Raw genomic sequence first — 57,671 nt, 5'->3', positions numbered from 1 at the left:
GTATGAATATCAAAAAAGCGCTGTTTGATCACAAAAAAGGCGCTATGCGCGCCCCCATCCAGCCACAATGATCAGCATGCCGCACAACGCCACCAGCGCGCCAGACCAGTCATATAAACTGAGTTTTACACCATCGACAATACGTAGCCATAGCAGCGCGGTCACCACGTAAACACCGCCATAGGCTGCGTATACACGCCCGCTGGCTGCCGGATGCAGTGTCAGCAACCAGACGAATAAAGCCAGTGACACCCCGGCGGGTATCAGCAACCAGGCTGTAGCTCCTCGCTTAAGCCAAAGCCAGGGTAAAAAGCAGCCAATGATTTCGCATAACGCGGTGATGAAAAAAAGAAATGTGGTCTTAAGCATTGATGTTATTCAGTTACCTTCGGTTTAACCATGATACGACAGAATCTCGTTAGCGTATCCATATCCACCGGGTGGGTATGCCCGCAAACTGGAATAGTGTAGAATTTAACCCTGTTTTATCGTTTTTACCCTTTCCCATAAAAGGAATTCACCATGAAAATTACACTGACCAAACGCCTGTGCCTGACGGCTATGCTGACGCTGGCTGCGGCTGTGTACACCTCTTCCGCATTTGCTGAAACCAGTAAACTGGTCATTGAATCCGGAGACAGTGCGCAAAGTCGTCAACAAGCCGCAATGGAAAAGGAACAATGGAACGATACGCGTCAGCTTCGCCAGAAAGTCAATAAACGTGCAGAGAAAGAGTGGGACAAAGCCGATACGGCCTTTGATAGCCGTGATAAGTGCGAGCAGAGCGCTAATATTAATGCGTACTGGGAACCTAACACCCTGCGCTGCCTCGACCGCCGAACTGGCCGTTCCGTTGCCCCATAATCATTGTACTTTGAAGGATATTGAAAGGATACGATATGACTAGCGCCCTCAGTGTTAAGTTGCGCCCGCTGGAGCGTGAAGATTTACGATTCGTCCATCAGCTTGATAATAATGCCAGCGTAATGCGCTACTGGTTCGAAGAGCCTTACGAAGCGTTTGTTGAGCTGTCAGACCTGTATGACAAACACATCCACGACCAAAGCGAACGCCGCTTCGTGGTGGAGTGCGACGGTGAAAAAGCCGGGCTGGTGGAATTGGTTGAAATTAACCATGTACACCGCCGGGCCGAATTCCAGATTATTATTTCGCCGGAATATCAGGGGAAGGGTCTGGCCTCACGGGCAGCAAAGCTGGCAATGGACTATGGCTTTACCGTACTCAACCTCTATAAGCTGTATCTGATCGTCGATAAAGAGAACGAAAAGGCTATCCACATTTACCGTAAACTCGGTTTTATGGTGGAAGGCGAGCTGATCCATGAGTTCTTTATCAACGGCCAATACCGCAACACGATTCGTATGTGTATCTTCCAGCAGCAGTATCTGGCAGAGCACAAAACGGCAGGCCCTAATCTGCTGCCGCCTACCGCTCAGTAAACACGACTAGTAGTAGTCGATTGTGTTTTCAATCGAGTAATGATGTTCAACTGCCGGCTTCACGCTCTCATCAACGATAACAAGCTGGCAGTTGATCGGATTTGCGTATTCATCGTATTTGCACGTTTGTTTGACATTGCCTAACGGATGATTGTTGAGCATGCTCACCGCGGTGTAATCTAACTTCTTCAATGGGTCAACCGACGGTTTAGCATCAACCTGCAAAGTACTGTCCTTACTGACGGTTGTTTTGCCCAGCGGGTAACCTTCGGCATCATATCGATACTGCACCTTCATCTCTTTCCCCGTGGCGGAAACGACAAAACCGTTATCGTCGGTATCCCACACCACACCTGCAGCAGGCAGTTCCGCCAGTTGGCATTTGCCCTGTAAACGGATCCGTTTTTCCAGCGTTTCGGCATCCCGATAGTAGTTAGCATCCAGGACCAGCGCCATACCGGTATTGTTTTCGATATCGTGCAGTTCAAGTGTATCGAAACACCCTTCCTGTGACAGGGTACCAGCGACGCGCTTGGTGACCTCACCTTTGTCGTTGAGCAGCGTTTGACTGAAATCTTTCACCGGCCCGCGCAGCGGATCGAAATCAAACTCATTGGAAAAACTGGCCATTTCCGGCGTAAAGGAAACCAGCCCTTTGGCGTTATCACACCCGACCAGCACGACACACAGGAAACCTAACAGGGTCTGTTTCTTCACATTTTTCACCGGGATAAGAAGATAATTCTCAATCATATTAGCAAATACAGTTATTTACACCAGAAATGCTAATCTTAGTCTATGTCGATCATAAAGGAGCTGATGATGAAATACGTAACAGGAATTGCCGCGATCTTACTGGCAGTTGCATCCCCACAGGTTCTGGCCGCACCTGCGTCATGTGAACGCGTGAAAAGCGATATCGAGCAGCGCATCATCAATAATGGCGTCGCAGAGTCCAGTTTTACGCTGAACATTGTCCCCAACGATCAGGCCGATCAACCTGATTCACTGGTGGTAGGACATTGTGCAAACGATACGCACAAAATTCTCTACACCCGGACTAACAGTGGAAACGCCCCTGCCAACAGCTCGCCTGCACAGGACGGGCACGTCGCCGAACCGCAATAAATCATACCCTCCGTACGCGGAGGGTTACTCCAGTTTGATATGCATTAAGATGCCATACTCATAAATGGGTAAACTCACTCTATTATTAGCATGCTATTAATTTCGCTGTAGAGATTAATATATAGCGATAACTATAATGGAGTGAGTTATGTCTGATACTGAGCAATATGGAGGCATTAGCCGCAGGATGTTAGTGAAATCCTCGGCTATAGGTTCGTTGGCGCTTGCCGCTAGCGGGTTATCGTTACCTTTTGGGATGCGCACCGCAGCTGCTGCGGTACAACAGGCGATACAACCGGCTGAAGAGAAAGTGGTTTGGGGCGCTTGTTCCGTGAACTGCGGCAGTCGTTGTGCCCTGCAACTCCACGTCAAAGATGACGAGGTCGTATGGGTGGAGTCTGATACGACCGGAGACGATATTTATGGTCAGCACCAGGTGCGTGCCTGTTTACGTGGACGCTCAATCCGTCGACGGATCAATCATCCGGATCGTCTCAATTATCCTATGAAGCGCGTGGGCAAACGCGGTGAGGGTAAATTCGAACGCATAACCTGGCAGGAAGCGCTGGATACCATCAGCACCAGTTTAAAAAATACCGTACAAAAATACGGTAATGAGGCCGTGTACATCAACTACACCTCTGGCATTGTCGGCGGCAATATTACTCGCTCCTCCCCTTATGCCTCGCTGGTCGCTCGATTGATGAACTGCTATGGCGGATTCCTGAGCCATTACGGCACATACAGTACCGCACAAATCGCGGCGGCAATGCCTTACACCTACGGCTCAAATGACGGCAACAGTACTTCCGACATTGAAAACACGAAGCTGGTGGTGATGTTCGGCAATAACCCTGCCGAAACGCGCATGAGCGGCGGTGGCATAACATACTTCCTTGAGCAGGCCCGCGAGCGTTCTAACGCCCGCATGATCGTCATCGACCCGCGTTATACCGATACCGCTGCGGGTCGTGAAGATGAGTGGATCCCTATCCGTCCGGGAACCGATGCCGCACTGGTGGCGGGAATCGCCTGGGTCCTGATTAACGAAGATCTCGTCGACCAGGCATTCCTTGACACATATTGCGTCGGTTATGACGAGAAAACCCTACCCGCTGACGCCCCCGCTAACGGACATTACAAGGCCTATATACTTGGCAATGGCGATGACGGTGTCGCTAAAACGCCCCAATGGGCCTCGCATGTTACAGGGATCCCGGCCGAGCGCATCATTAAACTGGCACGAGAAATCGGTAGTACAAAACCGGCGTATATTTGTCAGGGTTGGGGTCCACAACGTCAGGCTAACGGCGAACTGACTTCGCGCGCGATCGCGATGCTGCCAATCCTGACCGGCAACGTTGGCATCAACGGCGGCAATAGCGGTGCACGAGAATCAACCTACACCATCACGATTGAACGCATGCCGCTGCCGGATAATCCCATCAAGACCCAGATATCCTGCTTTAGCTGGACCGACGCCATCGCCCGGGGTCCGGAAATGACCGCAACCCGCGATGGAGTGCGCGGTAAAGATAAGCTTGATGTACCGATTAAATTTATCTGGAACTTCAAGGACTTGAAGCGGACCCTTAGTAGGCCTGAGGTCCTGCATTGAGTCAAGACCTTGTGTCATTCTTTGTGCCAGACTTGTGTCATTAGACGGGATGTCTAGACGGCTGGTCAGGACCCCCGGTGGCCTCGGTCTGGACTTGAGGTGGGCCTATGGGGGGAAGTCTGCTGGCTTAATGTATTAGATGGTCATTCACATTTTTCTGTCAGAAACCATCGGTCCCACTGTGAGTCCAAACCTAAGGACCTAGAAGTCCACCCACAGCCTTAGACAGAGTGTCGAACACATCCACACCGAGTCGACCAGAGAGGACCATGTAGAGACCCACAGAGAGGAACACGAGTTTATAGACCAGAGTCAGGAGGGACTTCAGGTCTGCGGAAGTCATAGACATAAAGCTCCTATCTGTTATGTTATATTATTACATTAACAACAGGTCCAGACCATAGTTAGTTAATCACAGTGATAGCCCACCACCTGAAGTCCTGCTGATATTCAGTCCAGACTTACCTCTGCTCATGGTCTTACCTCCCTCGGTCTCCTGACCTTGGGTATCGACTACAGCTTGCTGAGCGTCATCTGGAGGAGCTACAGGAGGAGCTACAGGAGGCGGGACCGAAGCCCCACCTTGAGTCCCACCACCACCTGTCAGGCCCTTGGCGATGGACCTGAAGCCTTTACTAATGCTCTTACCCATTGGTCTTACGCTTCGGTCTTGGTGAACTTCAGGCGTTTGACTACAGGCAGGACGGCAGTAGCTGAGCCAGTGCCCATCTTGACGGTCGTAGCAGCTTCAGCGACAACGAACACTTTACCGAGGATTTCCAAGTCGTGGGACTGAGAGTCGCCATCACGTGAAAGGACGACCGTAATATTCTCACCGTCGTGACGGAAGCAGCCGAAGCTCAGGGCCGTGAAGCGTTTAGCCAACATGAACACACCTTTGTCCTCACCGTTGTAATATGCGATGTCGGTACCCAGCATATCCACGATAGCGTCTTCACCAGAGAAGCCCTGCTTAGCAGCCAGACGAGAGAGAGCCTTGATGTGTGACTCATGGGCGATAATGCCATAGTCAGAAACCTCAGAACCGAAAGATGGCTCGGTGTTGTCATACAGAGCGTCCATGATAGCGTCTGCCTTAGCGGTCAGGCTACCAGTCAGGACAGGAAGCTCGACGGTCTTCAGCAGCTTAGAGGACTCCAGAACGTCAACCATTTTAGAGTTAATGGTACGGACCACGTTATCGCAGATGTTCAGAGCGTCCTGCTGGAGCGTCCCCTGAGTGAAACCAGTAGAGGACTTCTGGTCCCATAACTTGGTCTGGTGGGACACGAGGATAGCTTGCTCAATCGGCTCGACGGTGATTTCAGTACCAGACGGAGCGGTCACGACTTCAGGTCGCTTGCCACCACGGACAGGGACCAGCACAGAGCGGTCAGCCAGAGTGTGAGCAATGATTGGAGTCGGTAAGCTGTTACGGGTCGGCAGGACTTCTACCGGGAACGGGATGTTATCCTGAGCGTCTTTAAGCACTGAATTGAGCATGGTCTTCACCAGCTTAGCTAACTGGAAGGCATAGACCTGCGGGTCTGCGTTGGTCGGCAGACCTTCGTTAATCTGAAGGTTGTCGGTGTCGGTGATACGAACAGGCTCAATGCCGAACTGTAAAGCGTCTTTAGTCAGAGTCATGATAATCAATCTCCTTGAGTCAGATATTTGAAGTCCCTAACGGTAAGTCAGGGACCGTGTGTTCTTAGATGGAATCCATCCAGTTAGCGCCACTATCGAGGTCAGCCATAATTGAAGCCTTGGAACGACCAGCAGAATGGGTAGCGCTGCGGAGGTTCTCACCATAGGTCCGGCGTTCAGTTTTGACCTGTTCGCGGCGCTGTAGCTCTTTCTGCCATTCGGCCTCGGTCATGAACATTTCGCGGGTACGCTCTTTCTGAGACGCCAGCTCTTTAGTGATACGCTCAGCCTCGATACGTTTATTCATCTGGCGGCGTTGGTAGGCAGTCATCAGGTCATTACTGAAGAAGTTTCCAATGGCCACGCCAGCTTCAGCCAGAGCTTCCAGTAACTCCATAGACTCACGGCTGGTAGACGGCAGGCCTGACAGGTAGCCCGGAATGAGGGTCTTGATAGCGAGCGACAGCGGATAGGACTGACCGTCCAAACTCACAGTGTTCTCGTAAAGATTGATGTCGGTGACTAACAGTTTCCAGTCGTTGTTGTTGAATAACATGTTCATTTCTCCTCTTGAGGTTGAGACTATCGGTCGACCACAGGCATGTTTAGTCCTGCGGCGTCTCCCCGCATCGGTCATCTCAAAAGGTTTAAATTAGGTATTGAGTAGGTGAGCTACTAACGGTTAGGCGCTAGCTTGCTAGCTGACGGCAGTTTCATAGCGACCAGTTGCGCTATTAGCTCGTCTCGTGATTGGTGCTGGCGGGTCTCATCTTCCGTGTCTAGACCAAGCTCCTTCAGGATGACTTCAGTCCGGTAGCCACGGTAACGGAGAGTCATGCGGCCCTCAGGTGTGCGCGGGTCAATCATCTTAGAGTCCCTCCAGCTTGCCGGATTGGGCCTGCTTCAGGAGATGCTCTTGCTTCTGCTGGTCGGTGCCAGTGAAGGCAATAAGGATGCCTCGCAGTTTATCGACTATCGCAGGCTTACCGAAGACCTCCAATCCCTTAGCGTTGAAGCGAAAGTTATAACCACCTGCTGAGAACTTCTGGTCTGACGGCTTAATGATACGGAAGCAGTCGGAATACTTTGGATTTACAGACCACTCGTTACTGATTGGATTCTTACGAAAGAGACCACGATGCTGAAGAAGTGCGGTCATTAGCTTCTGAGCGGGTAGACCATAGGTTTTGCAGTAGTCACCCCAAGTCACGCCTCGACGGTTAGCAGACTGAATGGCTGCTCGCTTCTTCTGGTCTTCCAGTTGAAGGACTCGACGCTCTAACGTCTGAATATGGTCGTAACACTTGGCGCGGAGGTGAACGGAATAGCCAGCGACCAGAATAAAAGTATGCTTACGGTCGAGACGGTACATTACCCGGCTCTCGCCTTTAGCGTCCTTGTATACTTCCTCGCCAACCAGCTCAGTTTTGAGCGCGTTAAGCTCCTCAGCCATATTGCGAATATCGCGCAGGACATTTCGGTGCTCCTTGCCTGTCAGCTCCGCAATTTCAACTGAGGTCATGGACACAAGCTGGTCGAGGTTAATGATGCTGATTTCTTGTTGGGACATTTACGTGTACTCCTTTTGTTTGCACCCTGAAGTCGCACCCCACTGACCTACTCAAGCCCCCACGTAAAGGGAGACCAGCAGGCAACAGGACGCAAACAGAATGACTTGAGGTAATTGTGATGTGGTCTGCGATGACCAGTAGTGATAAAGGTGCAAGACAGCATGTCCGACGTCCAGATGGTGAGCGGCGATAGACCCAAGTCATAATGAAGACACGAGAACGCTAACGGGCTGGGAGTCTGACAGAGGCTGTCTTGCTAGCCTTGGTATGGAGAAAGACTTAATGTCGGGAGAGCTTCCGCATAACTTGACGCATCAAGACCAGAGGCGGAATGTATGGTCTCCCGATAGTGAGGGTGTAATCTTTCTAACAGTGATAGTTAAGCCCTACCACTGGTCATACATACATACCCAACCGCAAGCAACGACCCAATGTATACAGGGTCCCGATGCTTGAAGTCTGGACTGTAGGTAGTAATAGGAATTGTGTTACCACAATCATAATAATGACTTTGGATGAGCCTAAGGTACTAACTTCAGTCTGCCTCCTTAGGTCTTAACTTAAGTCTAACCTTAAGTCGGCATCTATTGGTCTGCCCCCCTACCCCCATCGCTGGTTGGTCTGGTCTCAGTGTCTGCCCGTTCTTCCTACTAGTGAGAGTTTATTACAGGCCAGAGCAGGCGCCGCTCTCAGCCTAATGACTCACAGTTGAATAAGGTCAGACTCAGCTACCGAATGTCGCTTACCATCGGCTGTTTGCCTGTACATTTGACCAGTAGCGCGGTTTAGTCGGACGTGAGCTGGCTTACCGCCAGTCAATACCTTACCGAGGACAGGTCCAGTCTGGTACTTGATGTCCGCAGCCTTCTGGTCCTTCTCCGTCCACTCGGTCCAACCATCAAAAGCAAACTCCTTGTGATGTTCTTGACGCAGCTCCTGAAGGAAGAGAATCAGGTCGGAGACTGAAGGCGACAACCGCGTGTAGTGTCGACCGCTAAGACGAAGCATAGCCCGATATTGGTCAGCTTTGGCGTAGTAGCTAATGCCCTTAGGCAAATAGTTCTGACGCTTACCGCCGTGACTATCTGCGTTCCATCGGTTCTCCTGATACGTGCAGACCCGTAGGTTGTCAGGATGGTCATTGAGACGATTACCGTCGATGTGGTCTACCACGTACCCGTCAGGGATGCGGCCTTTACACAGGCTGTAGATGACTCTGGAGCGACGATAGGTCTTACCCAGTACATTCACATTGGCGTAGCCTTGCTCACTTACAGCGAAACTCACAGGCTCTCCGGTTGCACGCCTGGATTTGCCGTAAGGTTTCTTAACTCGGAGTAGCTCCGGTATGGTTGAGTCGAAAGTTAGATAGTCGTACAGGCGAGTGCGGAAAGTGTCGGACTCGTAGCGTTTAGACATGTGATGTCCCTCCGTGGAAAGGTTAACGATGTGATTAGATTAAGTGTGGAAGACTTCCCGCATGGACGCTCCGCAAAGGACCAGAGGCGAGGCTGTGAGCTGGCGAGCAGCTAACGTTAATCTCCTGATAGTGAGGATGTAATCCATCCTACTGTGATAGTTAAGCCCCTCCTTATAGATTCCCTTGACAAAAGCATATAAATCATGTAGAGAGACCTAAGATGACTTTTATTTCAAACACTAAGCGAGTTCAACATGGCGACAATAATTGGGCTGGGTGTCATCCTGCTAGCGTTACTTGGGCATATATGGTCCCAGACAAAAAGAATAGAAAAGCTGGAATGGAACAACTGGCGGTTATCAGCAGAAAATGAAAAGCTGAAAAGTGAGCTTACCGCTAGGGACTAAGGGTCGCCCACCTTAACGACCCATCGCTTACCGCCCACTCAAGGACTACGGGGTCGACAACGCTACAGCCAGCGCATCAGCCAGACGTCCTACCGCGTGTCCCTTCCCGTACAGGTCGTAAGTGATTGACTGCGAGCTATGACCTAAGATGCCTTGAGCGTCCACCAGATTGACTCCACGCTCTTTCATACGGGTCGCCAGCCAATGCCTCAGACTATGAAGCGAGACGTTATCAGCGTCTGGCAGGGCCTCAGTCAGGACCCTTGAGTTAAACCAGTTAGAGTAGGCGCTCGGTGTCATCCCGAAGAGAGGACCATCATCAGGCTGAGCGTCTACCCACGACAGGAAGGACGTCAGGTCAAACCCATAAGCGCCATCGGTCAGCGGTACAAGTCGGACTGAATGCTTGTTCTTTACGGACTTCCCGTCCCCATCTTCATTAATGTCGATACAGACCAGTCCATTGTCCAAGGTTACAATGTCACGTTTAGTCAGGTGGCAGACCTCAGCAGACCGAGCACCAGTGACCACAGAGACCAGAGTCGCCCACCTGCGAGCCTCAGAGGTCGTGTGAGCGGTATGTCGTGTGAACTGATACTCAGCCTCTACCCGGACAAGAAGTCTCTCCAGCTCCTCGTCAGTGAATGCTCTACGCTTGGAGTCGATATCCTTGGTCAGCTTCATCCGTTCAATAGGGTTGCGGCCCTCAAGTTGCCCATTCATCAGGCCATAATCGAGACACATCTTCGCTTTGGTCAGCAGCTTGTTGATTGTCGATGGTCTCACCTCAGAAGCCAGCATAGCGTCCCTGACAGCCAGCCACTCAGAGCGAGACATCAGGTCCATGTCTTCAGGCAGGAACCGGGAGACAGTATTTAGTGAGGACGAGAGGTCCTTGTAGCTGGAGGACTTCAGGGTCTGGACCTTCTCAGCCAGCAGTGAGGACACAAGCTCAGAAAAACTACAGATAGCGACCTCAGGTTGGCGCTCCTGCGTGAATACTTCTGGGCTGACTCCCTGCTCGTTACTCAGAATTGCCATAGAGTCGCATATAGTTGAGTAATCCGTAGGGTTATTCATCACAATATCAATCAGGCCAGAGGTATCACCAGTGTCTACCCTCTGCTGTGCTGCGGTCAGGACTTCAAGCGCTAACCTTATGCCCTTCTGCTGGTCCAGACTCAGAGCCTGCGTAGCTGCTAGCTCCTTCAGGTTCGACTTCTCGTCCACCAGAGTAGCGACCTCAAGTCCATTCCAGTAGTCATCACTAGCGTCTGTCAGGAACTGCTCAGCCATAGACCGGAGGTGGTCCGTAAGCTCCTGTAGCGAGACTTCAGGTCTATCCAACATGAAGGCCTTAGCTGTGGCTGCAAGCTCTCTCTGACGCATTTTGGCTACTCTCCTGTGTGTGCTGCGGGTCGATACTGAAAGAAACGGTGTGGTCTGTCCCTTGAGTCTGAAGCGGATAGTATATCGACCATTGGCTCTACGGACTAACTGAGGCTTAGCTACGCCGAGTAGATTGATTTGTGTCAGCCTTGTGTCAGGACTTGAGGTGTAGACTTGCTGATACAGATAGGGAGACCCAGAGAAAGAACTGGATGAATACACAGTATTATCATGATTAATGTCAGTCATATCAGGACCTTAAGTAGCATTGAGTCAACTACTTCAAGTCCATCCATCCGTCTGACAATGGAGTCTATCTGGAACTACGCGGGCAACACCATTACTAATCAGCACTCAGATATCAATAAAACGCATGAGATCCTTCAGGATGATACGAAATGCGAAATGATAGTGGTCATCGAAAATTTCATGACATCCTCTGCGAAATATGCCGATATTCTGCTGCCGGACCTAATGACCGTCGAACAGGAAGACATCATTCCTAACGACTATGCGGGCAACATGGGATACCTCATTTTTATTCAACCCGCGACGTCACCGAAGTTCGAACGCAAACCGATCTACTGGATAATGAGCGAAGTCGCCAAACGCCTTGGCAATGATATCTATCAACGGTTTACGGAAGGCCGTACTCAGGAACAGTGGCTCCAGTATCTGTATGCAAAAATGCTGGCCAAGGACCCCGCGCTCCCTTCTTATGACGAGCTGAAAAAAATGGGGATCTATAAACGCAAAGATCCTAACGGGCATTTTGTCGCTTATAAAAAATTCCGCGACGATCCGCAGGCCAATCCACTCAAAACACCGTCTGGAAAGATTGAAATTTACTCCAGCCGGCTGGCGAAAATTGCTAACACCTGGGAGTTGCAGAAGGATGAAGTAATTAGCCCACTTCCCGTCTACGCCTCCACGTTTGAAGGGTGGGACGATCCTAAACGCAGCGCATTTCCGCTACAGTTGTTTGGCTTTCATTACAAATCCCGTACGCACTCCAGCTACGGCAATATTGATGTTCTGCAGGCGTCCTGTCGTCAGGAAGTGTGGATCAACCCCGTCGATGCCCAAAAGCGTGGTATTGCAAATGGCGATATGGTGCGGGTCTTTAACGACCGCGGGGAAGTACGTATTCCGGCCAAAGTGACGCCACGGATCCTGCCTGGCGTCAGCGCAATGGGCCAGGGTGCATGGCACGATGCGGATATGGCCGGCGACAAAATTGACCATGGTGCCTGCGTTAATACGCTGACAACACAGCGCCCTTCACCGCTGGCAAAAGGCAACCCACAGCACACTAATCTGGTCGAGATCGAGAAGGTTTAAGGACTAACCCATGACAACTCAGTATGGATTTTTTATTGATTCCAGTCGTTGCACCGGGTGCAAAACCTGCGAGCTGGCCTGCAAAGACTATAAAGACCTCACCCCTGACGTCAGTTTCCGGCGGATTTACGAATACGCAGGTGGTGACTGGCAGGAAGACAACGGTGTTTGGCACCAGAACGTTTTTGCCTACTATCTCTCCATCTCCTGTAACCACTGCGAGGATCCGGCCTGCACCAAGGTTTGCCCAAGTGGTGCGATGCATAAGCGTGAGGATGGTTTTGTGGTGGTCGATGAAGACGTGTGCATTGGCTGTCGCTACTGTCATATGGCCTGCCCGTACGGTGCGCCACAGTACAATGCTGCAAAAGGACATATGACCAAGTGTGATGGCTGCCATGATCGTGTGGCAGACGGCAAAAAGCCCATCTGCGTCGAGTCCTGTCCGCTGCGTGCGCTGGATTTTGGCCCCATCGACGAACTGCGCAAAAAACATGGTGAACTGGCTGCCGTCGCCCCGCTGCCGGGTGCGCACTTCACCAAACCAAATATTGTGATCAAACCAAACGCCAATTGCCGCCCGACCGGGGATACCACGGGTTTTCTGGCTAATCCAAAGGAGGTGTAAAATGGGAAATGGATGGCATGAATGGCCGCTGGTACTGTTCACGGTGCTGGGCCAGTGCGTAGCCGGGGCGCTGATCGTCAGTGGTTACGGCTGGCTGACCGCTAAAGACGAGTTGGCAAAACAACGTATCGTTCGCAGTATGTTTTTTCTCTGGCTGGTAATGGGCATAGCCTTTCTCGCCTCGATCATGCATTTAGGTTCGCCGCTGCGCGCGTTTAACTCGCTGAACAGAATTGGCGCATCGGCGCTAAGTAACGAAATCGCCAGCGGTTCGCTGTTTTTCGCCGTCGGTGGCCTGTGGTGGCTGGTGGCGTTTCTCGGTAAAATGCCCGCAGCGTTAGGTAAAATCTGGATGCTGTTGAGCATGTTGCTGGGCCTGGTATTTGTCTTTGCGATGACCAACGTCTACCAGATAGACACCGTCCCAACCTGGTATAACGGCTATACTACACTGGCGTTTTTCATGACGATGCTGCTCAGTGGACCGCTATTTGCCGCTCTGCTGCTGCGTGCTGCAGGTGTTTCTTTTAACGCCGCCAGATTCGCCGGTATCAGCGTATTGGCTCTGCTGGTTACGGTGGCCGTTATTGTGCTGCAGGGACTGTCACTCGGCGAGATCCACAGTTCGGTACAATCCGCCAGCGCACTGGTTCCCGACTACGGCAGTTTACAGGTCTGGCGTGTGCTGCTGCTGGCCGCGGGTCTGGGTTGCTGGATATGTCCGTTGATCCGTCGCAAAGGACCGTCAGTTGGCGGGTTGGCGCTCGGGTTAATTCTGGTGCTTGTCGGTGAAATCATTGGCCGCGGTTTGTTTTACGGTTTACATATGACAGTCGGAATGGCTGTTGCAGGTTAACTTTCGGGTGCGGGGCAACCCGCACTGTTCAGGATTGTTTGCATGACCCATTTTTCACAACGAGACAACTTTTCTACTGCAGCGCGTGTGCTCGGCGCGCTATTTTACTATGCCCTAGACAGTGCGGAAGCTTCGGCACTGGTCAGTGCGTTAAGAACCGATGGCTGGCAGACGCAGTGGCCGCTTGAAAAGACAACGCTTTCGCCGTTAGTCGCTCAGTTTCAGGCTGAGGCCGATGAGTCTCTCCCGCAGGCCTGGCAACGTCTGTTTGTTGGACCTTATGCGCTCCCTTCTCCGCCATGGGGATCCGTCTGGCTGGATCGTGAAAACGTGTTGTTTGGCGACTCCACGCTGGCTTTGCGTCAGTGGATGCGGGACAACGGCATCCAGTTTGCCATGCAGCAAAATGAGCCAGAAGATCACTTTGGTTCACTGCTGTTGCTGACGGCCTGGCTTGCCGAGAACGAACGCCACACCGAGTGCGAGCAACTGCTGGCCTGGCATCTGTTCCCATGGTCATCGCGCTTTCTTAATGTGTTTATCGAAAAAGCCGATCACCCGTTCTACCAGGCGCTTGGTGAGCTGGCGCGCCTGACGCTGGCACAGTGGCAATCACAGTTACTGATCCCGGTAGCCGATAAGCCTTTGTTCCGTTAATTTCGTCACAGGCAGGAATTGTCCTGCCTGTGGTGCATCCTGTTGCGCACGCTGTGCTTTTGCTTCTGTTGCCTAATAGCCGCAAAATAGAGCGTCTGAATTTTCCAGTCTGGCCACTCATGCATCATTTACATGCTTACCCTGACCTGCGTGCCATGTTCCGCCGCCTGATGATCGCCGCGTTGATTGGCGTCCTTGCTGCGCTGGCCGTCGCAGGATTTCGTCATGCCATGCTACTTCTCGAATGGTTGTTTCTGAGCAACAACACAGGGAGTCTGGTCAACGCAGCGACAAACCTTTCGCCCTTAAGGCGTATGCTGACACCTGCACTCGGCGGTCTGGCGGCTGGATTACTACTGTGGGGCTGGCAAAAATTTAACCGTTTACGTCCGCAGGCTCCCACTGATTATATGGAAGCCCTGCAAACCGACGGACAATTTGACGTCAGTGCAAGCCTGGTGAAATCGCTGGCCTCGTTACTGGTCGTCGCCAGCGGGAGCGCCATCGGACGTGAAGGTGCCATGATTTTACTGGCGGCGCTGGCGGCCTCCTGCTTTGCTCAACGCTTTACCCCGCGTACAGAATGGAAGTTATGGATTGCCTGTGGCGCCGCTGCAGGTATGGCTGGAGCCTATCATGCCCCGCTGGCGGGCAGTTTATTTATTGCCGAAGTATTGTTTGGCACGCTGATCCTCGCCTCACTGGGACCGGTAGTGGTATCCGCCGTAGTCGCATTACTCACCACCAATCTGCTTAGCGACAGCAATGCGCTGCTGTATACCGTGCACCTGTCGCGGGAATTACATGCTCTGGAATACGTTATGATTGTCAGCACCGGTCTGGCTGCTGGCATCTGCGGACCGCTCTTCATGTGGTTGATGACCGCCAGCCATAATGTATTTTTGCGCTTAAAACTCTCGCCACCGTGGCAACTGGCGCTTGGCGGGTTGATCGTTGGCCTGCTTTCATTGCTCACGCCTACGGTCTGGGGTAATGGCTACAGCGTGGTGCAGTCATATTTACTTTCACCACCGCCGCTGGCCGTGGTTAGCGGGATTTTTATCTGCAAATTACTGGCGGTGCTTGCCAGCAGTGGATCCGGTGCCCCGGGTGGCGTGTTTACGCCAACGCTGTTTGTCGGCTTGTCGGTGGGCATGTTGCTGGGTCAGGTATGGGGATTATGGCTTCCGGGCTCGGATGAAATTGCCATTTTGCTGGGATTAACGGGGATGGCCACGCTGCTGGCGGCTACCACGCATGCACCAATAATGTCGACGTTGATGGTTTGTGAAATGACCGGGGAGTATCGCCTGCTCCCCGGATTACTGATCGCCTGTGTCCTGGCGTCGGTACTGTCGCGTACGTTACGCCACGACTCTATCTACCGACAGCACGCTGCCGAGCATTGACAGGCGGATGTACTGAGACAGTTCACGCTGCTCTGCACGAGGCAGATAAGGCAGTTCACCGATCAGCGGTGCAGGTAATTTTTTACCCAGCACATCAATGATTTCCGCATAATGCGCCAGCCCCGGGTTAATGCGATTCGCAACCCAGCCAATCAACGGCAGTCCGTCGCTGGCTATCGCCTGCGCGGTGAGGATCGCATGATTAATACAGCCTTCCTGGATACCCACTACCATCAGCACCGGCAGTTGTTCCTGCACCACCCACTCCGATAACGGACGCAGATCGTTCATCAAGCTCCGCCAGCCTCCGGTGCCTTCCACGACAACGTGATCGACTTTTTCGCTGAGGCTTGCGAGACCGTTGGATAACAGGGTGTAATTGACCGGACCACTATGCGCTACGCTACTTTCATCTTCGCTCAACGCAATTGGGTTAATCGCCTCATAAGGCAGCTCAATAGATGACACACTTTGCAGTACCAGTGCATCTTTGTTGCGCAGACCTTCAGGCGTCTCTTTGCTGCCTTTGGCTACAGGTTTGTAACCCGCAACGCTTTTACCCCCTGACGCTAACGCTTGTAGTAATGCGCGGGAAACTACGGTCTTCCCAACAGAAGTGTCTGTACCTGTAATAAAGAAACGCTTCAGCATCACTAACTCCACCGTTATGCTTTGAAAATATAAGTCAGGAAAATAAAACAGTGGAGAAAGTCTAAGGTATGACGACCAGGATCAGCTTGAGATAGCGCAATTTTTCGTACAACAGTTAAAAAATGTTAACCCTGTAATAGACGAATCAACAAAGAACCGTTATACATCGCGTCCTTCACGAGCGCCGCCCCCGCCATCGTCCCCTGATTGGTAAACTGGGTACTTTCAACGACTATATGCTGACTGTAAGCCGGAAGCGCCTGCTGACGAATGCTGTCAGCGATGGTTGGGAACAAGATATCTGCCGCTTTACTGAGCGGAGAGCCAATCAATATCTTTTGCGGGTTGAACAAATTCACCATGATGGCAAGAATTCGACCGACGTGGGTCCCAACGCCGCTAATGATATCTTTCGCCAATAAATCACCCTGCATGGCCGCCAGACACAGCGCGTCTACCGTTAACGGTTGCCCATGTAGAGAAGAACTCATTGACTGCTTCAGGCGCACCTGCGCCAATTCGAGCACGCTATCGACGCTGGCGATTGTTTCCAGACAACCATGGTTGCCGCAATAGCAGCGTTTACCGTAGGGATCGACCTGCGTATGGCCAATCTCCACCAGGCTACTGCTGCATGCATGCAGCAAATGGCCGTCAGTGATCACCCCTGCACCCACGTTATGATCGATCACCACCTGAATGACGTCGCGCGCACCGCGCGATGCGCCAAAAAGCGCCTCGGCCATCGTCCAGGCGCTGATATCGTGCTGAATATACACCGGCACGCCGGTATGGTTCTCAAGCGCTTCGCCCAACGGCATCTCTTTGACATCTTCGTAAAATGGCATGCGATGAACGATACCGTTTTCAGTATCAATAATGCCGGGTAAGGTGATGGCAATGGAGGTTAAGCGCTCCAGCTTTTGCTGGTGGCGGATGAAAAACTGATCGACCTGGGTTATCACGCGATCCAGCAACGGCGTTTCACTGACCAGCGCCATTTCAAGACAATCTTCAACCACCAGCTTGCTGCTCAGATCGCGTAGCGCCAGAAAAATCTCGCCACGACTGATACGAATGGATAAGTAGTGCCAGGCCTCCGTTTCGACAACCAGCCCAACGGCCGGACGTCCACGGCTACCCGCTTCCTTGATTTCCAGCTCTTGCACCAGATGCGCTTCGAGCATTTCGCGGACAATTTTGGTAATGCTGGCAGGCGCCAATTGTGCCAGACGGGAGAGATCAATACGCGATACCGGACCCAGCTGATCAATCAGGCGATAAACCGCACCCGCATTGGTCTGCTTAATTTGATCGATATGCCCAGGCTGACTATCAGCAACCACCACTTACTCCCTTTATTTTCGCGCTCCGAAATAATCTGCGGGCTATGGTGAAGCACTTCAATGGCTTCCGTCAACTTTTTACTTAGCCTTGTGATTTACTGCACATTTTCGCCCATTTTTAAACTAAATTAACCGCTCTGAACGGCCGCCAGAAGCTGCTCGCGAAAGCGTTGCGCGGCGTGACTTTGCTCATGATGCTTTGGCCACACTAGCCACATTTCCGAGACAGCATCTTCTTCCGCTATCGGGATCCAACACATTTCATACAGCTGCACCCGTTTAAAAGAAGCAGGAAGTATAGAAACCCCTAATCCTGCGGCCACCAGCCCGATGATAGTCATCGCCTCGCCAACCTCCTGCGCAATCGTCGGCTTCAGTCCATAGCGACGCATCAGGCCCAGAATATCGTCATACAACCCTGTCCCCACATGGGGGTCAAAAAAGACAAATGGCTCATTCGCCAGTTCGGCCAACGTGACCACGGGTTTTTGCGCCAACGGATGCGCACGTGGGATCATTGCCATCAGTGGTTCATGCAGAATGATTTCACGCTCCAGCGTTTCCGGAAGCTGCGTATTACGCAGAAGTCCCAAATCCAGCGTTCCTTCATTGAGCGGGGCAATTTGCTCACGCGTGTTCATTTCACGGGTTTGCATATGCACTGCCGGGTAGCTTTGGCGAAACAGCGATAACGTATCTGAAACCGCTTTGATAAACGGCGCGGACGACGTAAAGCCGATACGTAATTCCCCTGCTTCTCCCAGATGCAAACGCTCAGCCCTGGCGGCGGCTTCATTAACCAGCCCTAAGATCTGCCGACTGTCTGCCAGAAACTGCTTTCCGGCAGAGGTCAGCGCCACGCTACGGTTAGTTCGGGCAAGTAACCGGGCGCCAACCTGCTGTTCAAGGATCTGGATCTGCTGACTTAGCGGCGGTTGCGAAATGTTTAACCGCGCCGCCGCCCGACCAAAATGCAACTCTTCGGCAACGGCCACAAAGTAACGTAAATGACGCAGTTCGATATTCATATTTTTAAAATATTATTTGAGATTATTAATATATTAGACAGAATATTGTGATTTTCATACTCTTAAGGCTGGTCCTGTAGACGTAATTGAATGAGCAAGGATTTCAAGTGAGCCGTACAACAACTGTCGATACCGCGCCAACAAGCGATGTTGATGAACAGATAGTTACCCCGCCGGATGGATTTATCAAACGCGGAACATCCCCATTTATGCGCGTCACGCTGGCGCTGTTTTCCGCCGGACTGGCGACTTTTGCCCTCCTCTATTGCGTACAACCCATACTACCAGTGCTCTCGCACGAGTTTGGGGTCTCTCCCGCAAGCAGCAGTATCTCGCTTTCCATCTCGACGGCGATGCTGGCGATAGGGTTACTGTTTACCGGCCCACTTTCAGATGCTATTGGCCGCAAGCCGGTGATGGTTACCGCGCTGCTGCTCGCCTCTTGTTGTACGCTGCTTTCAACGATGATGACCAGCTGGCACGGTATTTTAATCATGCGTGCTCTGATAGGACTTTCACTGAGCGGCGTCGCGGCGGTAGGGATGACCTATCTGAGTGAAGAAATTCATCCCAGTTTCGTCGCCTTCTCAATGGGCTTGTATATCAGCGGTAACTCGATTGGCGGTATGAGTGGTCGCTTGATCAGCGGTGTGTTTACCGACTTTTTTAACTGGCGTATCGCGCTGGCGGCGATCGGCTGTTTTGCCCTTGCCTCTGCGCTGATGTTCTGGAAAATCTTACCGGAATCCCGTCATTTCAGACCCACATCGCTGCGCCCGAAAACGTTGTTTATCAACTTCCGTTTGCACTGGCGCGACAAAGGTTTGCCGCTGCTGTTTGCGGAAGGTTTTTTACTGATGGGATCGTTTGTCACGCTGTTTAATTATATCGGCTACCGCCTGATGCTCTCCCCGTGGGAGCTCAGCCAGGCGGTTGTAGGTTTGTTATCTGTGGCGTATCTGACCGGGACATGGAGTTCGCCAAAGGCGGGTTCTATGACCACTCGTTATGGTCGTGGCCCGGTAATGCTCTTTTCAACAGGCGTGATGCTGGTTGGACTTTTGATGACCCTGTTCACATCGCTATGGCTGATCTTCGCCGGGATGCTGCTCTTTTCAGCCGGGTTCTTTGCCGCGCACTCCGTAGCAAGCAGTTGGATTGGACCACGAGCAAAACGCGCTAAAGGCCAGGCTTCTTCCCTGTATCTGTTCAGCTATTATCTGGGATCCAGTATTGCCGGTACGCTGGGCGGTGTGTTCTGGCACAGCTATGGCTGGAACGGCGTGGGCGGATTTATCGCCCTGATGCTGGTGTTGGCGTTGCTGGTCGGTGCGCGTTTGCACCATCGTCTGCACGTATAATCCGCGATGCCCGGGTTCCGGGCATCACCTTCATCACCCTGGCTGTAACGTCTGAGCCGCCATCTGCAGAGCAACAACTGTCCCGTTCATCACTATATGCAGCAAAATTGGCATCAACAGACCGTTGCTTTTCAGTCTGGCCAGGATCAACACCTGCGACACAAGAAACAACATCAGCAACGTGCGTAGATCCACATACTGCGTATGCATGATGGCAAAAATGACCGATACCACCACTGACGACAGCCAGGTTTTATTATTGAACCAGTACTGGAACGCGTTGAATAAACAGCCTCTGAAAACAATTTCTTCATAAACTGGCGCGATAAATATCAGGGTCAATGTAGATAACCACAACGCATAACTACTTAAGGATATTTGGCTGGTCACCCACGCTTCGGTTTGTCTAAGCCCCAAAACCAATGGCAGGATAAGCTGAATAAAAAGCAGCGCCGCAAACAAAATGGTAAACCACCTGGCGTTGAAAATGCCTTTGCCCAGCCCCTCTCTTTTTCTAAAGAAGAAATAATACAGCGGAACCAGCACAACAAATTCCAAAGCAAACAACAGCGGAAAAAGTAGCCCTTTGGCAAGCAGGTCCTGACTCGCGGGGAAAAACAACGGGGTAAACGTAAGGCCAAACATCAGTAAAAACATTGAAAAGCAGCCAGCAACTGCTTTAGTCCTGGCGATATACAGGTTGTCGGCATCCTGTGACATACGATCTCCTTGCGCTCATCGAAGATAAGTTGATGAATTACCTATGCATGATAAAAATTCTCATTATCACTGACAACCTACCAACTTTTACGCAATGCCCATGAGTACAATGCCAAAACCCTATTTACTCTGAAACATCACCGTCAACTACTCAGGGGAGAATCCGCCAGCGGCAACGAAAAACGGAAGCAGGCCCCTGCCGTTGAGCTAACCAGGCTGATATCCCCTCCATGCAGTTCGAGCATTCTACGCACGATCAGTAAGCCCAGCCCACCGCGCTCAGCTCGTTTCTCACGGGGAATTAACGCGGTCGGGCGCTGAAACAATACTTTTCGCACAGCTTCTTCTACCCCTGGCCCACTGTCCTGCACTTCGGCGAATAAACGGTCTGCATCACGCCAGACTTTTAACCGTACTTCACCTCCGTCAGGCGTATGACGGATAGCGTTATCCAGCAGATTCGTCACGACTCTTTCTATCATCGATAAATCGGCATTCACCAGCGGTAACGGCCCCATTACGTCCAGGTGCAACTGTAAATGACGCGTGGCAACAGGGAGATCAAATTTCTGCGCCACATCCTGAATCAATTCACCAATAGCAAAACGTTCACGCTGCGGTTTTATACCACCATGCTCCAGCCTTGCCAGCTCAAACAGCTGTTGTGACAGATGGCGAACTTTATGCCCCTGGCGCAGCGCGATGCTAAGATAATGCCGGTTTTCCTCCGGCGTCATCGTATCGGCTTTCAGCGACAGCATTTCCAGATATCCCAGCAGTGAAGTGAGCGGCGTACGTAAATCGTGCGAAATATTGGCTATAAACTCTCTGCGCTGACGATCGCTGTCAGCTAATAAATCCCACTGCTGGGCAATTTTCTGCGCTAACTCAATAAACGCATTGTTCAGCAGCGCAATTTCATTCTCCGGTACCGGTTCGGGATTTTTTTGCGCCAGTTGTTTGATGACGCTAATGCTGTCCTGTTCCAGTTTGACCACCTGCCCAGTCAGCCTTTTCACTGGATTCGTCACCCATCGCCACACCAGGAATCCCGCGATGGCACCGGCTAATAAAACCAGTATTAACGTCCAGGCCACGGTATTCCAGAGCGTTTTTTGCCAGGCGGTATTCGCCAGCATATTCAGATCTTCGCCCTGCAGAATAATGTACAAATAGCCATGTAGCTCACCGTTATATAAAACTGGCGCGGCGCTGAATACCTTTTGCTGGCTGCTACGCGGATCGTTGCCATAGACGGGCAACGCATCTGAATTAAGGAAATCCTGTATCGGCTGTACGCTAATTTTCTGCCGCTGGATATGCCCCGGCGGTGCGGCATCAGCAAGTATTTCACCTGACGGTGAAATCAGATACAGCTCCACGCTGGGGTTGAGCGTCATCAGGTGATTAAACAATCCTTTTAAGGTCTGGCGATTAATCTGCCCGCTGGTATCAATAAGCGACTCACTTTTAACAATCTTGCTCGCCAGCTCCAGCGAGAGCCTTTGCACCATGGCGTCGCCATACTGTTTACTGCTGCGGATCTGGACAACACTGACGGTAACCGCACAAATCAGCATAATGGCGGTAAAGACGAGGGTCAGACGCTGGCTCAGCGACAGGCGATAAATCATGGCTGATGCTCCGCGTTAACCGCAGCAAGCTTATAGCCTCGTCCCCAAACCGTGAGAATAATTTCCGGCTCGGCAGCATCCTTTTCAATTTTGGTCCGCAGGCGATTAATATGACTGTTCACCGTATGCTCATACCCTTCATGCTGGTAGCCCCACACCTGATCTAACAGCGCCTGACGCGAAAAGACCTCGCCTGGATGACGGGCGAAAAAATAGAGCAGATCAAATTCGCGCGGCGTTAAATCGAGGGATTTACCATGCAGCCGGACTTCCCGGGCTAATGGGTCAATCTCTACGCCATGAACGGTGATAATCCCCGCCTCCATACGTAGGTTCTGACTCATCGCTTCCTGACGACGAAACAATGCCTTTACCCGGGCCATCAACTCCAGCACCGAGAAAGGTTTGGCCAGATAATCATCGGCACCCATTTCCAGCCCCAATACACGGTGCGTTTCACTGGTGCGGGCGCTGATGATAATGACGGGCAAATAAAAACTCATTTGGCGAATGCGACGACAAATCTCCAGCCCGTCGACACCCGGCAGCATCAGATCGAGGATAACGGCATCCCAGACGTGTTTCTCCAGTTGTTCAAGCGCACGAGCTCCGTCTGCCTCATGAACAATCTCGTAACCCTCATCCTTCAGGCTAAGCTGCAAAAGTGAGGCAATATCGCTGTCATCTTCCACCAAAAATATCTTTTTCGCGCCTGCCATCAGTGTCATCCCCCTCTCGTCGTGCTGAAAGCTTACCTCAGGCAAGGGGCGGAAGTTATCACAAAATTTTTAACTTTTCGTGAGGATCCAGGGATACGCATGCGAGCAGTATGTCGTTATAGACACGTCAGACATCAACAGGGAAACGTCGCTTGTTTTCCTTAACATGAAAATAAGAAGGAAAAGTCATGCTAAAAAAACGTCCACTTCGGGAAGCAGATGTTACAGCCGAGTCAGTATTTTTTATGCAACGACGACAGATCCTCAAAGCACTTGGGATAGGTGCTGCTGCGGCCACGCTGTCCTCCCCTACACAGGCTAATTTGCTGGATTGGTTTAAAGGCAACGATCGTCCACCCGCACCCGCAGGCAAAGCGCTTGAGTTCACAAAACCCGAACGCTGGCAAAACAGCCTGTCACTGACGCCAGAAGACAAGGTGACGGGCTACAACAATTTCTACGAATTTGGTCTGGATAAAGCCGATCCTGCCGCCAATGCCGGTAGCCTGAAAACCGATCCCTGGACGTTAACCATCAGCGGTGAGGTCAACAAACCTTTAACCTTGGATCATGATGCGCTGACCACACGCTTTCCATTAGAAGAACGTATTTATCGGATGCGTTGCGTTGAGGCCTGGTCGATGGTTGTGCCGTGGGTGGGTTTTCCGTTGCATAAATTACTGGCACTGGTTGAGCCAACCAGTCACGCCAAATACGTCGCTTTTGAAACACGCTACGCCCCTGATGAAATGCCGGGTCAGAAAGACCGCTTTATTGGCGGTGGGTTGAAATATCCCTATGTCGAAGGTCTTCGGTTGGATGAGGCTATGCACCCGCTCACACTTCTCACCGTAGGCGTATATGGCAAAGCATTGCCGCCGCAAAACGGGGCGCCGATACGCCTGACCGTACCCTGGAAATACGGCTTCAAGGGCATTAAATCGATAGTCAGTATCAAGCTGACGCGTGAGCAGCCACCGACGACCTGGAATATGTCAGCACCGAATGAATACGGTTTTTACGCCAACGTTAATCCGCAGGTCGATCACCCTCGCTGGTCTCAGGCTACTGAGCGTTTTATCGGTTCGGGTGGCATTCTCGATGTACAGCGACAGCCCACGTTACCTTTTAATGGTTATGCCGATGAGGTGGCATCGTTATATCAGGGCATGGATCTTCGGGAGTATTTTTAAGTGAGGTTGACTGCAAAACAGATAACCGGCCTGAAAGTGCTGCTGCATCTCGCCGGTTTTTTACCCCTGCTATGGCTCTTCTGGGCCGCGCAGCATGGCGGGTTGGGCGCCGACCCGGGAAAAGATATCCAGCACTTTACGGGCATTACCGCGCTGAAGTTTTTGCTGGCTACCCTGCTGGTATCGCCGCTTGCGCGCTATGCAAAGCAGCCTTTGTTGTTTCGTACCCGGCGGTTGTTAGGTTTATGGTGCTTTGCATGGGCCACACTGCATATAACCAGCTATGCTCTGCTGGAACTGGGTATACAAAACCTGGAATTGTTGGGTCGTGAACTGGTTTCACGCCCATGGCTAATGCTGGGTATGGCCGGTTGGATTATCTTATTCCTGTTGACGTTGACCTCGACACAAGCCGCTCAGCGTAAAATGGGCAAACGCTGGCAAACATTGCACAACTACGTCTACCTGGCCGCCATTTTGCTACCGCTGCATTATCTGTGGTCGGTAAAAGTGTTATCACCGCTCCCTATTATCTACGCCATCAGTTTTGTGGTTCTGCTGGCTTTTCGCTATAAAAAACTGTTACGGAAAACCGGGTACAAAGGTGTGTTTATGAAAAGTGAGTGAATCACGGTAAACTTCTTAACCACACCTAAACAGAACGAGAACAAAAAATGAGTAACAATGATAATTACCATCAGCTCACCCGCACGTTCCAGCGGCTCTCTCGCTTCTCCCACCTCTCGGCAATCGCCAGTTGGGACATGTTTACCATGATGCCGCCAGGAGGCAGTAAAGCCCGAGGCGAAGCGCTGGCCGAGCTGAGCGTGCTTGAGCACCAACTGTTAACCGATCCGAAAGTGGCAATGTGGATCGCCGCAGCGCAACAGGAAGATCTCAACGATGTAGAACAGGCGAACCTGCGCGAAATGTCGCGATTGCATCACCAGGCATCCTTGTTGCCCGAATCGTTGGTAGAAGCAAAATCACTTGCGGGAAGCCGCTGTGAGCATGCCTGGCGTAGCCAGCGACCAGCTAATGACTGGGAAGGATTTTCCGATAACCTGAAAGAAGTTGTGAAGTACAGCCGAGAAGAAGCCCGACTGCGCGCAGAAGCTAAAGGTTGTTCGCCGTATGACGCGCTACTGGACATCTTTGAACCAGGAATGACCAGCGCTCAGTTGGATGTCCTTTTCGCAGACGTTAAAAGCTGGCTGCCCGATCTGCTAAACAAGGTGGTGGCAAAGCAGTCTCAGCAATCGCTCATCGCCCCGGTAGGTCCCTTCCCAACAGCTGTACAGCGAGAGCTGGGTCTTGAAACAATGGCACAGCTAGGTTTCGACTTTACCGCTGGTCGGCTGGATATCAGTGCACATCCTTTCTGTGGCGGCGTACCAGAAGATGTTCGCATTACCACCCGCTATGATGAAAACGAATTACTCAGCGCGCTGTTTGGCGTGATCCATGAAACCGGTCATGCGCGCTATGAGCAAAACCTGCCACGCAGCTGGTCTGGGCAACCTATTGCTCTGGCACGCTCAACCGCCATTCATGAGTCCCAGAGTCTGTTCTTTGAGATGCAACTGGGACGCAGTAAAGCCTTTCTGATGCGGTTGATTCCGGCTGTAACGCGCCACTTTGGCGATCAGGCAGCGTTTGAAGAAAGCAATTTCATCGCCTGGAACCAGCAGGTCAAACCCGGGTTTATCCGTGTTGATGCCGACGAGGTAAGCTATCCCGCTCACGTGATCCTGCGTTATGAAATCGAACGTGCGCTTATTAATGGCGATATTGAAGTGGATGATATCCCGGCATTGTGGAACGAGAAAATGCAGGCCTGGCTGGGGCTGTCAACGATCGGAAACTACCGTAACGGTTGTATGCAGGATATTCACTGGACTGACGGCGGCTTTGGCTACTTCCCTTCCTATACCTTAGGCGCCATGTATGCAGCGCAGTTGTTCAGTGCCGCTAACCGCGCAATGCCTGATTTGAATCAGTCTATTGCCCAAGGTGAGTTTGGTGCTCTGTTTGACTGGTTACGTCAGAATATCTGGCAGCATGGCAGCCGCTTTACTACTGAACAGCTTATTACCCAGGCGACCGGAGAGCCGCTCAGCAGCCGTTATTTCCGTTCTCATCTGGAAGCCCGCTATTTGTAATCTCATACCGTGAGTCATTGTACATATCGTTACACGCCGAAACCAATGACTCACGGAAGCCCTGTGTTTACAGCGATATAGTTATTTCAACGGCCCCGCAGTGGGGTTGAATGAAAAACCAAATCGAGGGTATGAGAATGAAAAAAGTATTAGCTCTGGTTGTTGCCGCTGCTATGGGTCTGTCTTCTGCTGCTTTTGCTGCTGAAACAACTGCTACTACCGCTCCGACTGCTGCTGCAACCACCAAAGCAGCGCCGGCAAAAACCACGCATCATAAAAAACAGCACAAAGCAGCGCCGCAGAAAGCGCAGGCTGCCAAGAAACACGCTAAAAAATCCACCACTAAACCGGCTGTAGAACAAAAAGCGCCAGAGCAGAAAGCTCAGGCTGCTAAAAAACACACCAAAAAAGCAGCAACCAAGCCAGCAGCAGAACAAAAAGCACCAGAGCAGAAAGCTCAGGCCGCTAAAAAACACACCAAAAAAGCCGTAAAACACGACACCGCTAAACCAGCAGCTCAACCTGCAGCATAACGCATTTGTAGTCACTATGGCGTCCCCCACGCCATAGCATACGGCGCTAGATCAACCTGATGTAGCGCCGCCTTTCGGAGGGTAAAATGGTGTCACATTACCGCTTTGAGTTCATTCTTATTACTCTGATAATTTGCGCCCTCATTGCCATGCATTTTTATCTTTCCTGAGTGTAGTTATCTGATTTTACTCCCACTTTCTCGCCGTCCCGTCTATAGTATTAACTGAGGGTTTGCTGTTTATAATCATAATTCCCCACCAGAGTGTGATATGCATAAAACCATTGCTGTATTACTGGGCTCAATTTGTTTTTTTCCTGTTGTTGCGCATGCGGATCAGCCAGCAACGACCACCGCTGAAGCAGAAAACATAAAAACGCTGTTTTTTGGTCATGACGATCGCACGAAAGTAACGGACCCAACGCAATCACCGTGGGACGCTATCGGACAACTGGAAACCGCCAGTGGTAATCTGTGTACCGCCACGCTCATTTCACCGCATCTGGCCCTGACTGCCGGACACTGCTTGCTCGCTCCACCGAAAGGCAAACCGGATAAAGCCGTCGCGTTACGCTTTGTGTCGAAAAAGGGTGTCTGGCGCTATGAAATCCATGGAATCGAAGGACGGGTTGATCCCTCACTCGGTAAGCGTTTGAAAGCCGATGGCGATGGCTGGATTGTGCCGCCATCAGCAGCCCCGTGGGATTTTGGTCTGGTGGTGCTGCGTTACCCGCCTTCCGGAATCACGCCCCTACCATTATTTGAAGGTGATAAAGCGGCGTTAACCGCGGCGTTGAAAACCGCCGATCGTAAAGTCACACAGTCGGGCTATCCGGAAGATCATCTGGACGATTTGTACACCCATCAGGATTGCGTGGTGACCGGCTGGGCGCAGAATACCGTCTTGTCGCACCAGTGCGACACGCTACCGGGCGACAGCGGTTCACCATTGATGCTTAAGACAGATTCAGGCTGGCAGTTGATTGGCGTACAAAGCTCCGCTCCGGCGGCAAAAGATCGCTGGCGAGCCGATAATCGCGCCATATCCGTGACCGGTTTTCGCGATAAGCTGGAAGAGTTGGCGCAGGAGTAACATATGCTGCCCGCATTAACGGGCAGCACGGATATCAGGCAAGTTTAATCATCACCATTCCGGCCAGCAGCAGCGCCACGCCGATCCAGCCTTTATTATTCAGGCGCTGACCAAACAACACCCAACCAGCCGCTAACGTCGCGGCAATCCCAAACCCGCCCCACAAAGCGTAGGCAACAGAAAGGTCAATACCTTTTACCGCCTGCGACAGCGCGCTAAAGGCCGCTAACACGGCAGCCAGCGACAGCACGCCATAAATTTTGCGGCGAAATCCATCAGAAAATTTCAAAAAGACGTTAGCGACTATTTCCAGCACGATGGCCATGCCAAGCCAGGCACCATGAACCCACTCAAACTGCTGCATGGGTCACCTCTTTGCTCGTTTTGGCAGGTTTTCGAGTACCAGACTTGATCAGCACAATGCCTAATACCAGCGAGACCAGTCCAGCCACTTTCATCGTGGACAAGGTTTCGTCAAATAACAACACACTAAACAGCGTAATAAATAAAATACCGATACCTTCCCACAAGGCATAGGCCACACCAAGGGCAATTTTTTTAACAGCGAAACTAAGAAAAATATATGATAAGGCGATCATTACCAGCATTAAAATAAAGCCTGAATTACCATGGCCAACGCTTGCCCATTTCATTGACAGCGTACCAGTAATTTCAGCCGCGATGGCCAGACCTAATAATATCCAGTAAAACATGATGCTTCTCCTGCTTGAGAATATAGTCCTTTGGGCCTACTGCATGCAGTAAACCAAAAAATAAAATTAGTTAGCTCAGCGCACAGCGCCAGCTCAGGCAGAAGAAGGGACTAAAGCGCGTTGCGCCAGTGTTGCTCACCCGCAAGCAAGAAAGTGGAGGAGGTACGAAGAAGTGTAGGTAAACGCAAAAACATCCTGAACATATTGTCCATAATATTACAATTATCCGCAGTGTTGCTTCTCATCATCGCGGATGATAATTGTCCTCGGTAGTTAAACACAGATGATTTGTATCATAGCTTCAAGACGAACTCAAAGTCTTTTCACTTCTTTACCTGCCCCGTTTGATTTTTGTTATAACGGCTCGACGCAAATCACATTATTATGCAGATTCAAAAATGAAAAATGCGGGAATACACATGGCGAAACCGATCATCACGCTTAACGGTCTAAAAATAGTCATTATGCTGGGCATGCTGGTTATCATCCTGAGCGGTATTCGCTTTGCCGCAGATATCATCGTCCCCTTTATTCTGTCGTTATTTATAGCCGTTGTGCTCAATCCCGTGGTGCAGCGGATGGTCAAGCTTCGCATACCGCGCGTAATTGCGGTGTCATTGCTTATCGTTATTATTGTAATGTTAATGGTGCTGCTGTTGGCGTATTTAGGTACATCCTTAAATGAACTTGCGCGAACGCTACCGCAATATCGCTCTTCACTGGTTATCCCACTGAAAAATCTTGAACCATGGTTACAACGCGCAGGGATCGGCGTTTCCGTGGACGAGCTCGTCAAATATATCGATCCGAACGCGGCAATGACGCTGGTGACCAATTTACTGGCGCAGCTTTCAAATGCTATGTCATCGATATTTTTACTGCTACTGACGGTAGTTTTTATGCTGCTGGAAGTACCGCAATTGCCCAACAAACTCAAACAAATGATGAGTCGCCCCATTGAAGGTATGGCGGCGATTCAACGTGCCATCGACAGCGTCTCCCACTATCTGGTGCTTAAAACGGCAATCAGCATTGTGACCGGGTTGGTCGCCTGGGGCATGCTTGCTGCATTGGATGTGCGCTTTGCCTTTGTCTGGGGATTACTGGCCTTCGCCCTGAACTACATCCCTAATATCGGTTCTGTATTGGCGGCCATTCCCCCTATTGCTCAGGTGCTGGCATTCAGCGGTCTTTACGATGCGCTGGTGGTTCTGGCAGGCTATCTGGTCATCAACCTGGTATTCGGGAATATCCTCGAGCCGCGGATCATGGGCCGCGGGCTGGGGCTGTCCACGCTGGTAGTATTTCTGTCGTTAATCTTCTGGGGCTGGTTGCTCGGTCCCGTGGGGATGCTGCTTTCTGTGCCGCTGACCATCATCGTGAAAATCGCGCTTGAGCAAACCAACGGCGGTCAAAGTATTGCCGTACTACTTAGCGATCTGAACAAAGAATGAGTTTTCGCCCCGCCATTGCGGGGCATTTCCTTTATCGTTTCACGCGGAAAGCCAAAACGGCGCTTAACAGCGTAAATAGCGCTATTATCCACGCCATGGTCCAGGGCGTGCCATCACTGAAGGCGGCCAGCAGCAACGATGAGATAATACCGCTGCCATATTGCAACGCGCCAATCAGCGCCGAAGCTGAACCCGCAATGTTCGGTACCGCGTCCAACGCCGCGGCAGTCGACGTCGCGGCAATAATGCCATTCATCGAGAACAGCAGAAAAATGGAAACGATAATGGCAACAATTCCGCCTGACTCCAGCTTAACCATCAGTGCAAGCGCCACTGCGGCCAGCGCCGCCAGCATCGTCGCATATTTCAGCAGTTGTTCCAGAGCATGTCGTTGAACCAGACGACGGTTAACCACGCTCATCGCCATAACACCGATAATGTTTAGCGCAAACAACCAGCCGTAATGCTGTGGATCAACATGGTAATAGCTAATATAAACAAACGGTGACCCGGTAATAAACGCGTACGCACCGACGTAATAAAACGTCAGGCTCAGGGTATAGCGCATAAAACGCCCATTCGTTAACAACGAGCGGTAATTACGAAATGCGCCAGCCAAAGAGGCTTTCACTCGTTTATCTTCCGGCAATGTTTCGGGCAGCCAGTTTAGGGAGATAAACATCAGCGCACCAATCACCACCAGCAGCCAAAAAATTGAGTGCCAGGTGCTCAGGCGAATAATTTGCCCGCCAATCAACGGTCCGGCGATTGGCGCAATCGCCATAACCAACACCAGGGTCGAGAGCATTTGCGCCGCACGAGTACGTGCAAAGAGATCGCGGATCATCGCTCGCGCCAGCATAGGTCCGGTACAGGCTCCAAGCGCCTGAAATACCCGCCAGAAAACAATTTGCGTGATACTTGTAGACAGCGCACACCCTGCGGAACCAATGATAAATAGCACCATGCCGATAAACAGCGGCTTGCGCCGCCCCATATGATCGCTAATCGGCCCCCAAATCAACTGTGCGATAGTAAAACCAATTAAGAAACCAGTAATCGTCAGCTCAACATTGCCATGTAAATCCTCGGCCATCGTCGGCATTGCTGGAAGATAAATATCGGTAGAAAGCGATGTAAAGGCCATCAGGCCACTGAGGATCAGAATAAAAGTAAGACCGGTCTGGCTTGCGGTAGTTACCGGTAAGGCATGTTCACGTGTACGCATAGTGCCCTGTCATGTTCTAAAAAGTCAGGTCGCAGTATATAGACAACGTATTGCCGTGATTAGACGGTTAAAACCGCATGAGTTTATGAACTGAAATCATGAATGATGAAATCATATGCGTCATATTTTGTGACTGACTTCCAACAATTACCTTTCAGAAATGAATTCTACTCATAGGTCCATGCGAATTTCACAGACTAATCGTATCAACACAGATTTGCTAATCTGCAGCCAATGCAACGATGATGCTCAGGAGAACCCAATGAATACAACAGTTCTGAATAACGGAGTTGAGATGCCCCTGCTCGGATTTGGCGTTTATCAAATGACTGATGCCAGCGAATGTGAGCAAGCCGTACGGGATGCCATCGATACAGGATATCGCCTGATTGATACCGCAGCCTCCTACCAGAATGAAACTCAGGTCGGCAATGCACTTAAGCAAAGCGGAGTCCCCCGCGAGGCGCTTTTTGTGACTACCAAACTGTGGTTACAGGATACCAACTATGCAGGTGCAAAGGCGCAATTCGCACGTTCTCTGCAACGGCTTCAACTGGATTATATTGACCTTTATTTGATTCATCAGCCCTATGGCGATGTGCACGGTGCCTGGCGCGCGATGGAAGAATTATATGAAGAAGGGAAAATCCGCGCGATTGGCGTGAGTAACTTTCATCCGGATCGTCTGGCGGATTTAATCGCTTTCAACCGCATTATTCCAGCCGTTAACCAGATTGAGGTGAATCCTTTTCATCAGCAACCGCATGCCGTAGCCTGGATGCAGAGCCGGAATATTCAACCGCAAGCCTGGGCGCCGTTCGCTGAAGGACGCAATGACCTGTTTCAGAACCCGGTCTTAGCGGCTATTGGTGAAAAATATGGCAAAAGCGTTGGTCAAGTCGTGCTGCGTTGGATTTATCAACGTGGGATTATTTCGCTGGCGAAAACCGTGCGTAAAACGCGGATGGCCGAGAATATTCAGGTGCTGGACTTTGCCCTAACGGCGGAAGAGATGACGCAAATTGCCGCGATGGACAGCGGAACCAGCGCGTTCTTCTCGCATCGCGATCCGGCTCGTGTGGAATGGATCACCCAACGTAAACTGGATGTTTAAAAAAACGGCCTCCGCAGAGGCCGTCTTACTTTTACTGGCAATTACAGCGCTTTCAGGATCGCATCCACGCTGGCTTTGGCATCGCCAAACAGCATATGGGTGTTATCTTTAAAGAACAGCGGGTTCTGCACACCTGCATAGCCGGTGTTCATTGAACGTTTGAACACAATTACGTTCTGCGCTTTCCACACTTCCAGCACCGGCATGCCGGCGATCGGGCTGCGCGGGTCATCCTGCGCAGCCGGGTTTACCGTATCGTTGGCACCAATGACCAGCACGGTATCGGTATCGGCGAAATCATCGTTGATCTCATCCATTTCCAGCACGATGTCATAAGGTACTTTGGCTTCCGCCAGCAGCACGTTCATATGACCTGGCAAGCGCCCTGCTACCGGGTGAATACCAAAACGCACTTTGATGCCGCGCGCGCGAAGTTTCTCAGTAATTTCCGCGACCGGATACTGTGCCTGAGCCACTGCCATGCCGTAGCCCGGGGTGATGATCACGGAGTGCGAGTTCTTCAGCATTTCTGCTGTGTCTTCCGCAGTAATCTCACGATGTTCACCCACTTCTTCATCAGACCCGGTAGAAGAACCGTCAGAACCAAAGCCGCCCGCAATAACGCTGAAAAATGAACGGTTCATCGCCTTACACATAATGTAAGACAGGATCGCACCAGAAGAACCGACCAGCGCACCGGTAACGATCAGCAGATCGTTGCTCAGCATAAAGCCCGCCGCCGCCGCCGCCCATCCTGAATAGGAGTTAAGCATTGAAACAACAACCGGCATATCCGCACCGCCAATGGACGCCACCAGATGCCAGCCAAAAGCCAGTGCAATAATGGTCATCACCAGCAGCGCCAGAACCTGCAGGCCCACACTTTCGGTACGAACAAACACCACCAGCAGCAGGAAAGAAACAACCAGCGCCGCCAGGTTCATTTTGTGACGATTCGGCAGCATCAGCGGTTTAGAGGAGATCTTGCCGCGCAGTTTGCCAAAGGCCACCACAGAACCGGTAAAGGTCACCGCACCGATGAAGATACCCAGGAACACTTCCGTCAGGTGAATGTTCACCAGAATCGGCTCCAGGCCCGTATCGTGATACAGGTAGCTGTTGAAACCCACCAGTACCGCAGCCAGACCGACGAAGCTGTGCAGAATTGCCACCAGCTCCGGCATCTCGGTCATTTCGACTTTCTTCGCCAGACGAATACCAATCGCGCCGCCGATGATCATCGCTACCAGGATCCACGCAACGTTGCCGGTATCCGGACCAAAAATCGTGGCAATCAGCGCAATCGCCATCCCGGCGATGCCGTAGTTGTTACCCTGCTGAGAGGTTTCGTGTTTCGAAAGCCCCGCCAGACTAAAAATAAACAGGATCGCGGCAACAATGTATGCAGCTGTAACTAATCCTCCAGACATATGTTACCCCTTAGTTTTTCCGGAACATTTTCAGCATGCGCTGAGTCACGGTGAAGCCACCGAAAATATTAATGCTGGCAATAAGCACCGCGATAAAGCTCAGGAAACTCACCCAGCCACCCTGGCCAATTTGCAATAACGCCCCAACCACGATAATCCCCGAGATGGCGTTAGTCACAGACATCAGCGGAGTATGCAACGCATGTGACACATTCCAGACCACGTAGTAACCCACCACGCAGGAAAGCGCGAACACCGTAAAGTGACCAAGGAACTCTTTCGGCGCGACGTCGGCGAGCCAGCCAAACAAAATCACTACCAGCGCCATCAGCGCATATTTGCGCCACGGAGAGACAGGTTTTTTCTCTTCTTTCGGCGCAGGTGCGGCTTTTGGCGCTGCCTGCGGCTGAGCAGAAACCTGGATCGGCGGCGCAGGCCAGGTGATTTCACCATCACGAACCACCGTGACACCACGCACAACCACGTCGTCAAAATCGACAGTGATATTGCCGTCTTTCTCTTTACACAACAGTTTGAGCAGGTTGACGAGGTTCGTGCCGTACAGTTGGGAAGACTGCGTTGGCAAACGGCCAGGCAGATCGGTATAGCCGATAACCTTCACCCCGTTCTCGGTGGTGGTCACTTGATTAGGCACGGTATATTCGCAGTTACCGCCGTTTTGCGCGGCAAGATCGACAATTACGCTGCCCGCTTTCATCGAATCGACCATTTCACGAGTGATCAGTTTCGGGGCCGGTTTGCCCGGAATCAGCGCTGTGGTAACGATAATGTCGACGTCTTTCGCCTGCGCAGCGAAGAGTTCCATTTCAGCTTTGATGAACGCTTCGGACATCACTTTGGCATAGCCATCGCCGCTGCCCGCTTCTTCTTTAAAGTCCAGTTCAAGGAACTCTGCGCCCATACTCTGCACTTGTTCCTTCACTTCCGGACGGGTATCAAAAGCGCGCACGATAGCGCCCAGGCTGTTTGCCGCACCGATCGCCGCAAGACCTGCCACACCCGCACCAATCACCATGACCTTGGCAGGTGGAACCTTGCCTGCGGCGGTGATCTGGCCGGTGAAGAAGCGACCGAATTCATGTGCAGCTTCAACAATAGCGCGATACCCGGCGATGTTCGCCATCGAGCTTAAGGCATCCAGCGACTGTGCGCGCGAAATACGCGGCACGGAGTCCATCGCCATGACCGTCACGTTGCGCTCTGCAAGTTTTTGCAGCAGCTCAGGGTTTTGCGCGGGCCAAAGAAAACTCACCAGCGTCGTGCCCGGATTGAGTAACGGAATTTCCGCCTCCTCCGGCGCATTGACCTTCAGGATGATCTCTGACTGCCAGACTGCATTTCCATCAACAATTTCTGCGCCTGCTTGTACAAACGCCTTATCGTCAAAACTCGCCAGTTGACCTGCACCGCTTTCAACCGCGACGCTGAAACCCAGTTTAAGCAGCTGCTCAACCGTCTTCGGCGTGGCTGCAACGCGGGTTTCATTGGTTAACCGTTCTCTTGGTATGCCAATTCGCATAATGTTCCCTTCCATCTGTAATTATGATGATGGTTTATCAATGTTCGCACGAGGCATGCGCGCACTCTCGAGAGAGGTCAGTGTTACCTCAATAAAATAAAACAGTAACAAACTCTGTATAACCTACTGAAAATGACGCCTGTGATCTAGCGCCAAAAAACAGTATTTATTATGAAATTCGCGAAATAGAGATGAATCGAACCTCAGACAGATAAAATGCCCTAAAAATAGCCCACAAAGGCTGATAATTCGCTCAAGCGAAGCGGCAAAACATGATTACCTACCTGCCAAAAACAATTGATTAACATTAAATTAACTTATGAAATTCAACTGCTTTATCAGTTTTGGTCACCAAACGCCGAAATTTTCGGCATATCACAAAATGTTATCGCTGTTGTTACCTAACGTGACACGATGAGTGAAAAATGACGCAGACACTGACACAATTTAAATGCAATAATCAGCGACGTTTCTAGTCAATAACAATACCAGTACCTGGTTTGCGCAAGGCGAAGGATTATTTTTATGAAGCTTAAGAACACTCTCCTGGCGTCCGCACTAATTTCTGCGACTGCTTTTTCTGTAAATGCAGCGACAGAATTGACGCCGGAGCAAGCGGCTGCCCTGAAACCCTATGACCGCATTGTGGTCACCGGTCGTTTTAATGCTATCGGTGATGCGGTTGCTGCCGTTTCACGCCGTGCAGATAAAGACGGTGCAGCCTCCTTTTATGTTGTTGATACCTCAGATTTTGGCAGCGGCGGTAACTGGCGCGTTGTTGCCGACGTCTATAAAGCCGACGCTGAAAAAGCGGAAGCGTCAAAAAACCGTGTCATTAACGGCGTTATGGAATTGCCAAAAGATCAGGCCGTTCTGATAGAACCTTACGACACCGTTACAGTGCAAGGTTTCTACCGTAGCCAGCCTGAAGTAAACGATGCCATCACCAAAGCAGCGAAAGAGAAAGGTGCTTACTCCTTCTATATCGTGCGTCAGGTCGATGCCAACCAGGGCGGCAACCAGCGTATTACTGCATTCATCTATAAAGCTGATGCGAAAAAACGCATTGTACAAAGCCCTGATGCGATCCCAGCAGATTCAGATGCTGGTCGTGCCGCATTAGCAGCAGGTGGCGAAGCCGCGAAGAAAGTTGAGATCCCGGGCGTAGCAACTACCGCTTCTCCGAGTGCTGAAGTCGGCCGCTTCTTCGAAACGCAATCTACCAAAGGCGGACGTTACACTGTCACGTTGCCTGATGGAACCAAAGTTGAAGAACTGAACAAAGCGACCGCCGCCATGATGGTACCGTTCGACAGCATCAAGTTCACCGGTAACTACGGCAACATGACGGAAGTCTCTTATCAGGTAGCAAAACGCGCAGCGAAGAAAGGCGCGAAGTACTATCACATTACCCGCCAGTGGTCAGAACGTGGTAACAACGTGACGATCAGCGCCGATCTGTATAAGTAATACCCAATGCCTTATCAGGTCTACAGTCCTTGTAGACCTGATAATTTCGTGCAGTTCTGTTTCCAGACTAAACAAAAACAGCAGTATTAAGACAACTTTTCACACTATTAGTCACAAATCTCTCTATCCCCATTGCATGCGTTCTCTTCTCTCCGTAAAATCCCGCGCCTTAGTGGCTTTCACCATTTTTATGCGGTTTGCCAAAATAATTATTCTCTCACTCTCGTTTTTGTAACTGGATACAAATGGAAAAGAAATTGGGTCTGAGCGCACTGACCGCGCTGGTTTTAAGCTCAATGCTCGGCGCTGGCGTTTTCAGTCTGCCACAAAATATGGCGGCAGTAGCCAGCCCGGCTGCATTACTGATTGGTTGGGCGATTACCGGTGCGGGTATTCTTTTGCTCGCCTTTGCCATGCTGATCCTGACGCGTATCCGTCCTGAACTGGACGGCGGTATCTTCACCTATGCACGTGAAGGTTTCGGCGAGTTGATTGGCTTCTGCTCTGCGTGGGGATACTGGCTGTGCGCTGTTATCGCTAACGTTTCGTATCTGGTCATCGTCTTCTCTGCGCTCAGTTTCTTTACCGACACACCGGAATTACGTCTGTTCGGCGACGGTAATACCTGGCAGTCGATTGTCGGCGCATCGGTACTGTTATGGATAGTCCATTTTCTGGTGTTGCGGGGAGTACAAACCGCGGCCAGCATTAACCTGGTCGCTACTCTGGCAAAACTACTGCCGCTAGGCCTCTTTATCGTGCTGGCGTTCATGCTGTTTAAGCTCGGCACCTTTACTCTCGATTTTACCGGCGTCGCGTTGGGCGTGCCTGTCTGGGAGCAGGTCAAAAACACCATGCTCATCACCCTGTGGGTTTTCATTGGTGTGGAAGGCGCGGTGGTGGTATCTGCCCGCGCCAGAAATAAACGCGATGTTGGTCGCGCCACGCTGTTAGCTGTACTCGCCGCACTGGGCGTTTACCTGTTAGTCACCCTGCTATCTCTCGGCGTTGTCGCGCGGCCAGAACTGGCAGAGATCCGCAATCCATCAATGGCCGGTCTGATGGTTAAAATGATGGGGCCATGGGGCGAAATTATTATTGCCGCGGGTCTGATTGTTTCCGTGTGCGGTGCCTATTTAAGCTGGACGATTATGGCGGCTGAAGTGCCGTTCCTCGCCTCCACGCACAAAGCGTTTCCGCGTATTTTTGCGCGACAGAATGCACAGGGTGCGCCATCGGCATCGCTGTGGCTAACCAACATCTGCGTACAAATCTGCCTTGTGCTAATCTGGCTCACAGGCTCCGACTACAATACGTTACTGACAATCGCCTCAGAGATGATTCTGGTGCCCTATTTGCTGGTCGGCGCATTTCTGTTAAAAATTGCCACCCGTCCGATTCATAAGGCTGTCGGTATCGGCGCGAGTATTTATGGCATATGGTTATTGTATGCGTCAGGTCCGATGCACCTACTGCTGTCTGTAGTGTTGTATGCGCCAGGGCTGTTGGTTTTCCTTTATGCCCGTAAAACGCACACGCATGAAAACGTATTAAAACGCCAGGAGATGGCGCTGATCGGCCTGTTGCTTGTTGCTGCTGTGCCGGCTACCTGGATGCTGATGGGATAACGTTATACCCATCGTTCGCGACATATGGAGATTACGATGGGTAAAAAAAACCCTTTGCCAATTCTTATCACCGGAGGTGGTCGTCGTATCGGCCTCGCCGTCGCATGGCACTTTCTGAACCAAAAACAGCCAGTTATCGTCAGCTACCGAACTCACTATCCTGCCATTGACGGCCTGCGAGAAGCGGGCGCGATTTGTATCCCGGCTGACTTTTCCACGGATGAAGGCGTACTGGCCTTTGCTGATGAGGTCAAAGCGCAGACGGATGGCTTGCGCGCCATTGTGCATAATGCCAGCGCCTGGGTCGCCGAAAAACCCGGCACACCGCTTAGCGAAGTACTGTCACGTATGATGCAGATCCACGTCAATACGCCATATCTGCTCAACCACGCGCTGGAAGGATTGCTACGCGGTCATGGGCACGCAGCCAGCGACATCATCCATTTCACGGATTATGTTGTGGAGCGTGGCAGCGACAAGCACATTGCTTATGCTGCCAGCAAAGCGGCGCTGGATAATATGACCCGCTCGTTCGCGCGCAAACTGGCACCGGAAGTGAAAGTGAACGCGATTGCCCCCTCACTTATCCTGTTTAACGAGGGCGACGATGCAGAGTATCGCCAGCAGGCACTAAACAAATCACTGATGAAAACCGCGCCTGGTGAAAAAGAGGTCATTGATTTAATTGACTACCTACTAACTAGTTGTTTTGTCACCGGGCGTAGTTTTGCCCTTGATGGCGGGCGTCATCTGCGTTAGTGCAGTTTGATCCAACAAAAGATCAGCAACCACGCGCTCAGGCTCCAGCACACTACTGCACCGCCGAGCGCGATGGGTAAGCGCATAAACCCAGTGAAATACCACAGTGAAACAAGGTAGACAAAATAGGGAATAATCGACCACATACTGAATACAATGGTTGTACGTAACGCCTCGATCCCACGCTCACTGGCCACGATGTAGTGGGCAATCAACGCAAACGTCGGGAACAGTGGAATTAATCCAGCAATATAGTAATTCTTTGTTTTCGCCAGCAAACCTATCAACACCACCACCAGCGCACCGAGCGCCGCTTTTATAACGAGTCCCATCACTCTGCCTTAACACATCAATAACATCAGCCTCTAGCATAACGGAAGCGTTCTTGTTTAGAAAAGATTAATGGAAGGAAAAACCGGGGCGGTGTATGTTGGCGTTTTATATTCAAAATGAATGATATGAACACCATCGTATTTGTTGAAGATGATCCCGAAGTTGGCTCACTGATTGCAGCCTATCTGGCCCGGCATGATATTGAGGTTATCCTTGAACCTCGTGGTGATTTGGCCGAGGAGAAAATCCTGCACGTTCAACCCGATCTGGTGTTATTAGATATCATGCTGCCGGGCAAAGACGGGATGACTATCTGCCGCGATCTACGCGGACGCTGGCAAGGCCCGATTGTTCTGCTCACCTCGCTGGACAGCGACATGAACCATATCCTGGCGCTGGAAATGGGCGCCTGTGACTACATCCTGAAGACAACGCCGCCAGCTGTGCTGCTGGCTCGCCTGCGCCTGCACCTGCGCCAGAATGAACACTCAGCACAGTCTAAAGGCATTCAAGCGGCAACCATCACACCGCACACAACGCTGCGCTTTGGCACACTCACTATCGATCCCACCAACCGCTCCGTGCTGCTCGGCGGCGAGCAAATCTCTCTTTCCACCGCTGATTTTGAATTACTGTGGGAGTTGGCAACCCATGCCGGGCAGATTATGGACCGTGATGCGTTGCTAAAAAACCTGCGTGGCGTAAGTTATGACGGCATGGATCGCAGCGTCGATGTCGCGATTTCCCGCTTACGCAAAAAACTGCTCGATAACGCGACTGAACCCTATCGAATCAAAACGGTACGCAACAAAGGTTATCTGTTCGCACCGCACGCCTGGGACGACGAGCCGCAGAAGTAATCCAACCGGGCCGGTCACTTTGATCGGCCCTCTTAATTACCTGGCGTTACACTGTCACATTGATAGCTAACTAAACGTCAGTCCGTCGTATTTTTTCCAACGGTAGTTTACGGCGGAGATAATCCAACAGCCGATAAAGACGCCAATAATCGCAAAACCGACATTCCCCATATGGTCACTCAAATTGCTGACGGTATCCCACAAACCACCCTGAAGCGAAAACGCGTCAGAGAGAAGTCCCAGCGCCTCCAGCCCGCCAATAAATAGCGCAACAATCACGGAAGTCCCGGTAATGGTCATATTGTAATAGAGCTTACGTTGCGGCTTATTGAACGCCCATCCGTAGGCCTCAACCATCAGAATACTGTCGAGACAATCAATTAACGCCATACCGCAGGTAAACAGCGCCGGGAATACGAGAATTGACCAAACTGACATGCCGCTGGACGCGCTTGAAGCAGAAATTCCCAGCAAAGAAATTTCAGTGGCGGTATCAAAACCCAGACCAAACAGAAAGCCGACAAAATACATATGCCAGTCTTTACCTACCAGCCGAAACGCTGAGCGGAAAAGCCAGTTCAGAGGGCCTGAAACTGTAATGTCTTCCGTGGTGCCATCGTAAGTACCGGTGCGTTTAAGATGGCGGAATGCCTTCCAGACCTGGCAGAAAATAATGAGATTGATGGTAGCCAGAATCAGCAAAAATACGGCAGAAACCGTAGTTCCTATCAGACCACCGACATTCTGAAACCATGCCATATGTTGCTTAAACACGCTGGTAGTTAACGCAATGCCAATGCTGGCTAGCACCACAATGGTAGAGTGTCCCAGAGAAAACCAGGCCCCCGTTGTCAGGGCACGTTTTTTCTGCTGCATGAGTTTACGCGTCGCGCTGTCTATCGCGGCGATATGATCGGCATCAACGGCATGGCGCAAACCATAGCACCACGCAATCAGACTCAGTGCCAATAAGGAAGTATTGTTGCTAAACGCGGTGAAAGCCCACAGCCACGCTACGATGTTTGCCCCGATGAGTAAGACCATCAACAAAAGAATATTCGGGCGTTTTTTTAATAATGAAAACAATGCGTTCATTGTTTCCGGCCTGTCAAATTTTCGCTCAACAACACACCACACCGCCGTTCATTGATTGATTAATACAACATTTACCAGGCTAATGATAACTCTTAAGAATTACTAACCCAGTGTCGTAGATCAAAATTGATTACCACCTGAAGCAAGTTCTGCCATCGCTAGCTCCGCAATATGCAGAGGTACCGTTGCGCTGTCACCCTCTTGCAGAAACCAGACGGACGACAACCCACACCAGGCAACAATCCACATCAGTAAACGCTGCCGTTCAATTCTGGCGATTTCAGACACAATGTTGACTCGTTGCGTGAATATTTCCGGCTCAATGGCGACAGGTCTGGTAGGTTCGGCAAGATCGGGGTTAGTAAAGATATTGGCATAATCAAAGCCACGCTCGCCCACCAGCCCTTTGGGATCGATAGCAAGCCATCCTTTCGTTCCGAAATCAAGAATATTGCCGTGGTGTAGATCGCCATGTAATACGACTTCATCATGGGGTGAAGATAGCAGTACGTTTGCCACCGCAGTACAACGCGTCAGGGTACCGCCATGCTTTTTCGCGGCTGGAGCCAGATCGCGAAACCAATGGTGCAGAGGTGTTAACGCAGGCGTAGACGCATTTCGGGAGAGATGGAGTCTACTGGCAGCATGGCAAATAATGCGACAGGCCTGCGCATCGTTGCCAGTCCAGGACATGTCCGCTAAAGACTCTGTCCCCGTCGCACGTTCCAGCAGAATCGCCCCTGCAGCATGAGCAAGTACTTTCGCTGCGCCATTTCCGTTCCACCAGACCATGAGTTCACAGCCGATCCGTTCACTGTCATCATCGGTGATCTTTAGTATGGCTTTCTGCCCGTCCTTGACCACCACCACAGGCAAAAGCTGCGATGTGTGCGTTTCAAACGGTTCACCATCTGGAGTGAGCCCCCAACGGTTAAGCCAGGTGTTGAACAGACGATTTTCCAAACAATATCCTCATTTTTCTCTGGAAGATGGTAATCAAAAGATCCGTGTCGGCATTATTCCTGTTTTCTTTTAGTTGAGCCACAACCCCCACTTCCATCATCACTGACTTATCGGGTAGAGCACTAACAGGCACATCCTTGTGTATCTGTGTGCCATGCTGACTGTGTTCGGTATATGAGGAGGACACGATGATCACGTTATGCAAAACCTGTGGAACATCCTATGAGGTAACTGGCGCCCATCCGGAACATTGCGATATCTGCCTGGATGAACGTCAATATGTCCCCACAAGCGGGCAGAAATGGATCGATTTTGACACCCTGTGTGCATCGCATACAAATAAGTGGAAGCAACACGACAGTACCCTCCTCAGCATCCGCACCGTTCCTGATTTTGCAATTGATCAGCGCGCGTTTCTTGTGCGTACCCCAGAAGGAAATATTCTGTGGGACTGCATTGCCACGCTCGACGATGCCACAAAAACACTAATAACGTCCCTTGGCGGCCTTAAGGCTATCGCGATTTCGCATCCTCATTACTACACCACCATGCAGGACTGGGCTGCGGAATTTAACGCGCCGATTTACCTTCATGCCAGCGACAGAAGGTGGGTAATGCGTGACAGCCCGTGGATTAGATTCTGGGATGGCGACACCATTGAGTTAACCCGTGACGTCACGATGATACGTCTCGGCGGGCACTTTGCTGGTGGCTGCGTCCTGCACTGGGCGCGTGACGAAGGCGTGGTGCTTTCTGGCGACATCGTTCAAGTTACACCAGGTGCCCATGCAGTCTCATTTATGTGGAGCTACCCCAATATGCTACCGTTGCCAGCCGCCACCGTCAGCGACATCATCCAACGCCTGAGAACAGTGAAATTTAAGCAACTTTACGGCGCATTTGAAGGTAAAGATATTACGCAAAATGCCGATGAAATTGTGCGCCGTTCAGGTGAAAAATATATTTCCTGCCTCAAATAAACCGGCAGTTTATTCACCAACCATGCTCAGGAAGGAAAAATGGATAGAACTTATAAATCATGCCCATCACAGAAACACTCACTATCACACTGATAATAAAGTAGGTTTTGAAAGGCTGCTTTTGTGTTTTATGGCGAAAGATTTGTTGACCCGCTATCGCGCCGCCCCACCCGCCCACAACGCCAAACACCAGCAATGTGGATTCCGGCACTCTGCGCCAGTCCTTGCGTGCCGCCATTTTGTCCACGCCGTATAACAGCAGCGTCAAAACGTTGGCGAGTAGAAACCATATAACAAGAGGATAAGCGGTGAAAATGCAGCCGACCGCTGCGAAAATGAGTAGCGAATAACAACAGCGATTGAGATTCATATTTTCAGTCACAGCACTTTTCAGGAAGTATCGGCACGCATTATACGCAAGGTCAGTCATCCCTGCCACGGGTGAGAATATCCCTTTTATTATTATGCCTATATCCCCAAAGATAGCGCAAATTCTCTGGTCTGCGGCGTACCTAACAATTCAAACAAGAGAGCCATTTTCATTATTCAAAACAAATGGTAATTTATTAAACCCAAATGGAGAAATTGTTCTGGAGTCACAAGGATGAGAAAATACTCATATCCATATTTGTTTTTTGTTACCGTCTCATCTCTCGGCGCAATATTTCTCTTTTACTGGTGGAAGGTAACGATTTACAGAGCGACATTTCTCTACCCGCTCACATCCAAATACCTCATGCTTATTTCTCTGGCAGTGTCATTGTTAATTACCTTATTTCTGGTAGGTAATGGGATAATGAAAAAAAGTCCCTTCCAAACCTATCTGAAATTATTTGGTGGCATCAGCATTGCCATGGTGCTGTTTTCAGTGATCATGGTTATGGCGATAACCTGGTTCATTCCGGGTGTCCCCTCGTCCTATACCGCCACATACGTCTATGCTACAGGAAGTTCTAAAAGTTGTTCGGGGGCTGATGTTGACGATCCGGATCTCGGGACTAACATCAGAATTTGCTATCCCGAAGGTAACTACGAATATAACAACACCATCTACGTTGAGAAACGAAGTAACCTTTTAGGTGCGGTCGTGACATACGCCAGAACAACCCCACCCCGATTTTGATTAACTTACAGCGTAGAAAGCAATGCGTGATCCAGCGAAAGGTCATTCCGCGCCCGTAGGAGCCATAAGAATGCAGAAAAGAGATATACAGTGTACTCTGCGTGGACAAGCACGCCGGATGGTGATCGGAGAACCTTTCTGAACCCACGCATCGGCGGATACCGCTGTGCCCACTTTTCCCCTGAGGGACACGTGCACTCGCTAACTTATTGAGCGTTCGGTGATTTTTTATGAAGAAACTGTTTGTGCAGTTTTACCTCCTGCTGTTTGTCTGCTTTTTGGTGATGACCCTGTTGGTCGGTCTGGTATACAAATTCACCGCAGAACGCGCAGGCAGACAGTCGCTCGACGATTTGATGAAAAGCTCGTTGTACCTGATGCGCAGTGAACTACGCGAAATCCCGCCACGCGACTGGGGTAAGACGCTGAAGGAGATGGATTTAAACCTCTCATTTGACCTGCGCGTTGAACCGCTGAATAAGTACACACTGGATGCCCCAACCATGCAGCGTTTGCGCGAAGGCGATATTGTGGCACTTGACGATCAATACACCTTCATTCAACGCATTCCTCGCAGCCATTATGTGCTGGCCGTCGGTCCGGTTCCCTACCTCTATTTTCTCCATCAAATGCGCTTGCTGGACATCGCGCTGATGGCGTTTATTGCTATCTCACTGGCCTTCCCGGTACTGATCTGGATGCGCCCACACTGGCAGGAAATGCTCAGACTCGAATCCGCCGCACAACGTTTTGGTGAAGGACATCTGAGTGAACGCCTTCATTTTGACAGCGGTTCCAGCTTTGAGCGCCTGGGCGTAGCGTTTAACCAAATGGCCGACAATATCAATGCGCTGATCGCCAGTAAAAAACAGCTCATCGATGGTATTGCCCATGAGCTTCGTACCCCGCTGGTACGTTTACGTTACCGGCTGGAAATGAGTGATAACCTCACCGAGCAGGAATCTCAGGCGCTGAATCGTGATATCGGCCAACTGGAAGCGTTGATCGAAGAGTTACTGACCTACGCCCGCCTGGATCGCCCGCAAAATGAACTGAAACTCAGCGTACCGGACCTGCCTGCTTGGTTGACAACCCATCTGGAGGATGTGCAAAGCGTAAATCCTGACCGTGCGGTGCAATTACGTCATCTCGAAACTGGCGACTACGGCGCGTTGGATATGCGCCTGATGGAGCGGGTCCTGGATAATTTGCTGAATAATGCCCTGCGCTATTGCCAGTCAACGGTGCAAGCCAGTCTGCTGCTGAACGGCAATCAAGCCACGCTGGTAGTGGAAGACGACGGTCCCGGTATTGCACCAGACGCTCGCGAACAGGTTTTTGAACCGTTTGTACGCCTTGACCCCAGCCGTGACCGGGCGACCGGGGGTTGTGGGCTTGGGTTAGCCATCGTCCACTCAATAGCGTTGGCTATGGGAGGGACGGTCGTCTGTGATGAAAGTGAACTTGGCGGCGCCCGGTTTACTTTCCGTTGGCCCGTCTGGCATAACATTCCTGAAATTTCGGCTGCCTGACCTATTCTGCTCGGTGGCCAGGCGGTGAATGTTGTGCTATAAAAAAGTATGTTGTAACTAAAATGGTAAATCTATGGCCCGTTACGATCTCGTTGACCGCCTGAACGGCACCTTTCGCCAGATGGAACAAGAACTGGCGCTTCTGAATGAAAACCTGTTGCAGCAGACGCTGCTGATTGCCCGCGTATTCTCGTTACCGGAAGTGGTCAAAGAGGCAGAGCATGCCCCTCTGCAGAGCATTGATGTTAAGCAGCATTTAGGCAAAGAGGCTGAAGCGCTGGCACTGCGCCATTACCGTCACCTGTTTATTCAGCAGCAGTCCGAAAACCGCAGCAGCAAAGCGGCCGTCCGCCTACCGGGTGTATTGTGCTACCAGGTTGATAATGCGGGGCAATGTGCTCTGGAAGAACAAATCCAGCGTATAAACCAGTTGAAAACCACCTTCGAGCGTATTGTTACAGTAGAATCAGGGCTGGCGCCGGCAGCACGTTTCGAATGGGTGCATCGCCACCTGCCGGGGCTGATTACACTGAATGCCTATCGCACGCTCACCGTTGTCAGAGATCCTGCCACCCTGCGATTCGGCTGGGCTAACAAGCACATTATTAAAAACCTGAAACGTGATGAAGTACTGCAGCAACTGGAAAAAAGCCTGACCTCACCGCGCAGCGTACATCCCTGGACACGTGAAGAATGGCAGGCGAAGCTTGAACGCGAATATCAGGATATCGCCGACTTACCGCAGCAGGCCCGCCTGAAAATTAAAAGGCCGGTAAAAGTGCAGCCTATTGCCCGCGTCTGGTACAAAGGAGAGCAAAAACAGGTGCAATATGCCTGCCCGACGCCACTAATTGCACTGCTTAATAACGACAACGGTATGACCGTACCGGATATCGGCGAGTTACTGAATTACGATGCCGATAACGTTCAACATCGTTTTAAACCTCAGGCGCAGCCGTTGAGATTGATTATTCCCCGGCTGCACCTGTACGTTGCGGATTAACTGCCTGGCCGCATGCTGCCAACCATCAGTTCCGGACGTACCCAGCTGTCGAACTCCGCTTCGGTTAGATATCCCAGCGCCAGAGCGGAGGCTTTTAGCGTCAGCCCTTCTTTATGCGCTTTTTTGGCAATTTCAGCCGCTTTATCGTAACCGATATGGGTGTTGAGCGCGGTCACCAGCATCAGCGACTCATTGAGCAGTTGATCTATTCGTTCACGGTTGGGCTCGATTCCCGTCGCGCAATGTTCATTGAAGCTTTCCATACCGTCCGCCAGCAGGCGTACCGACTGCAGGAAGTTATGGATGACCATCGGTCGATAGACGTTGAGCTCAAAGTTACCTGACGCCCCGCCCATATTGATGGCGACATCGTTACCCATCACCTGGCAGCACAACATGGTCAGCGCTTCACACTGGGTAGGATTGACTTTACCCGGCATGATCGAGCTGCCCGGTTCATTTTCCGGAATTGAAATTTCGCCAATCCCACAGCGCGGGCCAGATGCCAGCCAGCGTACATCGTTGGCGATTTTCATCAGCGACGCTGCCAGCCCTTTTAGCGCTCCGTGGGCATGAACCAGGGCATCGCAGGTGGCCAACGCTTCAAATTTATTCGGAGCGGTAACGAACGGCGCGCAGGTAATGACCCGCAGTTCATCCGCGACCCGGCGGGCGTATTCGGGATGAGTATTCAGTCCGGTACCTACCGCGGTTCCCCCCAACGCCAGTTCTGCCACATGCGGTAAACTGTTTTCAATGTGTCTGAGGTTATGTTCAAGCATTGCTACCCAGCCGGAAATCTCCTGACCAAGCGTAAGTGGAGTTGCATCTTGCAAATGTGTACGACCAATTTTAACGATATCGGCGAAAGCGTGGGACTTATCACTGAGCGTTTTGGTCAAAACATTTAATTGTGGGATCAAAGATTTACGCAGCGCCAGCAGTGCGGCAACGTGCATTGCGGTCGGGAAGACATCGTTCGAGCTTTGGCTTTTATTGACATCATCGTTGGGGTGTACTTTTCGCTCCATCCCCCGCACGCCGCCCAGCAATTCGCTGGCCCGGTTTGCCAGCACCTCGTTCATGTTCATATTGCTTTGCGTGCCTGAGCCGGTTTGCCAGATGGCCAGCGGAAACTCATCGCGGTGTTTATCTGCCAACACCTCATCTGCAGCCTGCATAATAGCCCTGGCTTTATCCTCCGCCAGCAGCCCCAGATCCTGGTTAACCTTTGCCGCGGCGCGTTTCGTCAGCGCCAGCGCATGGATCAGCGAGACCGGCATTTTCTCCGTAGAGATACGAAAATGCTCCAGCGAACGTTGGGTTTGCGCGCCCCAAAGCTTATCGGTAGGAACATCAATCGCCCCCATTGAATCATTCTCGCGGCGTACCGTTACCATTACCTGCTCCTTACATTAACAGTTGATTAGGTTATGTTTCGACATTGCCCATTTGCATTGGTCTTATGAGTATTAACGAGGATAAAGCTGTCGTTTGGTGGTTCGTGCGGTAAAAAAAACCGCCCCGAAGGGCGGCTGACGTTACTTAACGCAGCGTGCGCACTGCGACGTCTGAATTTGCTTGAAGAAATCGTTGCCTTTGTCATCTACCAGGATAAATGCCGGGAAATCTTCTACTTCAATTTTCCAGATGGCTTCCATCCCGAGTTCCGGGTATTCCACGCACTCCAGGCTCTTGATACTGCCCTGAGCCAGCACCGCGGCGGGGCCGCCAATACTGCCCAAATAGAAGCCGCCATGTTTATGGCAAGCATCGGTCACCTGCTGGCTGCGATTGCCTTTCGCCAGCATAATCATGCTCCCACCAGCGGCCTGAAGCTGGTCAACATACGAGTCCATACGTCCGGCAGTGGTTGGCCCCAGCGAACCAGAGGCATAGCCTTCCGGCGTTTTTGCCGGACCTGCGTAATAGATCGGGTGATCTTTAACATACTGCGGCAAACTTTCGCCGTTATCCAGACGTTCTTTCAGTTTCGCATGCGCAATATCACGGCCAACGATAATTGTACCGTTGAGCGACAGACGCGTGGAAACCGGATACTGGGAAAGCTGAGCCAGAATCTCTTTCATCGGACGATTGAGGTCAACGCGCACCGCTTCCCCCTCTCCCGCCTGGCGCAGTTCTTCCGGTATAAATTTCCCAGGATTATGCTCCAGTTTTTCGATCCAGATACCTTCGCGGTTGATCTTGGCTTTGATATTTCGATCGGCTGAGCAAGAAACGCCCATACCAACCGGACACGACGCGCCGTGACGCGGCAGGCGGATCACGCGGATATCATGCGCGAAGTACTTCCCACCAAACTGCGCGCCAAGCCCCAAATTCTGCGCCTCAATCAGCAGCTCTTTTTCCAGCTCTACATCGCGGAATGCCTGACCATGTTCGTTACCTTCTGTCGGCAGTTCGTCGTAGTATTTTGCAGAAGCCAGTTTGACCGTTTTCAGTGTGGCTTCTGCCGATGTTCCACCGATTACGAACGCGATGTGATACGGCGGACAAGCCGCAGTGCCCAACGTACGCATTTTCTCAACCAGGTAATCTTTTAATTTGCCCGGCGTTAGCAGCGCTTTGGTTTCCTGGTACAGATAGGTTTTGTTCGCCGAACCACCACCTTTGGCAATACACAGGAATTTGTATTCATCTCCGTCGACGGTATACAAATCGATTTGTGCTGGCAGGTTGGTACCGGTGTTCACCTCTTTATACATATCCAGCGCTGCGTTTTGTGAATAGCGCAGGTTGTCTTCGATGTAGGTGTTATAGACGCCTCGTGCCAGCGCCTCCTCATCGCCCCCACCGGTCCAGACACGCTGACCTTTTTTACCCACGATAATCGCAGTTCCGGTGTCCTGACAGGTCGGCAAAATGCCTTTTGCCGCGATGTCAGAGTTACGCAGGAATTGCAGGGCCACATATTTGTCGTTTTCGCTGGCCTCCGGGTCGCGCAGAATATCAGCTACCTGCTGTTGATGTGCGGGACGCAGCATAAACGACGCATCATGAAAGGCCTGACGAGCCAGCAGGGTTAAGGCTTGCGGTGCAACTTTAACAATCTCCTGCCCTTCAAATTCGGCAACAGAGACATAGTCGCTGGTCAGCAGATAGTATTCGGTATCATCCTTTTTGAGGGGGAAAGGATGCTGATAATGAAAGGGTTTGTTTGACATTGTGCTCTCACTTACTGCTCGGTCTGGTTATTCTCTGGGCAGATGTTCCATTGCCCTGCTTCCCTGCCGCAGATCCGGTTGTAGAAGGAAGAGCTTTCTGCAACCGGAATTACTCAGGGTATTAAAAGCGAGTCACCATATCCTACACATTTTTTTAACAAAAACTGAGACAAGTACGACTTTTTACATGTGCAGGTTACTTCCCTCAGGGTTTCTTGGTTTAATAGCCGTAGAAAATTCAACATTGAAACAGGGCTTGATAATGCAAAAACTCATCAACTCAGTGCAGAACTACGCCTGGGGAAGTAAAACGGCGTTAACGGAACTCTATGGCATTGCCAACCCCACTCAGCAACCGATGGCTGAGTTGTGGATGGGCGCGCATCCGAAAAGCAGTTCGCAGATTCTGGGCGCTGACGGTCAGACGGTTGCTCTGCGCGACGTTATCGAGCACGATAAATCCGCACTGCTAGGCGAAGCCGTAGCGCAACGTTTTGGTGAACTGCCCTTCCTGTTTAAAGTACTCTGCGCTGCTCAACCACTTTCGATTCAGGTTCATCCTAACAAGCACAATTCTGAAATTGGATTTGCCAAAGAAAACGCCGCGGGGATCCCGATGGATGCCGCCGAGCGCAACTACAAAGATCCTAACCACAAACCAGAACTGGTATTTGCTTTGACGCCTTTCCTGGCGATGAACGCATTCCGCGAGTTCTCTGACATTGTTGCATTGTTACAACCCGTTTCCGCCGCACATCCGGCTATTGCACATTTCCTGGAAGAACCGAGTGCGGAACGTCTGAGCTATCTTTTCGCCAGCTTGCTGAATATGCAGGATGAGGAGAAATCCCATGCGTTGGCGATCCTGAAATCAGCGCTGAACAGCCAGCAGGGTGAACCCTGGCAAACCATCCGTCTGATCGCTGACGTCTACCCGAACGACAGTGGGCTTTTCTCCCCGCTGCTGCTCAATGTGGTGAAACTCAATCCAGGCGAGGCTATGTTCTTATTTGCCGAAACCCCGCACGCTTACCTGCAAGGTGTGGCGCTTGAGGTGATGGCTAACTCGGACAACGTGCTGCGTGCCGGACTGACGCCAAAATATATTGATATCCCGGAACTGGTCGCCAACGTGAAGTTTGTCGCCAAGCCAGCAAACCAGTTACTGACCACGCCGGTTGAATCTGATGGTGAACTGGACTTCCCGATCCCGGTTGACGATTTTGCGTTCTCCCTGCATGAGCTTACTACCAGTGGCGCAGATATCAGCCAGCAAAGTGCGGCTATTTTGTTCTGCATAGAGGGTGAAGCCGTGCTGAGCAAAGGCGAGCAACGTCTGGTTCTGCGACCGGGTGAATCGGCCTTTATTGGTGCGAATGAATCGCCGGTTAACATCAGTGGCGCAGGTCGTTTAGCCCGGGTTTATAACAAGCTATAGCAAGATACTGATATTTTTAACAACTCTTGCTAAGCTGTAGTGAGTTAAAGACATGTCACTCCTCCAGGCGTCTTCAAACGCCTGGTTTTATTTTATGGATATCGAAATGAAAAAATCGCTGGTAGCTGCGGGTGTGGTGGTTGCGCTGGGTATCGTCTGGACGGGCGGCGCCTGGTACACAGGTAAGAAACTTGAAACGCATCTCGCCGAGATGGTGACACAGGCAAACGATCAGTTAAAACGTTTCTCCCCTGAGGCGGGCATTGAACTGAGTTATCAAAACTACCAGCGCGGGGTGTTCAATAGCCAACTGCAATTGGTGGTGAAACCAATCGCCGGGCAGGCAGATTCCTGGCTAAAACCGGGGCAAAGTATCGTCCTGAATGAAACCGTCGATCACGGTCCATTCCCGCTGGCTCAGTTGAAATCACTGAATCTGGTCCCGGCTATGGCCTCCGTGAAAACGACGCTGGTCAATAACGACGTTACCAAACCGCTGTTTGATATTGCTAAAGGTGAGTCGCCATTTGTCATTAACTCCCGTATCAGCTACAGCGGCGATACCCGTTCCGATCTCTCCCTCAAACCACTGAACTATGAGAAAGGCGACGAAAAAGTAGCCTTCAGCGGCGGGGAATTCCAGTTTACAGCAGACAAAGAAGGTAATGCTGTCTCGCTGACAGGCAATGCGCAAAGCGGCGTGGTCAATGCGGTCAACGAGTATGACCAGAAAGTACAAATGACTTTCAATAACCTGAAAACTGAGGGTTCCAGCAGTATTGCCAGCTTTGGTGAGCGCATCGGCGACCAAAAATTGTCACTCGATAAACTGTCGATTTCCGTCGAAGGTAAAGAGTTGGCGGTACTGGAAGGCATGGGTATTGATGGCAAATCCGATCTGATCAACGAGGGTAAAACTGTCAACAGCCAGCTGGATTACACGCTGAACAGCCTGAAATTGCAGGGTCAGGATATGGGTAGCGGTAAACTGACGCTGAAAGTTGGCCAGATTGACGGTGAAGCATTACACCAGTTCAGTCAGCAGTATAGCGCCCAAACCAAGGCGCTGATGGCGCAGATTGATGTGGTACAAAATCCTGAGCTTTATCAGCAAAAAGTCACTGAAGCCTTCTTCAATGCGCTGCCGATTCTGATGAAAGGCGAGCCGGTTATCACCATTGCCCCGCTGAGCTGGAAAAATGCAAAAGGTGAAACTGCATTTAATCTGTCACTGCTGCTAAAAGATCCGACAGCAAATACTGAGGAACCACAAACGCTGGCTCAGGAAGTGGATCGTTCGGTCAAATCACTGGATGCTAAGCTGACGATTCCGGTTGATATGGCGACTGAGTTCATGACGCAGATTGCCAAAATTGAAGGCTATCAGCAGGAACAAGCGGCCGATCTGGCGAAACAACAGGTGAATGGCCTGGCGGCAATGGGTCAGATGTTCCGTATTACAACGATGCAGGACAACGTCATCGGCTCCAGCCTGCAATACGCAAACGGCCAGGTTACCTTAAACGGACAAAAAATGTCGCTGGATGAGTTTGTTGGCATGTTCGGTATGCCTTCTCTCGGCGAACCGGATGCCCCGGCTATTCCGCAACAGTAAATACGCGTGACAACAGGCCCGATAACCGTGTGTTTATCGGGCCTTTTTTATTTTGCCACCACCAGACGGGCGGAAAGCGTTAAGTTACGCGAATGACCATCATCGTGCCCAATGCGCTGTAGCATGCGCTCAGCAAGGGTATATCCCATTTCACGCGCGGGCGTACAGGCCCAAATAATGGGGATATCGTCCAGTGCATTTTCCGCTACATCGGCAAATCCAGCTAACGAGATCTGCTGTTCGAAGTAGCGGTCTACGCCAATTTCACCACTCTGACGCCCTGCTCTCATCAGGCCAAACCAGGCGCCAACGGCTATGGTTTCGTTGTAGCACACCACTGCGCTGATCGTTGGGTTACGACGTAATAGCGCGGTCACCTCCTCTGCGGCCTGCTTTTGGCTGGATGAGCACTCCAGCACCCAGTCGCTATGAAACGGTAAACCATACTTTAGCAACGTCGTACAATAGCCGCCGACACGCTCTGCACGGGTCAATGAAGAACTCTGTCCCCCCAACCACGCGATGCGCTGATGTCCATGGCGTATCAGATGTTCAACCAGCAATTGCGCTGCCTGCATGTTGTCAGGCCTGACGGTGTCGACGTCATCCAGGTAGCTGGCCCGAGACGCAAACACTACCGGAATCCCCTTATCGGCGGCCAGTTGTTGTAGGTCGTCGCTACTGCCGGCAGGCCCGGCGATCACCACACCATCAACCCCTTGATTAAGCAGCATAGCGAAACGCTGCGCCAGCTGTTCGCCATCTCTGCCACCATGTAATAAAAAGACCATGCGCCCCTGCGCTTCTAAAGCTTCCGTCAGACCCGCCGTCAACTCGGCGTAAAACGGGGTGGAGAGGTCGCGCACGATCAAACCAATTACCCCGCTCTGCCCGCCACGCAGCGCTGATGCCTGGCGATTACGCACAAACCCCAGTTGCTCAATAGCGGCATTCACCCGTTCGCCGGTCGCGGATGAAATACGGCCTTTTCCACTGAGCACCAATGAGACGGTACTAACCGAAACGCCCGCGGCCAGCGCAACATCATGGATGGTTATTTTTTTGGCTATAGCCATAAAAACGGAAAACTCCCTGATAACGTGACGGATAAAACGTTTTATCAATCACATATATTTATACGCCCTATTATCGTTCGATAATGTGATTTATACCGCACTAAAATTAGGTAAAACGTTTTATCTTCTCGCCATCATTAGTCAGCTAGCTTTTACGAGGAGTCGTTTGATGACGACGAGAACCACACCAAAAATTACGTTATGGGAATTTTTCCAGCAGTTGGGCAAAACCTTTATGCTGCCCGTGGCTCTGCTCTCATTCTGCGGGATCATGTTAGGGATCGGCAGCTCGTTAAGTAGTCATGATGTCTTAACGCTGATTCCGGCATTGGGTAATCCGGTACTGCAGGCTATTTTTACCTGGATGAGCAAAGTAGGCTCATTTGCGTTTAGCTTCTTACCGGTGATGTTCTGTATTGCCATACCTCTCGGCCTGGCCCGCGAGAACAAAGGCGTAGCGGCATTTGCCGGTTTTGTTGGTTATGCGGTGATGAACCTTGCCGTCAACTTCTGGTTAACCGCGAAAGGTATCTTGCCTACCACCGATGCCGCGATCCTGAAGGCCAACAACGTGCAGAATATCCTGGGGATCCAGTCGATCGACACCGGGATCCTCGGCGCTGTTATTGCCGGGATCATCGTCTGGATGCTGCATGAACGTTTCCACAACATTCGCCTGCCGGATGCACTGGCGTTCTTCGGCGGTACCCGCTTTGTACCAATTATCTCTTCGGTGGTGATGGGACTGGTCGGCCTGGTCATTCCCCTGGTTTGGCCGGTTTTCGCCATGGGCATTAACGGGCTCGGCCACATCATCAACAGCGCGGGCGAATTTGGTCCAATGCTGTTTGGTACCGGTGAACGTCTGCTGCTGCCGTTTGGTCTGCATCATATTCTGGTGGCGCTCATTCGCTTCACCGAAGCTGGCGGCACGCAGGAAGTCTGCGGTCACAGCGTGAGCGGCGCACTGACTATTTTCCAGGCTCAACTGAGCTGCCCGACAACACAAGGTTTCTCTGAAAGCGCAACCCGCTTCCTGTCGCAGGGTAAAATGCCGGCGTTCCTCGGGGGTTTGCCGGGGGCAGCGCTCGCTATGTACCACTGTGCTCGCCCTGAAAATCGTCATAAAATTAAAGGGCTGTTAATTTCTGGTCTCATTGCCTGCGTGATCGGCGGTACAACCGAACCACTCGAGTTCTTATTCCTGTTCGTTGCCCCTGTTTTGTATGTAATCCACGCCCTGCTGACCGGTCTTGGTTTCACCGTGATGGCTGTGTTAGGTGTCACCATCGGTAACACGGACGGTAACCTGATTGACTTTGTGGTATTCGGCATTCTGCACGGACTCTCTACCAAGTGGTATCTGGTCCCTGTCGTAGCTGCGATCTGGTTCGCGGTGTACTACGTGATCTTCCGTTTCGCCATCACACGCTTCAATCTGAAGACCCCGGGTCGGGACGTCGAAATTGCCAGCAATATCGAAAAAGTCATGGCGGGAGCACCGGGTAAATCCGGTTACAACGTCCCTGCCATTCTGGCGGCGCTGGGCGGTGCGGAAAACATTGTCAGCCTTGATAACTGCATTACCCGTCTGCGCTTGTCAGTGAAGGATATGTCGCTTGTGAACGTACAGGCACTGAAGGACAATCGCGCCATTGGCGTAGTGCAACTCAATCAGCATAATCTTCAGGTTGTTATTGGTCCGCAGGTCCAGTCAGTGAAAGACGAGATCGCAGTTCTGATGCACACCGTACAGGCTTAAGGACAACAATATGTTTGATTTTTCAAAGGTTGTGGACAGGCATGGTACCTGGTGTACCCAGTGGGATTACGTTGCCGACCGTTTTGGTTCAGCCGACCTGCTGCCGTTCACCATCTCCGATATGGATTTTGCCACCGCCCCCTGCATTCTGGAGGCGCTGGCTCAGCGCCTGTCACATGGCGTGTTGGGTTACAGTCGCTGGAAAAATGATGAATTTCTGGCGGCGATTAGCCACTGGTTTCTATCGCGTCATAATACCCAAATCGATCCTCAGTCGCTGGTTTATGGCCCCTCGGTCATCTATATGGTATCGGAGCTGATCCGCCAATGGTCTTCTGCGGGTGATGCGGTGGTTATTCATACGCCGGCTTACGACGCGTTTTACAAAGCGATTGAAGGTAATCAGCGTCAGGTATGCGCTGTCGGACTTGAAAAACGCGCTGACGGTTGGTTTTGCGACATGGTTGCACTAGAAAAAGCGCTGTCCCGGCCTGAAAGCAAAATTCTCCTGCTTTGCAGCCCGCACAACCCAACCGGTAAGGTATGGACGCGCGATGAACTGGAAACCATGGCGGAACTGTGTCAGCGCCACGGTGTAAAAGTCATTTCTGATGAGATCCATATGGATATGGTATGGGCAGACCAGCCGCACATCCCGTGGAGTAACGTCGCACGCGACAGTTGGGCGCTGTTCACCTCCGGTTCAAAGAGCTTCAATATTCCGGCATTAACCGGGGCTTACGGGATTATTGAGGATGAGCAAAGTCGCAACGATTACCTCAGTGCGTTAAAGGGTCGGGATGGTCTTTCCTCACCTGCAGTGCTCGCGCTTAGCGCACATATCGCAGCCTACCAACAGGGCGCTAGCTGGCTTGATGCGCTGCGGGATTATCTTGCCAGTAACCTGCATTACATCGCGCACGAACTGAATGACGCATTCCCCGAACTGAACTGGCAGGTTCCGCAATCCACCTATCTGGCATGGATTGACTTGCGTCCACTCAACCTTGATGACCACGCACTGCAGGAAGCACTCATCCATCAGCAGAAAGTCGCCATCATGCCCGGATACACATACGGAGAAGAAGGACGCGGTTTTGTGCGCCTCAATGCCGGATGTCCACGTTCCAAACTTGAAAAAGGCGTTCAGGGGTTGATTAACGCCATCCGCACAATACGTTAAATAGTCTTGCGCAATGAAGAACTCATTGCGCAACTCCTTATATAAAAAAACAAATCTGTTTTTTATCGTTTTTTTAAATACCAATTCCTGGTAATGACTCCAACTTATTGATAGTGTTTTATGTTCAGATAATGCCCGATGACTTTGTCATGCAGCTCCACCGATTTTGAGAACGACAGCGACTTCCGTCCCAGCCGTGCCAGGTGCTGCCTCA

The 57,671-nt window shown here is 51.3% G+C and carries 53 protein-coding genes and 2 pseudogenes; 29 read left to right on the top strand and 26 right to left on the bottom strand.

The genetic code is table 11. The annotated features are described in order from the left end of the window. Positions 1-42: 42 nt before the first annotated feature. Complete coding sequence (locus ACHHZ7_RS20715; protein WP_008784733.1) at positions 43-369, bottom strand: YnfA family protein; 327 nt, start codon at positions 367-369, stop codon at positions 43-45. Between the two features lie 153 nt (positions 370-522). Between ACHHZ7_RS20715 and ACHHZ7_RS20710 the strand changes: the two genes are divergently transcribed. Continuing rightward, positions 523-864 carry a DUF1283 family protein gene (locus ACHHZ7_RS20710; protein ID WP_008784732.1) on the top strand — a complete coding sequence of 114 codons (342 nt, stop codon included), beginning with the start codon at positions 523-525 and terminating at the stop codon, positions 862-864. A 35-nt stretch (positions 865-899) separates the two neighbouring features. After that, a complete protein-coding gene (gene speG, locus ACHHZ7_RS20705) occupies positions 900-1,460 on the top strand; it encodes a spermidine N1-acetyltransferase (RefSeq protein ID WP_008784731.1) in 561 nt (186 codons plus the stop codon). 6 nt (positions 1,461-1,466) lie between these two features. Here speG and ACHHZ7_RS20700 read toward each other — a convergent pair whose 3' ends face one another. Then, positions 1,467-2,177 carry a YnfC family lipoprotein gene (locus tag ACHHZ7_RS20700; RefSeq protein ID WP_081003631.1) on the bottom strand — a complete coding sequence of 237 codons (711 nt, stop codon included), beginning with the start codon at positions 2,175-2,177 and terminating at the stop codon, positions 1,467-1,469. Positions 2,178-2,279: 102 nt separating this feature from the next. On the opposite strand from ACHHZ7_RS20700, the gene ACHHZ7_RS20695 reads away from it, so the two are divergent. Beyond that, entirely contained in the window at positions 2,280-2,588 is a 309-nt protein-coding gene (locus tag ACHHZ7_RS20695; protein WP_008784729.1) for a DUF1161 domain-containing protein, read from the top strand. A gap of 148 nt (positions 2,589-2,736) precedes the next feature. Next, positions 2,737-4,161: pseudogene (locus ACHHZ7_RS20690) on the top strand (molybdopterin-dependent oxidoreductase); the annotation flags it as partial. Positions 4,162-4,863: 702 nt separating this feature from the next. On the opposite strand, the gene ACHHZ7_RS20685 reads toward ACHHZ7_RS20690, so the two are convergent. The 5 genes from ACHHZ7_RS20685 to ACHHZ7_RS20665 all read right to left on the bottom strand — a co-directional run bounded on the left by ACHHZ7_RS20685 (position 4,864) and on the right by ACHHZ7_RS20665 (position 10,889). Then, on the bottom strand, positions 4,864-5,853 hold the full coding sequence (locus tag ACHHZ7_RS20685) for a hypothetical protein (protein ID WP_060682230.1): 990 nt from the start codon (positions 5,851-5,853) through the stop codon (positions 4,864-4,866). 64 nt (positions 5,854-5,917) lie between these two features. Then, positions 5,918-6,409, bottom strand: a complete 492-nt coding sequence (locus ACHHZ7_RS20680) for a hypothetical protein (protein WP_060682231.1) — start codon at positions 6,407-6,409, stop codon at positions 5,918-5,920. Positions 6,410-6,721: 312 nt separating this feature from the next. Beyond that, positions 6,722-7,423 (bottom strand): Rha family transcriptional regulator, encoded by a 702-nt coding sequence (locus ACHHZ7_RS20675; RefSeq protein ID WP_060682233.1) that lies wholly within the window; start codon positions 7,421-7,423, stop codon positions 6,722-6,724. A gap of 703 nt (positions 7,424-8,126) precedes the next feature. Continuing rightward, positions 8,127-8,843, bottom strand: coding sequence for an HNH endonuclease (locus ACHHZ7_RS20670; RefSeq protein WP_052686864.1), 717 nt, complete (start codon positions 8,841-8,843; stop codon positions 8,127-8,129). A gap of 453 nt (positions 8,844-9,296) precedes the next feature. Beyond that, a complete protein-coding gene (locus ACHHZ7_RS20665; RefSeq protein WP_164091697.1) occupies positions 9,297-10,889 on the bottom strand; it encodes a site-specific integrase in 1,593 nt (530 codons plus the stop codon). A 66-nt stretch (positions 10,890-10,955) separates the two neighbouring features. Between ACHHZ7_RS20665 and ACHHZ7_RS20660 the strand changes: the two are divergent. The 5 genes and pseudogenes from ACHHZ7_RS20660 to clcB all read left to right on the top strand — a co-directional run. After that, positions 10,956-11,981: pseudogene (locus ACHHZ7_RS20660) on the top strand (molybdopterin dinucleotide binding domain-containing protein); the annotation flags it as partial. A 10-nt stretch (positions 11,982-11,991) separates the two neighbouring features. Continuing rightward, positions 11,992-12,609, top strand: a complete 618-nt coding sequence (gene dmsB, locus ACHHZ7_RS20655; RefSeq protein ID WP_008784727.1) for a dimethylsulfoxide reductase iron-sulfur subunit DmsB — start codon at positions 11,992-11,994, stop codon at positions 12,607-12,609. A gap of 1 nt (position 12,610) precedes the next feature. Next, positions 12,611-13,465, top strand: coding sequence for a dimethyl sulfoxide reductase anchor subunit family protein (locus ACHHZ7_RS20650; RefSeq protein ID WP_048235411.1), 855 nt, complete (start codon positions 12,611-12,613; stop codon positions 13,463-13,465). A gap of 42 nt (positions 13,466-13,507) precedes the next feature. Further along, positions 13,508-14,122: a Tat proofreading chaperone DmsD gene (gene dmsD / locus ACHHZ7_RS20645; protein ID WP_060682236.1), complete on the top strand. Its 615-nt coding sequence runs from the start codon at positions 13,508-13,510 to the stop codon at positions 14,120-14,122. Positions 14,123-14,241: 119 nt separating this feature from the next. Then, entirely contained in the window at positions 14,242-15,531 is a 1,290-nt protein-coding gene (gene clcB, locus ACHHZ7_RS20640; protein ID WP_060683729.1) for a voltage-gated ClC-type chloride channel ClcB, read from the top strand. Here the strand turns inward: clcB and bioD are convergent. From bioD to ACHHZ7_RS20625, 3 genes are all read right to left on the bottom strand, one after another. Beyond that, positions 15,487-16,182, bottom strand: coding sequence for a dethiobiotin synthase (gene bioD, locus ACHHZ7_RS20635; protein WP_020996409.1), 696 nt, complete (start codon positions 16,180-16,182; stop codon positions 15,487-15,489). The two genes, clcB and bioD, sit on opposite strands and share 45 nt — an antisense overlap. 125 nt (positions 16,183-16,307) lie before the next feature. After that, entirely contained in the window at positions 16,308-17,528 is a 1,221-nt protein-coding gene (mlc, locus tag ACHHZ7_RS20630) for a sugar metabolism global transcriptional regulator Mlc (protein ID WP_060683730.1), read from the bottom strand. Between the two features lie 128 nt (positions 17,529-17,656). Further along, the gene (locus ACHHZ7_RS20625; RefSeq protein ID WP_032943386.1) at positions 17,657-18,556 is read right to left on the bottom strand and encodes a LysR family transcriptional regulator; all 900 of its coding nucleotides are present in this window, start codon (positions 18,554-18,556) and stop codon (positions 17,657-17,659) included. A gap of 107 nt (positions 18,557-18,663) precedes the next feature. Between ACHHZ7_RS20625 and ACHHZ7_RS20620 the strand changes: the two genes are divergently transcribed. Then, the gene (locus tag ACHHZ7_RS20620) at positions 18,664-19,917 is read left to right on the top strand and encodes an MFS transporter (RefSeq protein WP_003832886.1); all 1,254 of its coding nucleotides are present in this window, start codon (positions 18,664-18,666) and stop codon (positions 19,915-19,917) included. 33 nt (positions 19,918-19,950) lie between these two features. Here ACHHZ7_RS20620 and ACHHZ7_RS20615 read toward each other — a convergent pair whose 3' ends face one another. The 3 genes from ACHHZ7_RS20615 to ACHHZ7_RS20605 form a co-directional block, all read right to left on the bottom strand. Then, a complete protein-coding gene (locus ACHHZ7_RS20615) occupies positions 19,951-20,637 on the bottom strand; it encodes a CPBP family intramembrane glutamic endopeptidase (protein WP_060682237.1) in 687 nt (228 codons plus the stop codon). Positions 20,638-20,780: 143 nt separating this feature from the next. Then, positions 20,781-22,271: an ATP-binding protein gene (locus ACHHZ7_RS20610; RefSeq protein ID WP_060682238.1), complete on the bottom strand. Its 1,491-nt coding sequence runs from the start codon at positions 22,269-22,271 to the stop codon at positions 20,781-20,783. Then, positions 22,268-22,990, bottom strand: a complete 723-nt coding sequence (locus ACHHZ7_RS20605) for a response regulator transcription factor (RefSeq protein ID WP_008784719.1) — start codon at positions 22,988-22,990, stop codon at positions 22,268-22,270. The genes ACHHZ7_RS20610 and ACHHZ7_RS20605 overlap by 4 nt, the downstream gene beginning before the upstream one ends. Positions 22,991-23,178: 188 nt before the next feature. Between ACHHZ7_RS20605 and msrP the strand changes: the two genes are divergently transcribed. From msrP to ACHHZ7_RS20580, 5 genes are all read left to right on the top strand, one after another. Beyond that, entirely contained in the window at positions 23,179-24,183 is a 1,005-nt protein-coding gene (msrP, locus tag ACHHZ7_RS20600) for a protein-methionine-sulfoxide reductase catalytic subunit MsrP (RefSeq protein ID WP_003832879.1), read from the top strand. Beyond that, positions 24,184-24,810 (top strand): protein-methionine-sulfoxide reductase heme-binding subunit MsrQ, encoded by a 627-nt coding sequence (gene msrQ / locus ACHHZ7_RS20595; protein ID WP_060682239.1) that lies wholly within the window; start codon positions 24,184-24,186, stop codon positions 24,808-24,810. A gap of 47 nt (positions 24,811-24,857) precedes the next feature. Continuing rightward, positions 24,858-26,345 carry a carboxypeptidase M32 gene (locus ACHHZ7_RS20590; RefSeq protein WP_060682240.1) on the top strand — a complete coding sequence of 496 codons (1,488 nt, stop codon included), beginning with the start codon at positions 24,858-24,860 and terminating at the stop codon, positions 26,343-26,345. Between the two features lie 137 nt (positions 26,346-26,482). Continuing rightward, positions 26,483-26,878, top strand: coding sequence for an acid resistance repetitive basic protein Asr (asr, locus tag ACHHZ7_RS20585; protein ID WP_048214236.1), 396 nt, complete (start codon positions 26,483-26,485; stop codon positions 26,876-26,878). A 270-nt stretch (positions 26,879-27,148) separates the two neighbouring features. After that, positions 27,149-27,970: a serine protease gene (locus tag ACHHZ7_RS20580; protein ID WP_048214237.1), complete on the top strand. Its 822-nt coding sequence runs from the start codon at positions 27,149-27,151 to the stop codon at positions 27,968-27,970. A 34-nt stretch (positions 27,971-28,004) separates the two neighbouring features. Here ACHHZ7_RS20580 and mdtI read toward each other — a convergent pair whose 3' ends face one another. Both mdtI and mdtJ read right to left on the bottom strand, forming a co-directional pair. Further along, positions 28,005-28,334 (bottom strand): multidrug/spermidine efflux SMR transporter subunit MdtI, encoded by a 330-nt coding sequence (mdtI, locus tag ACHHZ7_RS20575; RefSeq protein ID WP_003832870.1) that lies wholly within the window; start codon positions 28,332-28,334, stop codon positions 28,005-28,007. Then, positions 28,321-28,686, bottom strand: coding sequence for a multidrug/spermidine efflux SMR transporter subunit MdtJ (gene mdtJ, locus ACHHZ7_RS20570; RefSeq protein WP_162623449.1), 366 nt, complete (start codon positions 28,684-28,686; stop codon positions 28,321-28,323). Before mdtJ ends, mdtI begins: the two co-directional genes overlap by 14 nt. A 416-nt stretch (positions 28,687-29,102) precedes the next feature. On the opposite strand from mdtJ, the gene ACHHZ7_RS20565 reads away from it, so the two are divergent. After that, positions 29,103-30,137 carry an AI-2E family transporter gene (locus ACHHZ7_RS20565; protein ID WP_060682241.1) on the top strand — a complete coding sequence of 345 codons (1,035 nt, stop codon included), beginning with the start codon at positions 29,103-29,105 and terminating at the stop codon, positions 30,135-30,137. 31 nt (positions 30,138-30,168) lie between these two features. On the opposite strand, the gene ACHHZ7_RS20560 is transcribed toward ACHHZ7_RS20565, so the two are convergent. Beyond that, positions 30,169-31,365 (bottom strand): multidrug effflux MFS transporter, encoded by a 1,197-nt coding sequence (locus ACHHZ7_RS20560; protein ID WP_060682242.1) that lies wholly within the window; start codon positions 31,363-31,365, stop codon positions 30,169-30,171. Between the two features lie 262 nt (positions 31,366-31,627). Between ACHHZ7_RS20560 and ACHHZ7_RS20555 the strand changes: the two genes are divergently transcribed. After that, positions 31,628-32,479 (top strand): aldo/keto reductase, encoded by an 852-nt coding sequence (locus ACHHZ7_RS20555; RefSeq protein ID WP_032943372.1) that lies wholly within the window; start codon positions 31,628-31,630, stop codon positions 32,477-32,479. 41 nt (positions 32,480-32,520) lie between these two features. Here the strand turns inward: ACHHZ7_RS20555 and pntB are convergent, their stop codons facing one another. Together pntB and pntA are read right to left on the bottom strand one after the other, a co-directional pair. Beyond that, positions 32,521-33,909, bottom strand: coding sequence for a Re/Si-specific NAD(P)(+) transhydrogenase subunit beta (pntB, locus tag ACHHZ7_RS20550; RefSeq protein ID WP_003832859.1), 1,389 nt, complete (start codon positions 33,907-33,909; stop codon positions 32,521-32,523). Positions 33,910-33,919: 10 nt separating this feature from the next. Next, the gene (gene pntA / locus ACHHZ7_RS20545) at positions 33,920-35,449 is read right to left on the bottom strand and encodes a Re/Si-specific NAD(P)(+) transhydrogenase subunit alpha (protein ID WP_020996412.1); all 1,530 of its coding nucleotides are present in this window, start codon (positions 35,447-35,449) and stop codon (positions 33,920-33,922) included. Between the two features lie 525 nt (positions 35,450-35,974). Between pntA and ydgH the strand changes: the two genes are divergently transcribed. The 3 genes from ydgH to folM all read left to right on the top strand — a co-directional run bounded on the left by ydgH (position 35,975) and on the right by folM (position 39,306). Then, positions 35,975-36,919 (top strand): DUF1471 family protein YdgH, encoded by a 945-nt coding sequence (gene ydgH / locus ACHHZ7_RS20540; RefSeq protein ID WP_003832856.1) that lies wholly within the window; start codon positions 35,975-35,977, stop codon positions 36,917-36,919. Positions 36,920-37,164: 245 nt separating this feature from the next. Continuing rightward, positions 37,165-38,547, top strand: coding sequence for an amino acid permease (locus ACHHZ7_RS20535; protein ID WP_060682243.1), 1,383 nt, complete (start codon positions 37,165-37,167; stop codon positions 38,545-38,547). A gap of 36 nt (positions 38,548-38,583) precedes the next feature. Beyond that, positions 38,584-39,306, top strand: a complete 723-nt coding sequence (gene folM, locus ACHHZ7_RS20530; protein WP_020996413.1) for a dihydromonapterin reductase — start codon at positions 38,584-38,586, stop codon at positions 39,304-39,306. On the opposite strand, the gene ACHHZ7_RS20525 is transcribed toward folM, so the two are convergent. Then, positions 39,303-39,638 (bottom strand): GlpM family protein, encoded by a 336-nt coding sequence (locus ACHHZ7_RS20525; RefSeq protein WP_008784705.1) that lies wholly within the window; start codon positions 39,636-39,638, stop codon positions 39,303-39,305. The two genes, folM and ACHHZ7_RS20525, sit on opposite strands and share 4 nt — an antisense overlap. A gap of 117 nt (positions 39,639-39,755) precedes the next feature. Between ACHHZ7_RS20525 and rstA the strand changes: the two genes are divergently transcribed. Further along, the gene (gene rstA, locus ACHHZ7_RS20520) at positions 39,756-40,499 is read left to right on the top strand and encodes a two-component system response regulator RstA (protein WP_003832842.1); all 744 of its coding nucleotides are present in this window, start codon (positions 39,756-39,758) and stop codon (positions 40,497-40,499) included. Between the two features lie 66 nt (positions 40,500-40,565). On the opposite strand, the gene ACHHZ7_RS20515 is transcribed toward rstA, so the two are convergent. Together ACHHZ7_RS20515 and ACHHZ7_RS20510 are read right to left on the bottom strand one after the other, a co-directional pair. Beyond that, positions 40,566-41,594 carry a HoxN/HupN/NixA family nickel/cobalt transporter gene (locus ACHHZ7_RS20515; protein WP_060682244.1) on the bottom strand — a complete coding sequence of 343 codons (1,029 nt, stop codon included), beginning with the start codon at positions 41,592-41,594 and terminating at the stop codon, positions 40,566-40,568. A 120-nt stretch (positions 41,595-41,714) separates the two neighbouring features. After that, a complete protein-coding gene (locus tag ACHHZ7_RS20510) occupies positions 41,715-42,557 on the bottom strand; it encodes an aminoglycoside phosphotransferase family protein (protein ID WP_071446489.1) in 843 nt (280 codons plus the stop codon). 188 nt (positions 42,558-42,745) lie between these two features. Here ACHHZ7_RS20510 and ACHHZ7_RS20505 point away from each other — a divergent pair, with 188 nt between their 5' ends. Beyond that, on the top strand, positions 42,746-43,537 hold the full coding sequence (locus tag ACHHZ7_RS20505) for an MBL fold metallo-hydrolase (protein ID WP_032943363.1): 792 nt from the start codon (positions 42,746-42,748) through the stop codon (positions 43,535-43,537). Between the two features lie 13 nt (positions 43,538-43,550). Here ACHHZ7_RS20505 and ACHHZ7_RS20500 read toward each other — a convergent pair whose 3' ends face one another. Beyond that, positions 43,551-43,907 (bottom strand): DUF1294 domain-containing protein, encoded by a 357-nt coding sequence (locus tag ACHHZ7_RS20500; protein WP_057068958.1) that lies wholly within the window; start codon positions 43,905-43,907, stop codon positions 43,551-43,553. 234 nt (positions 43,908-44,141) lie between these two features. On the opposite strand from ACHHZ7_RS20500, the gene ACHHZ7_RS20495 reads away from it, so the two are divergent. The 3 genes from ACHHZ7_RS20495 (at position 44,142) to tus (ending at position 47,195) form a co-directional block, all read left to right on the top strand. Beyond that, positions 44,142-44,660 carry a hypothetical protein gene (locus ACHHZ7_RS20495; protein WP_079933994.1) on the top strand — a complete coding sequence of 173 codons (519 nt, stop codon included), beginning with the start codon at positions 44,142-44,144 and terminating at the stop codon, positions 44,658-44,660. A gap of 230 nt (positions 44,661-44,890) precedes the next feature. Further along, entirely contained in the window at positions 44,891-46,192 is a 1,302-nt protein-coding gene (rstB, locus tag ACHHZ7_RS20490) for a two-component system sensor histidine kinase RstB (protein WP_060682245.1), read from the top strand. A 73-nt stretch (positions 46,193-46,265) separates the two neighbouring features. Next, positions 46,266-47,195 (top strand): DNA replication terminus site-binding protein, encoded by a 930-nt coding sequence (gene tus / locus ACHHZ7_RS20485; RefSeq protein WP_048235429.1) that lies wholly within the window; start codon positions 46,266-46,268, stop codon positions 47,193-47,195. Here the strand turns inward: tus and fumC are convergent. Together fumC and fumB are read right to left on the bottom strand one after the other, a co-directional pair. Then, entirely contained in the window at positions 47,192-48,595 is a 1,404-nt protein-coding gene (gene fumC, locus ACHHZ7_RS20480) for a class II fumarate hydratase (RefSeq protein WP_032949237.1), read from the bottom strand. The two genes, tus and fumC, sit on opposite strands and share 4 nt — an antisense overlap. A 141-nt stretch (positions 48,596-48,736) precedes the next feature. Beyond that, a complete protein-coding gene (gene fumB / locus ACHHZ7_RS20475) occupies positions 48,737-50,383 on the bottom strand; it encodes a class I fumarate hydratase (RefSeq protein WP_008784695.1) in 1,647 nt (548 codons plus the stop codon). A 262-nt stretch (positions 50,384-50,645) separates the two neighbouring features. On the opposite strand from fumB, the gene manA reads away from it, so the two are divergent. After that, entirely contained in the window at positions 50,646-51,821 is a 1,176-nt protein-coding gene (gene manA / locus ACHHZ7_RS20470) for a mannose-6-phosphate isomerase (RefSeq protein WP_060682246.1), read from the top strand. Positions 51,822-51,927: 106 nt separating this feature from the next. Further along, on the top strand, positions 51,928-53,436 hold the full coding sequence (locus tag ACHHZ7_RS20465; RefSeq protein WP_060683731.1) for a YdgA family protein: 1,509 nt from the start codon (positions 51,928-51,930) through the stop codon (positions 53,434-53,436). Between the two features lie 47 nt (positions 53,437-53,483). Here ACHHZ7_RS20465 and ACHHZ7_RS20460 read toward each other — a convergent pair whose 3' ends face one another. Continuing rightward, positions 53,484-54,512: a Mal regulon transcriptional regulator MalI gene (locus ACHHZ7_RS20460; protein WP_060682247.1), complete on the bottom strand. Its 1,029-nt coding sequence runs from the start codon at positions 54,510-54,512 to the stop codon at positions 53,484-53,486. A 169-nt stretch (positions 54,513-54,681) separates the two neighbouring features. On the opposite strand from ACHHZ7_RS20460, the gene malX reads away from it, so the two are divergent. Next, entirely contained in the window at positions 54,682-56,274 is a 1,593-nt protein-coding gene (gene malX / locus ACHHZ7_RS20455) for a maltose/glucose-specific PTS transporter subunit IIBC (RefSeq protein ID WP_048214257.1), read from the top strand. Positions 56,275-56,284: 10 nt separating this feature from the next. Continuing rightward, on the top strand, positions 56,285-57,457 hold the full coding sequence (locus tag ACHHZ7_RS20450) for a MalY/PatB family protein (protein ID WP_060682248.1): 1,173 nt from the start codon (positions 56,285-56,287) through the stop codon (positions 57,455-57,457). 104 nt (positions 57,458-57,561) lie between these two features. Here the strand turns inward: ACHHZ7_RS20450 and ACHHZ7_RS20445 are convergent. Next, positions 57,562-57,671 (bottom strand): IS1 family transposase (locus ACHHZ7_RS20445; protein WP_019725171.1); only part of this gene is annotated, 110 nt, incomplete at its 5' end.

The organism is Citrobacter freundii complex sp. 2024EL-00216 (assembly GCF_043945515.1).
Classification (GTDB): Bacteria; Pseudomonadota; Gammaproteobacteria; order Enterobacterales; family Enterobacteriaceae; genus Citrobacter; species Citrobacter portucalensis.
Note: the sequence above shows the minus strand (reverse complement) of the source record. Positions and strands in the feature narration are given on the sequence as shown.

Excerpts from the sequence above, each read along its gene's own strand:
- ACHHZ7_RS20715 (WP_008784733.1), bottom strand. The coding sequence starts at position 369 with ATGCTTAAGACCACATTTCTTTTTTTCATCACCGCGTTATGCGAAATC.
- ACHHZ7_RS20710 (WP_008784732.1), top strand. The coding sequence starts at position 523 with ATGAAAATTACACTGACCAAACGCCTGTGCCTGACGGCTATGCTGACG.
- speG (WP_008784731.1), top strand. The coding sequence starts at position 900 with ATGACTAGCGCCCTCAGTGTTAAGTTGCGCCCGCTGGAGCGTGAAGAT.
- ACHHZ7_RS20695 (WP_008784729.1), top strand. The coding sequence starts at position 2,280 with ATGATGAAATACGTAACAGGAATTGCCGCGATCTTACTGGCAGTTGCA.
- ACHHZ7_RS20685 (WP_060682230.1), bottom strand. The coding sequence starts at position 5,853 with ATGACTCTGACTAAAGACGCTTTACAGTTCGGCATTGAGCCTGTTCGT.
- ACHHZ7_RS20680 (WP_060682231.1), bottom strand. The coding sequence starts at position 6,409 with ATGTTATTCAACAACAACGACTGGAAACTGTTAGTCACCGACATCAAT.
- ACHHZ7_RS20675 (WP_060682233.1), bottom strand. The coding sequence starts at position 7,423 with ATGTCCCAACAAGAAATCAGCATCATTAACCTCGACCAGCTTGTGTCC.
- ACHHZ7_RS20670 (WP_052686864.1), bottom strand. The coding sequence starts at position 8,843 with ATGTCTAAACGCTACGAGTCCGACACTTTCCGCACTCGCCTGTACGAC.
- ACHHZ7_RS20665 (WP_164091697.1), bottom strand. The coding sequence starts at position 10,889 with ATGACTGACATTAATCATGATAATACTGTGTATTCATCCAGTTCTTTC.
- dmsB (WP_008784727.1), top strand. The coding sequence starts at position 11,992 with ATGACAACTCAGTATGGATTTTTTATTGATTCCAGTCGTTGCACCGGG.
- ACHHZ7_RS20650 (WP_048235411.1), top strand. The coding sequence starts at position 12,611 with ATGGGAAATGGATGGCATGAATGGCCGCTGGTACTGTTCACGGTGCTG.
- dmsD (WP_060682236.1), top strand. The coding sequence starts at position 13,508 with ATGACCCATTTTTCACAACGAGACAACTTTTCTACTGCAGCGCGTGTG.
- clcB (WP_060683729.1), top strand. The coding sequence starts at position 14,242 with ATGCATCATTTACATGCTTACCCTGACCTGCGTGCCATGTTCCGCCGC.
- bioD (WP_020996409.1), bottom strand. The coding sequence starts at position 16,182 with ATGCTGAAGCGTTTCTTTATTACAGGTACAGACACTTCTGTTGGGAAG.
- ACHHZ7_RS20625 (WP_032943386.1), bottom strand. The coding sequence starts at position 18,556 with ATGAATATCGAACTGCGTCATTTACGTTACTTTGTGGCCGTTGCCGAA.
- ACHHZ7_RS20615 (WP_060682237.1), bottom strand. The coding sequence starts at position 20,637 with ATGTCACAGGATGCCGACAACCTGTATATCGCCAGGACTAAAGCAGTT.
- ACHHZ7_RS20610 (WP_060682238.1), bottom strand. The coding sequence starts at position 22,271 with ATGATTTATCGCCTGTCGCTGAGCCAGCGTCTGACCCTCGTCTTTACC.
- ACHHZ7_RS20605 (WP_008784719.1), bottom strand. The coding sequence starts at position 22,990 with ATGGCAGGCGCGAAAAAGATATTTTTGGTGGAAGATGACAGCGATATT.
- msrP (WP_003832879.1), top strand. The coding sequence starts at position 23,179 with ATGCTAAAAAAACGTCCACTTCGGGAAGCAGATGTTACAGCCGAGTCA.
- ACHHZ7_RS20590 (WP_060682240.1), top strand. The coding sequence starts at position 24,858 with ATGAGTAACAATGATAATTACCATCAGCTCACCCGCACGTTCCAGCGG.
- asr (WP_048214236.1), top strand. The coding sequence starts at position 26,483 with ATGAAAAAAGTATTAGCTCTGGTTGTTGCCGCTGCTATGGGTCTGTCT.
- ACHHZ7_RS20580 (WP_048214237.1), top strand. The coding sequence starts at position 27,149 with ATGCATAAAACCATTGCTGTATTACTGGGCTCAATTTGTTTTTTTCCT.
- mdtI (WP_003832870.1), bottom strand. The coding sequence starts at position 28,334 with ATGCAGCAGTTTGAGTGGGTTCATGGTGCCTGGCTTGGCATGGCCATC.
- ACHHZ7_RS20565 (WP_060682241.1), top strand. The coding sequence starts at position 29,103 with ATGGCGAAACCGATCATCACGCTTAACGGTCTAAAAATAGTCATTATG.
- ACHHZ7_RS20560 (WP_060682242.1), bottom strand. The coding sequence starts at position 31,365 with ATGCGTACACGTGAACATGCCTTACCGGTAACTACCGCAAGCCAGACC.
- ACHHZ7_RS20555 (WP_032943372.1), top strand. The coding sequence starts at position 31,628 with ATGAATACAACAGTTCTGAATAACGGAGTTGAGATGCCCCTGCTCGGA.
- pntB (WP_003832859.1), bottom strand. The coding sequence starts at position 33,909 with ATGTCTGGAGGATTAGTTACAGCTGCATACATTGTTGCCGCGATCCTG.
- pntA (WP_020996412.1), bottom strand. The coding sequence starts at position 35,449 with ATGCGAATTGGCATACCAAGAGAACGGTTAACCAATGAAACCCGCGTT.
- ydgH (WP_003832856.1), top strand. The coding sequence starts at position 35,975 with ATGAAGCTTAAGAACACTCTCCTGGCGTCCGCACTAATTTCTGCGACT.
- ACHHZ7_RS20535 (WP_060682243.1), top strand. The coding sequence starts at position 37,165 with ATGGAAAAGAAATTGGGTCTGAGCGCACTGACCGCGCTGGTTTTAAGC.
- folM (WP_020996413.1), top strand. The coding sequence starts at position 38,584 with ATGGGTAAAAAAAACCCTTTGCCAATTCTTATCACCGGAGGTGGTCGT.
- ACHHZ7_RS20525 (WP_008784705.1), bottom strand. The coding sequence starts at position 39,638 with ATGGGACTCGTTATAAAAGCGGCGCTCGGTGCGCTGGTGGTGGTGTTG.
- rstA (WP_003832842.1), top strand. The coding sequence starts at position 39,756 with ATGAATGATATGAACACCATCGTATTTGTTGAAGATGATCCCGAAGTT.
- ACHHZ7_RS20515 (WP_060682244.1), bottom strand. The coding sequence starts at position 41,594 with ATGAACGCATTGTTTTCATTATTAAAAAAACGCCCGAATATTCTTTTG.
- ACHHZ7_RS20505 (WP_032943363.1), top strand. The coding sequence starts at position 42,746 with ATGATCACGTTATGCAAAACCTGTGGAACATCCTATGAGGTAACTGGC.
- ACHHZ7_RS20500 (WP_057068958.1), bottom strand. The coding sequence starts at position 43,907 with ATGAATCTCAATCGCTGTTGTTATTCGCTACTCATTTTCGCAGCGGTC.
- ACHHZ7_RS20495 (WP_079933994.1), top strand. The coding sequence starts at position 44,142 with ATGAGAAAATACTCATATCCATATTTGTTTTTTGTTACCGTCTCATCT.
- rstB (WP_060682245.1), top strand. The coding sequence starts at position 44,891 with ATGAAGAAACTGTTTGTGCAGTTTTACCTCCTGCTGTTTGTCTGCTTT.
- tus (WP_048235429.1), top strand. The coding sequence starts at position 46,266 with ATGGCCCGTTACGATCTCGTTGACCGCCTGAACGGCACCTTTCGCCAG.
- fumC (WP_032949237.1), bottom strand. The coding sequence starts at position 48,595 with ATGGTAACGGTACGCCGCGAGAATGATTCAATGGGGGCGATTGATGTT.
- fumB (WP_008784695.1), bottom strand. The coding sequence starts at position 50,383 with ATGTCAAACAAACCCTTTCATTATCAGCATCCTTTCCCCCTCAAAAAG.
- manA (WP_060682246.1), top strand. The coding sequence starts at position 50,646 with ATGCAAAAACTCATCAACTCAGTGCAGAACTACGCCTGGGGAAGTAAA.
- ACHHZ7_RS20465 (WP_060683731.1), top strand. The coding sequence starts at position 51,928 with ATGAAAAAATCGCTGGTAGCTGCGGGTGTGGTGGTTGCGCTGGGTATC.
- ACHHZ7_RS20460 (WP_060682247.1), bottom strand. The coding sequence starts at position 54,512 with ATGGCTATAGCCAAAAAAATAACCATCCATGATGTTGCGCTGGCCGCG.
- malX (WP_048214257.1), top strand. The coding sequence starts at position 54,682 with ATGACGACGAGAACCACACCAAAAATTACGTTATGGGAATTTTTCCAG.
- ACHHZ7_RS20450 (WP_060682248.1), top strand. The coding sequence starts at position 56,285 with ATGTTTGATTTTTCAAAGGTTGTGGACAGGCATGGTACCTGGTGTACC.